Annotated in this window: 57 protein-coding genes and 1 riboswitch (2 of these 58 running past the window's edge); of the genes, 47 read left to right on the top strand and 10 right to left on the bottom strand. The window is 42.1% G+C overall.

Features of this window, described 5'->3' with window-relative positions:
* Both CFT42_RS05215 and CFT42_RS05210 read left to right on the top strand, forming a co-directional pair.
* A protein-coding gene (locus tag CFT42_RS05215; RefSeq protein ID WP_088810593.1) for a glycoside hydrolase family 1 protein crosses the window boundary here: on the top strand, positions 1-281 show its end. 1,111 nt of this gene lie to the left of the window's left edge; the window shows 281 of its 1,392 coding nt (coding positions 1,112-1,392); its start codon lies off the left edge, out of view; the stop codon is at positions 279-281.
* Between the two features lie 51 nt (positions 282-332).
* Positions 333-1,061 carry a GntR family transcriptional regulator gene (locus CFT42_RS05210; protein WP_088810592.1) on the top strand — a complete coding sequence of 243 codons (729 nt, stop codon included), beginning with the start codon at positions 333-335 and terminating at the stop codon, positions 1,059-1,061.
* Positions 1,062-1,161: 100 nt separating this feature from the next.
* Here CFT42_RS05210 and CFT42_RS05205 read toward each other — a convergent pair whose 3' ends face one another.
* Both CFT42_RS05205 and CFT42_RS05200 read right to left on the bottom strand, forming a co-directional pair.
* On the bottom strand, positions 1,162-2,322 hold the full coding sequence (locus CFT42_RS05205; RefSeq protein WP_088815572.1) for an MFS transporter: 1,161 nt from the start codon (positions 2,320-2,322) through the stop codon (positions 1,162-1,164).
* Between the two features lie 12 nt (positions 2,323-2,334).
* Positions 2,335-2,757 carry a MarR family winged helix-turn-helix transcriptional regulator gene (locus CFT42_RS05200; RefSeq protein ID WP_088810590.1) on the bottom strand — a complete coding sequence of 141 codons (423 nt, stop codon included), beginning with the start codon at positions 2,755-2,757 and terminating at the stop codon, positions 2,335-2,337.
* Positions 2,758-3,137: 380 nt separating this feature from the next.
* On the opposite strand from CFT42_RS05200, the gene CFT42_RS05195 reads away from it, so the two are divergent.
* From CFT42_RS05195 to CFT42_RS05180, 4 genes are all read left to right on the top strand, one after another.
* Positions 3,138-3,440, top strand: coding sequence for a hypothetical protein (locus CFT42_RS05195; RefSeq protein WP_088815571.1), 303 nt, complete (start codon positions 3,138-3,140; stop codon positions 3,438-3,440).
* A gap of 116 nt (positions 3,441-3,556) precedes the next feature.
* A complete protein-coding gene (locus tag CFT42_RS05190) occupies positions 3,557-5,023 on the top strand; it encodes a sensor histidine kinase (protein WP_088815570.1) in 1,467 nt (488 codons plus the stop codon).
* Entirely contained in the window at positions 5,020-5,706 is a 687-nt protein-coding gene (locus CFT42_RS05185; RefSeq protein ID WP_088810587.1) for a response regulator transcription factor, read from the top strand. The genes CFT42_RS05190 and CFT42_RS05185 overlap by 4 nt, the downstream gene beginning before the upstream one ends.
* A 15-nt stretch (positions 5,707-5,721) precedes the next feature.
* Positions 5,722-6,432, top strand: coding sequence for an ankyrin repeat domain-containing protein (locus CFT42_RS05180; RefSeq protein WP_088810586.1), 711 nt, complete (start codon positions 5,722-5,724; stop codon positions 6,430-6,432).
* A 28-nt stretch (positions 6,433-6,460) separates the two neighbouring features.
* Here CFT42_RS05180 and CFT42_RS05175 read toward each other — a convergent pair whose 3' ends face one another.
* Together CFT42_RS05175 and CFT42_RS05170 are read right to left on the bottom strand one after the other, a co-directional pair.
* Positions 6,461-6,913 carry a threonine/serine exporter family protein gene (locus CFT42_RS05175; RefSeq protein WP_088810585.1) on the bottom strand — a complete coding sequence of 151 codons (453 nt, stop codon included), beginning with the start codon at positions 6,911-6,913 and terminating at the stop codon, positions 6,461-6,463.
* Between the two features lie 12 nt (positions 6,914-6,925).
* Positions 6,926-7,654 (bottom strand): threonine/serine exporter family protein, encoded by a 729-nt coding sequence (locus CFT42_RS05170; RefSeq protein ID WP_088810621.1) that lies wholly within the window; start codon positions 7,652-7,654, stop codon positions 6,926-6,928.
* A gap of 164 nt (positions 7,655-7,818) precedes the next feature.
* Between CFT42_RS05170 and CFT42_RS05165 the strand changes: the two genes are divergently transcribed.
* Positions 7,819-8,472 carry an alpha/beta hydrolase gene (locus tag CFT42_RS05165; protein WP_088810584.1) on the top strand — a complete coding sequence of 218 codons (654 nt, stop codon included), beginning with the start codon at positions 7,819-7,821 and terminating at the stop codon, positions 8,470-8,472.
* A 36-nt stretch (positions 8,473-8,508) separates the two neighbouring features.
* On the opposite strand, the gene CFT42_RS05160 is transcribed toward CFT42_RS05165, so the two are convergent.
* Both CFT42_RS05160 and CFT42_RS05155 read right to left on the bottom strand, forming a co-directional pair.
* A complete protein-coding gene (locus tag CFT42_RS05160) occupies positions 8,509-9,693 on the bottom strand; it encodes a class I SAM-dependent rRNA methyltransferase (RefSeq protein WP_088815569.1) in 1,185 nt (394 codons plus the stop codon).
* A 59-nt stretch (positions 9,694-9,752) separates the two neighbouring features.
* Positions 9,753-11,399, bottom strand: a complete 1,647-nt coding sequence (locus CFT42_RS05155) for a LysM peptidoglycan-binding domain-containing protein (protein WP_088815568.1) — start codon at positions 11,397-11,399, stop codon at positions 9,753-9,755.
* A 469-nt stretch (positions 11,400-11,868) separates the two neighbouring features.
* Between CFT42_RS05155 and secA2 the strand changes: the two genes are divergently transcribed.
* The 3 genes from secA2 to CFT42_RS05140 all read left to right on the top strand — a co-directional run bounded on the left by secA2 (position 11,869) and on the right by CFT42_RS05140 (position 16,085).
* Positions 11,869-14,193 (top strand): accessory Sec system translocase SecA2, encoded by a 2,325-nt coding sequence (gene secA2, locus CFT42_RS05150; RefSeq protein WP_088815567.1) that lies wholly within the window; start codon positions 11,869-11,871, stop codon positions 14,191-14,193.
* Between the two features lie 99 nt (positions 14,194-14,292).
* Positions 14,293-15,459 (top strand): AI-2E family transporter, encoded by a 1,167-nt coding sequence (locus tag CFT42_RS05145; RefSeq protein WP_088810580.1) that lies wholly within the window; start codon positions 14,293-14,295, stop codon positions 15,457-15,459.
* 272 nt (positions 15,460-15,731) lie between these two features.
* A complete protein-coding gene (locus CFT42_RS05140; RefSeq protein ID WP_088815566.1) occupies positions 15,732-16,085 on the top strand; it encodes an FXYD domain-containing ion transport regulator in 354 nt (117 codons plus the stop codon).
* Here the strand turns inward: CFT42_RS05140 and CFT42_RS05135 are convergent.
* Positions 16,082-16,942: an alpha/beta hydrolase gene (locus tag CFT42_RS05135; protein WP_088815565.1), complete on the bottom strand. Its 861-nt coding sequence runs from the start codon at positions 16,940-16,942 to the stop codon at positions 16,082-16,084. The two genes, CFT42_RS05140 and CFT42_RS05135, sit on opposite strands and share 4 nt — an antisense overlap.
* A 115-nt stretch (positions 16,943-17,057) precedes the next feature.
* On the opposite strand from CFT42_RS05135, the gene CFT42_RS05130 reads away from it, so the two are divergent.
* The 5 genes from CFT42_RS05130 to CFT42_RS05110 all read left to right on the top strand — a co-directional run bounded on the left by CFT42_RS05130 (position 17,058) and on the right by CFT42_RS05110 (position 21,166).
* The gene (locus CFT42_RS05130) at positions 17,058-17,600 is read left to right on the top strand and encodes a DUF1269 domain-containing protein (protein ID WP_088810577.1); all 543 of its coding nucleotides are present in this window, start codon (positions 17,058-17,060) and stop codon (positions 17,598-17,600) included.
* Between the two features lie 213 nt (positions 17,601-17,813).
* The gene (locus CFT42_RS05125) at positions 17,814-18,614 is read left to right on the top strand and encodes a formate/nitrite transporter family protein (protein WP_088810576.1); all 801 of its coding nucleotides are present in this window, start codon (positions 17,814-17,816) and stop codon (positions 18,612-18,614) included.
* Positions 18,615-18,661: 47 nt separating this feature from the next.
* Positions 18,662-19,207, top strand: coding sequence for a GNAT family N-acetyltransferase (locus CFT42_RS05120; RefSeq protein ID WP_088810575.1), 546 nt, complete (start codon positions 18,662-18,664; stop codon positions 19,205-19,207).
* A 153-nt stretch (positions 19,208-19,360) separates the two neighbouring features.
* Positions 19,361-19,549: a hypothetical protein gene (locus CFT42_RS05115; RefSeq protein ID WP_088810574.1), complete on the top strand. Its 189-nt coding sequence runs from the start codon at positions 19,361-19,363 to the stop codon at positions 19,547-19,549.
* Positions 19,550-19,675: 126 nt separating this feature from the next.
* Positions 19,676-21,166, top strand: coding sequence for a Mur ligase family protein (locus CFT42_RS05110; protein ID WP_088810573.1), 1,491 nt, complete (start codon positions 19,676-19,678; stop codon positions 21,164-21,166).
* Here CFT42_RS05110 and metX read toward each other — a convergent pair.
* Positions 21,163-22,272 carry a homoserine O-acetyltransferase MetX gene (gene metX, locus CFT42_RS05105; RefSeq protein WP_088810620.1) on the bottom strand — a complete coding sequence of 370 codons (1,110 nt, stop codon included), beginning with the start codon at positions 22,270-22,272 and terminating at the stop codon, positions 21,163-21,165. The genes CFT42_RS05110 and metX overlap by 4 nt on opposite strands.
* Before the next feature lie 101 nt (positions 22,273-22,373).
* A riboswitch (SAM riboswitch) is annotated at positions 22,374-22,473 on the bottom strand.
* Positions 22,474-22,583: 110 nt separating this feature from the next.
* Here metX and CFT42_RS05100 point away from each other — a divergent pair.
* From CFT42_RS05100 to CFT42_RS04985, 24 genes are all read left to right on the top strand, one after another.
* Complete coding sequence (locus CFT42_RS05100; protein ID WP_088815564.1) at positions 22,584-23,363, top strand: alpha/beta fold hydrolase; 780 nt, start codon at positions 22,584-22,586, stop codon at positions 23,361-23,363.
* 135 nt (positions 23,364-23,498) lie between these two features.
* Entirely contained in the window at positions 23,499-24,029 is a 531-nt protein-coding gene (locus CFT42_RS05095) for an HdeD family acid-resistance protein (protein ID WP_088810571.1), read from the top strand.
* 128 nt (positions 24,030-24,157) lie between these two features.
* Positions 24,158-24,910, top strand: a complete 753-nt coding sequence (locus tag CFT42_RS05090; RefSeq protein WP_088810570.1) for a DeoR/GlpR family DNA-binding transcription regulator — start codon at positions 24,158-24,160, stop codon at positions 24,908-24,910.
* Entirely contained in the window at positions 24,907-25,830 is a 924-nt protein-coding gene (gene pfkB, locus CFT42_RS05085; protein WP_088815563.1) for a 1-phosphofructokinase, read from the top strand. The genes CFT42_RS05090 and pfkB overlap by 4 nt, the downstream gene beginning before the upstream one ends.
* Positions 25,827-27,686, top strand: a complete 1,860-nt coding sequence (locus CFT42_RS05080; protein WP_088810568.1) for a PTS fructose transporter subunit IIABC — start codon at positions 25,827-25,829, stop codon at positions 27,684-27,686. The genes pfkB and CFT42_RS05080 overlap by 4 nt, the downstream gene beginning before the upstream one ends.
* Before the next feature lie 160 nt (positions 27,687-27,846).
* The gene (locus CFT42_RS05075) at positions 27,847-29,844 is read left to right on the top strand and encodes a BglG family transcription antiterminator (protein ID WP_088815562.1); all 1,998 of its coding nucleotides are present in this window, start codon (positions 27,847-27,849) and stop codon (positions 29,842-29,844) included.
* A gap of 4 nt (positions 29,845-29,848) precedes the next feature.
* Positions 29,849-30,325, top strand: a complete 477-nt coding sequence (locus tag CFT42_RS05070) for a PTS sugar transporter subunit IIA (RefSeq protein WP_088810566.1) — start codon at positions 29,849-29,851, stop codon at positions 30,323-30,325.
* Positions 30,322-30,597: a PTS sugar transporter subunit IIB gene (locus CFT42_RS05065; protein WP_088810565.1), complete on the top strand. Its 276-nt coding sequence runs from the start codon at positions 30,322-30,324 to the stop codon at positions 30,595-30,597. Before CFT42_RS05070 ends, CFT42_RS05065 begins: the two co-directional genes overlap by 4 nt.
* A gap of 25 nt (positions 30,598-30,622) precedes the next feature.
* Positions 30,623-31,975: a PTS galactitol transporter subunit IIC gene (locus CFT42_RS05060; protein WP_088815561.1), complete on the top strand. Its 1,353-nt coding sequence runs from the start codon at positions 30,623-30,625 to the stop codon at positions 31,973-31,975.
* Positions 31,972-32,904 (top strand): 1-phosphofructokinase family hexose kinase, encoded by a 933-nt coding sequence (locus CFT42_RS05055; protein WP_088810563.1) that lies wholly within the window; start codon positions 31,972-31,974, stop codon positions 32,902-32,904. The genes CFT42_RS05060 and CFT42_RS05055 overlap by 4 nt, the downstream gene beginning before the upstream one ends.
* Positions 32,904-33,554, top strand: coding sequence for a class II aldolase/adducin family protein (locus CFT42_RS05050; protein WP_088815560.1), 651 nt, complete (start codon positions 32,904-32,906; stop codon positions 33,552-33,554). The genes CFT42_RS05055 and CFT42_RS05050 overlap by 1 nt, the downstream gene beginning before the upstream one ends.
* 2 nt (positions 33,555-33,556) lie before the next feature.
* On the top strand, positions 33,557-33,745 hold the full coding sequence (locus CFT42_RS05045; RefSeq protein ID WP_088810561.1) for a hypothetical protein: 189 nt from the start codon (positions 33,557-33,559) through the stop codon (positions 33,743-33,745).
* A 325-nt stretch (positions 33,746-34,070) separates the two neighbouring features.
* Positions 34,071-35,219, top strand: coding sequence for an RtcB family protein (locus CFT42_RS05040; protein WP_088810560.1), 1,149 nt, complete (start codon positions 34,071-34,073; stop codon positions 35,217-35,219).
* A 171-nt stretch (positions 35,220-35,390) separates the two neighbouring features.
* Positions 35,391-37,133: a class I mannose-6-phosphate isomerase gene (locus CFT42_RS05035; RefSeq protein ID WP_088815559.1), complete on the top strand. Its 1,743-nt coding sequence runs from the start codon at positions 35,391-35,393 to the stop codon at positions 37,131-37,133.
* Between the two features lie 240 nt (positions 37,134-37,373).
* Positions 37,374-38,618: an ABC transporter substrate-binding protein gene (locus tag CFT42_RS05030; RefSeq protein ID WP_088810558.1), complete on the top strand. Its 1,245-nt coding sequence runs from the start codon at positions 37,374-37,376 to the stop codon at positions 38,616-38,618.
* Positions 38,619-38,743: 125 nt separating this feature from the next.
* Complete coding sequence (locus CFT42_RS05025; RefSeq protein WP_088810557.1) at positions 38,744-39,625, top strand: carbohydrate ABC transporter permease; 882 nt, start codon at positions 38,744-38,746, stop codon at positions 39,623-39,625.
* A 2-nt stretch (positions 39,626-39,627) separates the two neighbouring features.
* Entirely contained in the window at positions 39,628-40,464 is an 837-nt protein-coding gene (locus CFT42_RS05020) for a carbohydrate ABC transporter permease (RefSeq protein WP_088815558.1), read from the top strand.
* A gap of 15 nt (positions 40,465-40,479) precedes the next feature.
* Positions 40,480-42,909, top strand: coding sequence for a glycoside hydrolase family 38 N-terminal domain-containing protein (locus tag CFT42_RS05015; RefSeq protein ID WP_088815557.1), 2,430 nt, complete (start codon positions 40,480-40,482; stop codon positions 42,907-42,909).
* 18 nt (positions 42,910-42,927) lie between these two features.
* Positions 42,928-43,794, top strand: a complete 867-nt coding sequence (locus tag CFT42_RS05010; RefSeq protein ID WP_088815556.1) for an ROK family protein — start codon at positions 42,928-42,930, stop codon at positions 43,792-43,794.
* 13 nt (positions 43,795-43,807) lie between these two features.
* Positions 43,808-45,214, top strand: coding sequence for a glycoside hydrolase family 125 protein (locus CFT42_RS05005; RefSeq protein ID WP_341864829.1), 1,407 nt, complete (start codon positions 43,808-43,810; stop codon positions 45,212-45,214).
* A gap of 87 nt (positions 45,215-45,301) precedes the next feature.
* Positions 45,302-46,165 carry a MurR/RpiR family transcriptional regulator gene (locus CFT42_RS05000; RefSeq protein WP_088810552.1) on the top strand — a complete coding sequence of 288 codons (864 nt, stop codon included), beginning with the start codon at positions 45,302-45,304 and terminating at the stop codon, positions 46,163-46,165.
* A gap of 57 nt (positions 46,166-46,222) precedes the next feature.
* Positions 46,223-47,014, top strand: coding sequence for a ChbG/HpnK family deacetylase (locus CFT42_RS04995; RefSeq protein WP_088815554.1), 792 nt, complete (start codon positions 46,223-46,225; stop codon positions 47,012-47,014).
* A gap of 74 nt (positions 47,015-47,088) precedes the next feature.
* Positions 47,089-48,606, top strand: a complete 1,518-nt coding sequence (cls, locus tag CFT42_RS04990; RefSeq protein ID WP_088810550.1) for a cardiolipin synthase — start codon at positions 47,089-47,091, stop codon at positions 48,604-48,606.
* A gap of 109 nt (positions 48,607-48,715) precedes the next feature.
* The gene (locus CFT42_RS04985; protein ID WP_088815553.1) at positions 48,716-49,279 is read left to right on the top strand and encodes a GNAT family N-acetyltransferase; all 564 of its coding nucleotides are present in this window, start codon (positions 48,716-48,718) and stop codon (positions 49,277-49,279) included.
* Between the two features lie 116 nt (positions 49,280-49,395).
* On the opposite strand, the gene yeiL is transcribed toward CFT42_RS04985, so the two are convergent.
* Complete coding sequence (gene yeiL / locus CFT42_RS04980; protein WP_088815552.1) at positions 49,396-50,049, bottom strand: transcriptional regulator YeiL; 654 nt, start codon at positions 50,047-50,049, stop codon at positions 49,396-49,398.
* A gap of 89 nt (positions 50,050-50,138) precedes the next feature.
* On the opposite strand from yeiL, the gene CFT42_RS04975 reads away from it, so the two are divergent.
* Together CFT42_RS04975 and CFT42_RS04970 are read left to right on the top strand one after the other, a co-directional pair.
* Positions 50,139-50,822 carry a YjjG family noncanonical pyrimidine nucleotidase gene (locus CFT42_RS04975; RefSeq protein WP_088815551.1) on the top strand — a complete coding sequence of 228 codons (684 nt, stop codon included), beginning with the start codon at positions 50,139-50,141 and terminating at the stop codon, positions 50,820-50,822.
* 36 nt (positions 50,823-50,858) lie between these two features.
* On the top strand, positions 50,859-51,518 hold the full coding sequence (locus CFT42_RS04970) for a DUF3153 domain-containing protein (protein WP_088815550.1): 660 nt from the start codon (positions 50,859-50,861) through the stop codon (positions 51,516-51,518).
* 10 nt (positions 51,519-51,528) lie between these two features.
* On the opposite strand, the gene CFT42_RS04965 is transcribed toward CFT42_RS04970, so the two are convergent.
* Complete coding sequence (locus CFT42_RS04965; RefSeq protein ID WP_088810545.1) at positions 51,529-51,888, bottom strand: MerR family transcriptional regulator; 360 nt, start codon at positions 51,886-51,888, stop codon at positions 51,529-51,531.
* A 121-nt stretch (positions 51,889-52,009) separates the two neighbouring features.
* Between CFT42_RS04965 and CFT42_RS04960 the strand changes: the two genes are divergently transcribed.
* The 6 genes from CFT42_RS04960 to CFT42_RS04935 all read left to right on the top strand — a co-directional run.
* Positions 52,010-52,834 (top strand): aldo/keto reductase, encoded by an 825-nt coding sequence (locus CFT42_RS04960; RefSeq protein WP_088815549.1) that lies wholly within the window; start codon positions 52,010-52,012, stop codon positions 52,832-52,834.
* A gap of 126 nt (positions 52,835-52,960) precedes the next feature.
* Positions 52,961-54,115 carry an acyl-CoA dehydrogenase family protein gene (locus tag CFT42_RS04955; protein ID WP_088810543.1) on the top strand — a complete coding sequence of 385 codons (1,155 nt, stop codon included), beginning with the start codon at positions 52,961-52,963 and terminating at the stop codon, positions 54,113-54,115.
* Position 54,116: 1 nt separating this feature from the next.
* Positions 54,117-54,329 carry an acyl-CoA carboxylase biotin carboxyl carrier protein subunit gene (locus tag CFT42_RS04950; RefSeq protein WP_088815548.1) on the top strand — a complete coding sequence of 71 codons (213 nt, stop codon included), beginning with the start codon at positions 54,117-54,119 and terminating at the stop codon, positions 54,327-54,329.
* Between the two features lies 1 nt (position 54,330).
* Positions 54,331-55,092, top strand: coding sequence for an enoyl-CoA hydratase-related protein (locus CFT42_RS04945; protein ID WP_088815729.1), 762 nt, complete (start codon positions 54,331-54,333; stop codon positions 55,090-55,092).
* Between the two features lie 4 nt (positions 55,093-55,096).
* Complete coding sequence (locus tag CFT42_RS04940) at positions 55,097-56,572, top strand: acyl-CoA carboxylase subunit beta (RefSeq protein ID WP_088815547.1); 1,476 nt, start codon at positions 55,097-55,099, stop codon at positions 56,570-56,572.
* A gap of 12 nt (positions 56,573-56,584) precedes the next feature.
* A protein-coding gene (locus CFT42_RS04935) for a hydroxymethylglutaryl-CoA reductase, degradative (protein WP_088815546.1) crosses the window boundary here: on the top strand, positions 56,585-57,671 show its 5' portion. Its footprint extends 182 nt past the window's final position; only the first 1,087 of its 1,269 coding nucleotides appear in the window; its start codon is at positions 56,585-56,587; the stop codon falls past the right edge of the window.

Genomic DNA, 57,671 nt, shown 5'->3' with positions numbered 1-57,671 from the left:
GCGAAGACCGGTATCGAAACGCTGAAGGATTTATCGAGGATACGTACCGAATTGAGTTCATTCAGTCGCATTTGAAATGGCTTCATAAAGCAATTTCCGAAGGTTCCAATTGTCTCGGCTACCATCTATGGACGTTCATGGATTGCTGGAGCTGGGCAAATGCCTATAAAAATCGCTACGGCCTAGTCGAAGTGAACTTAGATGAGAACTATAAACGGACAATCAAAGCATCAGGCAAATGGTATAAAACACTCGCTTCCGAAAACGGATTTGAAGCCTAATTTCATTTTATGGTAAAATTATGAAAAAAGACTCAAGATGAGGTGTCTGAAATGGCAGGAAACCAAACAAAATATAGCTTTATCGCCGAAGAAATAAGAACGCGCATTAAAAATCAAGAATACCCACTAGATAAGCCAATTCCAGATGAGATGACGCTCGCAAAGGAATTTGACTGCAGCCGAATGACAATGAAAAAAGCACTGGAAGTTTTAGTGTTAGAAGGCTTATTATACAGAAAGCGCGGACACGGCACGTTTATTATTAAGTCCGCACTTGATGCCGAACGGCTGCACATTCAAAGTCAAGAAGTGAACGGCTTTACAAAACTCGTGAACGGTGAAAAAGTCGACACCATCATTCTCCGCTTTGAAGTAGTTTTTCCAGATGAAAAAATCGCTGAAAAACTTCACGTGGAAAAAGAAACGCCGGTCTATGAAATCTTGCGGGTCAGAAGTGTTGCGTCCGAACCATATGTCATTGAACACACATTCATGCCCGTACAAATTGTACCCGGACTCACAAAAGAAGTTTTAGAAGGTTCAATTTACAGCTATATCCAAGATAAACTAAACCATAAAATCGCGAGTTCCTACAAGCAAATTCGTGCGGATAAATCTAATGAACTGGACCATAAATATTTAAAATGTCAACAAGACGATCCCGTCATGGACGTCGAGCAAACCGTGTATTTAAACAACGGCGTCGCATTTGAATATTCCATTTCAAGACATCGCTATGACAAATTTGTATTCACGACGGTAAATATTTCGCGGAGATAACAAACTAAAACCACCCCCAAAATCTAATTTTGGGGGTGGTTCATTTGCCAAGCAATTCGTTAGGAAATGCTGAACTGCGGCTGATAGGAACAAAAAGAAATCAAGACTCGCCCTTTTTAGTCCCAGAAGAAGTACCTGAAGTAAACCAGTAGACGATCCCTAAAACAAGGAGGGCGACGATTGAAGACAGGTACATGATGGAGTAATTGCTAAAGGTTGCAACGATACTTAAGCCGAAGCTCCCGATGGCCATGCCTAAATCCATACCGGAAAGAAAAGTGCCGTTTGCTGCACCAATCTTGTCTGGCGCGGCACGTTCGACTGCAAGCGCCTGTAGAGCTGGCTGAGTCATGCCATAACCAAGTCCGAAAATTAATGCGGCTACAAAAAGTGTAAAAGCATTCCATGCCATAGAAAGAACGATTAATCCTGCTATCATGGCTAAAACGCCAGGTATAATAACAAAGCGGTGCCCCTTTACATCATAAAGCCGTCCAGCGAAAAAGCGACTGATGAGAATCGTAATCGCTTGACCTAAAAAATAAATCCAAGTATTGGATACATGAATTTCATTCCCGTATACCATCATAAAAGTTTGAATGCCACCAAGAGGGATAGCTAAAAGTAGACATAAAAAAGCTGGGAGTAAAGCGGATTTTTCAATGAGTGAAGATTTTGTTTTAGTAACAGAGCTGTTCTTTTTCAAATGAATTTGTGAAAGTAATATCAAATTTGCGCATAAAAATAGTAAAGCAAAGGTAATTAAAAAATTAAAATCAAACTGATTAATAATGATAATGGCTAGAATAGGGGCAATAGACATGCCTAAGGCCGTCGTTAAGCCGTAAAAACCAATCCCTTCGCCGATTCTGTTTGGCGGAACTAAAGAAGAAACGCCAGTCGCGATAGAGGTCGTACTAATGCCCCAGCCGGCGCCTTGTAAAAGCCGAATCATCAAAATTAGAATGACCACAGATGAAAAATAAAAACTAAAAGTCGATACAATTAAAATAACTATGCCAATCAAAATTAAAATTTTTGAGCCTACACGGTCGTTCCAACTTCCTGAAACAGCGCGTGTGAAGAGTGCGACAACTGAAAAAAGTCCTACAGAAAGGCTCGCGGAAACTTGCGAGCCGCCAAGTTCAATAATCCGAGCTGGTAAGGTTGGCATAAAAACCATAAATCCGATATAGAGAAATAGGCTTCCTATTAGTAGAAAAATATAATCTTTCGTCCATAATTTGCTGCTTTTATTCAAAATAATCCCTTCTTACTTTATGTTTTGGTCGATTTGGAGCATAATTTGTTGCCACAGCTTCAAATCGTCTGAGCTGATATGACGAAATATAGTTTTACAAGTATCTTCTACAACATATCTTAATTGATTTGTTTCGTTCTCTCCTTTTTTTGTTAAACTAATATGTGTTTTCCGACGATCCTCAGAATTAGTTTGGCTTGTCACAAGCTCTTTTCTTATTAATACATCAATAATGCGATTAACAGTAGGTGTATCCTTATGAACAAACTGAGCTAATTCTTTTTGTGATAGTGGCTGTTTCTGTTGAATCACATTTAAAACAGACCATTGTTCAGGTGTAACATTAAATTCCGATAAGTTCCTTGTTAAGTATAAATGCATGTTTTTAGCCATTACCGTTGTATTGAAAGTAAGGTTGTCAAACTCCTGACGCAAAGTAAACACTCCTATCCCTATGTAATTGCCATAACAATAATTGTCATGACAATTATATAGGAAATGATACTAAAATGTCAACTTGTTTATGCGTACAATTGGTTCTGATGCCTTTTATGCTATACTACACGATGTATTTAAATGCAAGCGAATGGCGGAGCACTGTATGATTCGTGCGGACGGCGATTATAGGTTGGAGCTTTAAAAATAGACTAAGATACAGAAGTAAAAGAAGATATCCAAGTTAAAAAACATTTTAGAAATCCGAACATTTATATTTTGTAAGCTCTTGTGAAAAAAGGAAGATAGAAGCTTCATTCTGTCTTCCTTTTTATTTTTATGCTAGTCTAAAGGCAGAAGAACAATTAGGGGGAATAGATATGATAAAAGTTGTCTTTACTTACCGGACAAAAGAAAAGGATTTGCCGGAACTGATGGCGAAATTTGCTGAATCTGGAAGTAATCCGGAATTTCATTCGGAGGTTTCGAATCAAAAAATTGAGATGTTTAAACGCACGGACGGCGATGATGTTTTTGTTGTTTTGGATATTTATTATGCGTCAAAAGAGGACTATGAGGTGCGTACGGCATTTGAACGTAGTCAGCCAAAATGGAATGCGATTTGGTTTTCGGATAACTTGAAACATGAGGAAGTATCGGTGGAGGTTTTTGACGTTATTTAATTTATTTTTTATTCAGCACCAGTTTATAAAAAGTTCATTTTTGACATGTAAAATGAAAGCAGAAAATCATTCGGAGCCCGTAAAATACGGTTCTTTTTTGAAAAGTAGGGAGAAAAATGCGGATACGTTCACGATTTTTAATTTCCTTTTTAGGAAGCCTGTTTGTTATTATCCTCGCGCTGATGGCGATTTTTGCAGTGGTTTTTTATGCAATAACGGGCGAGGCGCCTGTGCCGACAACGCTTTATAAAACTGCAACAGAGCAAAAAGCCATCACATTTGCGGAGCAGGAAGCGCTCATCACTTTGCGAAATACGGCGAAAGATGACCCGGCGAAATTACTCACGACAAATACAAAAAAGCAAATTACGGATTATGAAAAAAAAGGGGTAAAAATCGTGATCAGACGAGGAAACTCAATTTTGTATCACTCGGATGGACTAGTTGTCAAGTCGCTTCTTGTTCACGCCCCTAAGTTCGACACGGATAATATTTATACCCAAGGGACGATTGATAATAAGGGCAATTTATTTCGCTATTTAAAATTTGATTTCTATTTTCCAGACCAAGAAAAGGGTAGTGTGATGATTTTAAATCAGGAAAACAGTTTTTCCGAGTTTATGCAGAAATGGGGCATTATTTTAATTAGCGCAATTCTTCTCCTTGCGATTTTGCTTCTTGTGCTGTTTAATCGGTCGCTCAATCGGTCGGTGATTCGGCCGCTTAGGGAATTAAATGCGAAAGTTAGTGCTATGCGGGGCGGGGACTTGAATGAGCCGCTCATCATTTCGAGCCATGCGAAAGGGGAAGTGGACGACTTAGCGAATGAATTTGAGTCGCTGCGGTCAGCTTTACATGAGGCGAACAAGGAAAAAGAAAAGTACGAGGAGAACCGAAAAGAGCTGATCACGAGTATTTCGCATGACTTGAAGACGCCGATTACATCGATTATTGGATATGTAGAGGGGCTAAAGGACGGGGTCGCGAAGACGGCAGAACGGCAAAACCAATATCTCGGTATCATTCATAGTCAAGCGAAACATGTGGACCACCTAATTGATGAGCTATTTATTTTTTCTAAGCTCGATATGCATAAATTACCGTTTCAGTTCGAATCGATTCCGATTTATGATTTTTTGACGCATTTTGTTGACGAATACACGATTGAACTGGCGCAAAAAAACATCAAACTCGTAAGTGATTTTAAAGATGAACACATTTTTGTGCGTGCGGACCGGATGCAGCTTCGCCGTGTGCTCGACAATCTCGTTCAGAACAGCACGCGCTACATGGACAAAACGAACAAGGAAATCCGCTTGAGCTTGCGTAGCGGGGACTCGGAGGTCATCATTTCCGTCCAAGACAATGGGGTTGGTATGTCTAAAGCGGAAGTGGCGAAGATTTTTGATCGTTTTTACCGCGTGGAGAAATCCCGTAACCAAATGACCGGCGGCAGCGGTTTGGGGCTTGCGATTACGAAGGAAATTATTGCGGAACATGGCGGCGAAATTTGGGCGGAAAGCGCTGTGGGCGCTGGGACGACAATGTTCTTTACGCTAAAAAAGGGGGAGCGAAACCAATGAAACGCGTATTATTAGTGGAAGACGACCAAAATATTGCGGACTTGGAGCGCGATTATTTGGAAATCAATCAGTTTGCGGTGACGACGCGTTATGACGGCGAATCTGGTCTCACAGAAGGTTTAGAGGGCGATTATGATCTCATTATTTTAGATGTCATGCTGCCCAAATTGTCGGGCTTCGACGTATGCAAGTTGCTCCGTGAAAAAATTGAAACGCCGATTTTAATGGTGTCCGCGAAAAAAGAAGACATCGATAAAATTAGGGCGCTCGGATTAGGCGCAGATGATTACATCACCAAACCATTCAGCCCTAGCGAACTTGTCGCCCGTGTGAAAGCCCACCTTGCCCGTTTTGACCGGCTAACAAGTCGGAAGGAGAGCGCCGACCAAATTGTGATCCGCGACATTGAACTAGATGGCCGTTCACATAAAGTTTACGTTTCTGGCGAGGAAGTCACCTTTACAACGAAGGAATTCGAACTGTTGAAATTTTTGATGCAAAATGTAAACCAAGTTTTTAACAAAGAAGCGCTTTTTGAAAAAATCTGGGGTTTTGACGCCTTTGGTGATACTTCAACGGTTGTCGTGCATATTAAGCGCATTCGTGAAAAAATTGAGCTTGATTCTAAAAATCCGACCTATTTGGAGACTATTTGGGGTTCGGGTTACCGATTTAATGCCTAGAAAGTAGTGATAACCATGAAAAAAGTATTTTTTAGTCTTTTTAGCATCATGATTCTCGCTGCCTGTCAAAATGAGGCGAATTTAAAACCGGAAAAGACGAAAACGGAGGTTAAAACGATGGAAAAAGCTGAATTTGTGGACGGAACACTGCTTAAAGCCACAAGTGCCAATGATTTAGCGGCAGTGAAACACATTGTCGAAAATCAAGAGAATGTGGTCATTGATGAACAAAACGCGCAAGGGGAAACCCCACTTTTAATCGCAACGCATAAAAATTATCCAGAAATGGCCATCTATTTAATGGAAAACGGAGCCGACATAAACGTGCAAGACAGCATTCAAGACAGTCCGTTTTTATATGCCGGAGCACAGGGGCGAACTGAAATTTTAACTTTTATGCTAGAAAATAAAACGCCAGATGTGAAAAAAGTGAACCGATACGGCGGCAACGCATTGATTCCCGCCGCTGAAAAAGGTCATTTAGACAATGTGAAACTCCTTTTAGCTCACCCGTCAACTGATATTGACCATCAAAACAATTTTGGTTACACCGCGCTAATTGAAGCCGTCGCACTAACAGATGGCTCCAAACTGTATCAACAAATTGTCGCGGAACTTCTAGAAGGTGGCGCAAATAAAGAATTGCGTGACAATAACGGCATGACCGCACTTGATTACGCGAAACAGCAGCAAAATCAGGCGATGATGGGTTTGTTGCAAGAATAAAAGAGCAGAAACGAATGTTTCTGCTCTTTTAAAACTTCTCCTTATGCTCCCTAAACCGCCGAATACTATGATTAAATACCTCAGATAGCATCAGCCCAGCCGCAATGGCACCAGCTACCATTGCCACTTGTACAGAAAAGCCAATTGCCACCGTATACTCGCCCAAAACAAAGTTTCTTACAGCTTGAAAAGCCAAACTTCCGGGAACAAGCGGCACAATACCGGGAACGTTGAAAATCGTAATCGGCATATGCTTATATTTTGCGAAAAAGTGACTCGCCACCGCGACGACGAAAGCGCCCGCAATTGTGGCCATCACCGTTCCGCTACCAAATTTATTTAAAGCATAAAAAAGCATCCAACCAAAAGCGCCCGTAAGCCCGCACGCATTCAGTGCCTTTTTAGGGACATTCGTAATAATCGCGAACGTGACCGTTGCTAAATAACTAAAAATAAATTGAACAAGAATCGTTAAAATCATGAAAGCCCCTCCTCACGTGAAAAAGCGGAAAACAACCGCAATCCCAATTCCAATCGCACCAGAAGTTAAAAGCGCTTCCGTCCCGCGCGCCATTCCACTAAGCAAGTGCCCCGCCAGCAAATCCCGCACCGCATTCGTAATCGGGACACCCGGAACAAGCGGCATAACACCACCAATAATAATTTTGTCTAAATTAACGCCAAGATGAACGTGTACAACAAAAACAGCGAGAATACCGACAATAAACGAGGCGAAAAATTCAGCTAAAAACTTCACTTTCAACCATTCGGCCGTGTAGTAAAAAATAATGAAGCCAGTCGCGCCAATTAAACACGTACTAATGAAATCCACTAATGAACCACCAAAAATAATCATCAGCGCGCCGCTCACAAGACCCGCCGATAAAATTTGCAGCCAAAGCGGGAAGAAGCGTGTATCGTATTCTAATTTTTTTAAACTGGTATTTAGTTCTTCTAATGAAATATGGTTAGCCGCGAATTCGCGGGAAAGATCATTGACTAGGGAAACTTTTTCCAAATTGATAGTTCTTGTTGGAATCGGTTGTAATTGGAGGTTGTGTTCGCCTTCAACTGACATGAAAATCCCAGTTGGCGTCGCAAAACTAACGCCTTTTTTTTGAGTTGCAGCATCGGCAATTCGGTTCATCGTATCTTCCACACGATAAATTTCCGCGCCACTCTCCATCATGATTTTACCGGCCATTAGGCAAGTTTCGAGCATAAAATCGCGATTTTTCTCCAAAAAAATTCCCTCCTTTTTTAAAAAAATAAGCACTGTACTTTATCCTAACCTAGATTACTAAGAAATTCTAGTCTTTTTATGTATAAATTGTGGAGTTTGGGGGTAAAGAATAACTATATTTAGCTGATTATAGGGGGATATTTATGTTTACGTATGATATTTATGAGCCAATCGGAAGGAAAGATGGTGAAACTTTTCCTGTCATTTTTGCTCTCCATGGGTTTGGCGGAGACGAATTAGATGTACCAGGCGTTTTAGAAATTATGATGGATCGTTACGTTGTTGTTGCACTTCGTGGTAAGGTGGAATATGGCCCAAGTTATGGTTTTTACCACATGGCGACAGAAGGTGAACCAAGCGCGAATGAAATTCATGAAGTTTCAAAAGAAGTCCTGCAATTTATGCACGATATTATAACAAAATACGATACCATTAATGAAAAAGATACTTTTCTGGTCGGCTTTGACCAAGGGGCAATGGTTACACTCGATTTAATGTTACGTTACGGTGGCAAAATAAGCGGTGCAGCACTTCTTAGTTCGCGCTTTTTAGCCTATACAAAAGATTTACCCCAAAATTTACTTTTGAAAAACACACCGTTTTTTGTGGCACACGGAACGCAAGATATCGCAGTACCAATTGAAGAAGCAGAAAACTTAACACGCTTTCTAAAAACCATCTCGAATAAAGTCGAGTTTCATAGCTTTTTTACAGGCCATCATTTAAAAGAAGCCGAAGAAGACGAGCTCGAAATTTGGCTGGATAAACTCGTTCAACCGAAAACGCAAAAAAAATAAGAATAGGGGAATTTTTCCCTACTCTTATTTTTTTGTTTAGATATCAAGTTCCAAAATGAGCACTTTTAAGTAGTTGCCTTCTGGAAATTCAGGGTGGACTTTAAAATCACTTGGAAGCGTGTGCGTTTCACGGATTTTGAAAGTACGCTTGCTTTCTTTAAAGGCAGCCGAAATGATTTCTTTAAACTTTTTGAGTGAAAAATTCGCATAGTTTGTCGAGGCAATGATGGTGCCATTTGGTGCTGTAATGCTAATTAATTCTTCCATCAGCGTTCCGTAATCTTTTGCGACACTAAACGTGATTTTCTTTGTACGCGCAAAGCTTGGTGGGTCGGCGATGACTAAATCGAACAGCATATTTTTTCGTTTGGCGAACTTCATGTATTCGAATACGTCCCACACTAAAATCGATTGTTCTTCGGGATTAAAACCGTTCACAACAAATTGTTCGCTCGTTTTGGCCACGCTTCGTTTTGCAACATCCACGCTTGTCGTATTTAATGCGCCGCCGTACAAAGCCGCAACGGAAAATGCGCCCGTGTAGGAAAATGTATTCAGCACGTTTTTTTGACTAGCAAATTCTTCCATGATTCGCCGTCTGACATTGCGCTGATCAAGGAAAATCCCCGTCATCCACCCATCATTTAAATAGGTCGCGTACGTCATGCCGTTTTCTTTCACAAGTAACGGAAATTCTGGCACGTCACCGCCAACAAAATCGTGTGTGTTTTCCTCCCGGAGAAATCTCTTTTTCTCGTAAATGCCTTTCACAAAAGGTTGGTCAAACATGGCGCGCAAAAGCGCTTTTTGGTAGCTGTAAATCCCCGCGCTGTACCACTGCAGAAGCAGAAAGCCATCATAATAATCAATCGTTAGACCACCAAGTCCGTCACCTTCTCCGTTAAAAAGGCGAAAAGCCGTTGTGGTGTCATCGTGAAAAAGTTCCTGCCGATTTTGTACCGCTTCCTGTAAAAGTGCGCGAAAAAACTCGGTAGACAGCGTTTCGTCTTCCTTGCGGGAGAAAACCCAGCCATCCCCCTTATTTTGTTTCCCGTAATACGCTTTCCCAAGAAACGCTTTATTCGGCGACACAAGACGCAAAATTTGTCCTTCCGCAATTTGCTTTGGCCAATTCACAATCATTTCGCGCTGCACGAGTGGGAACCCGCTCTGATATCGCTTCACATATTTAGGTGCCACTTGCAAAGTTAGTTCTTCCATCTAATCACTCCATAAAAAAGCTTCCTACACATTGTAGGAAGCTTTAGACTGTGTTCCAATTAGAAATTAGCTACGCGACCAAAACCTACAAGGTATTTGCCCCAGCCAGTTCCATAAATATTGTCATATTTCACGCCAGCGTTTTGTGCGTTGATCATTTGACCGCCGCCAACATAAATCCCAACGTGTGAAATACCACTACCATAATCGAAGAATACTAAATCGCCTGGTTTCGCTTGAGCAGCAGAAACTTTCGTTGCTTGAGCGTACTGGGAACCAGATGTGCGAGATAAATTCACGCCGATTTTAGAAAATACGTATTTAGTATAACCAGAGCAATCGAATGTAGTAGGGCCATTTCCACCCCAGCTATAACTTTTACCCAAGTGCTTTTGCGCTTCAGCAATTAAAGCGCTGTAGCTCGAACTTGAGCTTGCTTGGCTAGAACCAGTATTTGTGTTTTGACTTGGTTTGCTTGTATTTGAAGTCGTATTTGTTGGTGTCGATACGTTAGTAGCAGGAACAGTGCCTTTTACTTTAAGTACTTGCCCAACTTGTAAATTATCACTTGTTAGCCCATTTAAAGCTTTTAATTTCGAAACGCTAGTACCAAAAATGCTAGCAATTTTACTTAAAGAATCACCGCTACGAACCGTATAGCTCGATGCATTTGTATTGATAGAAGGTGCTTGTGGCGTTTCTACTTTAGCAGGCGCTTGTGTTGTCGTCTCTTGTTTAGGCGCTTCTGCTTTTTCAGTTTGAGCAGGTGCAGCAGCTTTCACTTCACCTTTAACTTTTAAAACGTCCCCAACAACGATAGCATCGCTAGAAAGGTTGTTTAAAGCTTTCAAATTAGCAACAGAAGTACCGAAAAGACCCGCAATTTTGCTTAAAGAATCGCCACTTTTAACCGTGTAGCTAGACGCATTCACATCAACAGACGGTACCGCTACTTGTTCAGCAGCAGGCGCTTTAGTTGTTTCTTTTTCAGCCACTTGGCTTGTTTCAGCCGGAGCAGTTGTTGCTTGTTTCGGTGCAACCGTTTTGGCAGCACTTTCTTTTACAGCTAAGTTTTGTCCAACGTAAATAGAAGAAGAGGATAAATTATTCCAAGACATAATATTTTGGACAGAAGTACCAAATTTAACTGACAGCGCCCAAAGCGTGTCACCACTTTTAACCGTGTAAGTAGAAAGATTAGCTTCTTCGACTACAGGAGCAGCTTTTTGTTCACTAGCTGGTTGAGTAGTTTCCTTTTCCACTTTTGGAGCAGGAGCAGCCACTTTTGCTTCACCTAAGAATTTTCCATTTACATAACCTGTTTTTCCGTCAGCAAATGTAATTTTATTCCAGCCGTTTGCTTCAGTAGATTCAACAGTTACTTTTGTACCACCTTTAAGCGATGTTACAATTTGATTGTCTACGCTAGGCCCTTTACGGACGTTCAACCAAGTTGCAGAAACAGATTTCTCAGATTTTTCTTCTTTTACTTCACTCACGACAAGTTTTTGACCCGGAAAAATCTTATCTGAATCCAAATTGTTTAATTGTTTTAAAGAATCAACAGTCGTATCATTGGCTTCCGCAATTCCCCATAATGTATCACCAGACTCCACAACAACACTGCTAGCAGAGGCAATTGTTGGAGCCGCAAAAGCTGTTACGGCAATCCCCGCAGTAGCAGTAGCGATAGTCGCTTTTTTCATATTTGTATAACCCCTCTCTTTTCAAAAAACTCAGTTAAAACTTGTATGTATACCGATTAATACCCATTTTACCCAGTTTAAAGCTAAAAAACAAACAAGCGAATGATTTCAAAACGAGGAATATCGGACTATACCAGCTTGTTGTAATAAAGCTGTAATGAAAGAAGGACACGAACGTATATTCCTCGGTCTTCTGACGTATTGCCATGGAACTTTTGGTTGAGAAACAAAAGTTGCTAAAGGTTGAACAAAGTTTCGTAAAAGGAAACCTATTTTAAAAAGACAATAGAAAAATTTAATCAAATTGTAATATTCATTTTTATGAATGATTTATAAAAAAAGAATGTCCATTTTGCAGGGCGTAAAATGAAGACGTAGTGAGACTTTCCGTTTCATGTAACATAAACAAACATTAAATACTCTAAAATAATTCATGAATGATGTATAATAACTTTACGGAGGGGAAAAAATGAAACAGAATTTTGATGATCGCAAAATCGTTCGCGAATATCGCGAAATCGCGCGACAAATTGTTCGCAAAGAAGGTTTATACATCAACATGGAACAAGCCGAATTGCAGGAGCAGACGCGAATTTGGCGCGAAAAATTTGAAACGCAAGAAATGACTTTACGAGATAAAATTAATATTTTTGCCCTTGTCAGAGAAGCAGCAAAACGAATTGTGGGCTTAGAAGCTGTTATTGTCCAACTCATTGGAGCCCTCGTTTTAGGTGACGGTAAAATCGCCGAAATGAAAACTGGGGAAGGAAAAACCCTCGTTTCACTTTTCGTCATGTACATAGAAGTTTTGCGTTCAGGGCGGGTGCATTTAATTACAGCCAATGAATATTTGGCACGACGCGACCGCGAAGAAATTGGACAGGTACTGGAATATTTAGGGATTTCAGTTGCGCTTAATGTAGCTGGATTAGAGAAGGACCAAAAAAAAGCAATTTATACTGCGGATGTTATTTACGGCACCGCTTCTGAATTTGGCTTTGACTACTTGCGCGACAACATGGTGCGGCAGCTAGACGATAAAGTTCAGACAGGCCTAGATTTCGTTTTAATCGATGAAGCGGATTCGATTTTAATTGATGAGGCGCGCACACCGCTTCTTATTTCGGATCATAAAGAAGAAGACTTGACAATGTATGAAAAAGCCAATAAGTTGATGGCGAAAATGTTAAAAGATGATTATGAAATTGATGAACATAAAAGGCTCGTCTGGCTAAACGATGCAGGAATTGAAAAGGCTGAAATGTTTTGGCAAGTAGATTCGCTCTATGCGGCGGAAAATCAGCCGTTATTGCGCATTACGATGCTGCTTCTTCGTGCACATCATTTGATGCATAAAGATAAAGATTATGTCGTACTTAATGACGAAGTGCTCATTGTTGATCCGCACACTGGGCGGGCGCTTCCGGGACGCCGTTTTAATGACGGGCTCCATCAGGCCATTGAGGCTAAAGAAGGCGTAACAGTCAACGAAGAATCGCGCACACTTGCGACTATTACAATACAAAACTACTTTAGGATGTATAAAAAAATCGCTGGAATGACCGGCACAGCCAAAACGGAAGAAGAGGAATTTAGGCAGATTTACGGCCTCGATGTGGTAGTCATCCCAACCAATTTGCGAGTGAACCGAGAAGACATGCCAGACGATGTATTTTATTCCAAAAAAGAAAAAGGGCGTGCGATTGTTTACGAAGTGTCGTGGCGCTATGAGAAGGGCCAGCCAACCCTAATTGGGACCTCATCAATCAAAAGCAATGAGTGGATTAGCGAATTGTTAACAAACGCGGGTATCCCGCATCAAGTGTTAAATGCGAAAAACCATGCGCAAGAGGCCGAAATTATTGCGCGTGCAGGTGAACCTGGTATGGTGACACTTGCGACGAACATGGCGGGACGTGGAACCGATATTAAGCTTAGTCCAAGCGTTCATAAGCTTGGCGGTCTTGCTGTCATCGGCACGGAGCGACATGAGAGCCGCCGAATTGATTTGCAGCTAATGGGGCGCTCAGGTAGACGTGGGGACCCGGGTTTCAGCAAATTCATGGTGTCTATCGAAGACGACTTGTTAGAGCAATTTGATAGTAAGAAATGGGAAAAATATCGTTTCAAATTGAAGCGTCGCCACCCAAAAGACGGCAAGCCCGTTAACTCATCAAGAATTAATGGCTTTATTTTAGATGCACAAAAACGGATTGAAGGCGCCAATTATGACCTTCGAAAAGATCTTTTATCGTATGATGAAGTGATTGATTTGCAGCGCAAGATGGTTTACAAAGAACGCGACCGTCTGCTAGAGCAACACCGGTTAGAAATTTCTTCTGAAAAAATCTTGTTAGAAGTTGCTGAACGAACGTTTCGTGAGGCCAAGGACGAATTTGAACAAGAAGAACTTTATGAGCGGCAAAAAGAGCTGCTTGGTGGAACGAAATTTCCGTATACTTTTGATGAAGTGACATTGATGGAACCGGAAGAAGTAGGCAAGAAAATTCTGGAATGGCATCAAAAACAGCGCCGGAAATTTCCTGTGAATACGATTAGCATGATTGAAAAAGAGGTATATTTAAATTTGATGGATCAAATGTGGGTTATCCATTTAGATGAAATGGTGCAACAACGCGAAGGGATTCATTTGCGTGCATACGGGCAGCTTGATCCGCTCGTGATGTATCAAAAAGAAGGCGCCCATTTATTCGAGAAATTTCAAGCGGACTATCATTTCTTTTTCGCGCATGCGCTTTTAGAACTCGACCCAGATGGACTTATTATGGGCTAAATTTTCCTTCTTAAGACTGATTTTTGGCTGAAAAGGGGATTTTAACGAGAATTTTTAGCAAAAGGTCAGTATAATGGATAAAAAAAAGTAGGTGAAAAGATGAAAGGAACATTTTCCAAGTTTAAACAATTTTTTATTGAAAATAAATTTGTATTAGGGCTACTCATTTTTTTACTAGTAGCGCTCGATATTTATGTGCTCACGAAAATATCGTTTATTTTTCACCCGCTGATGGTTGTGCTCGAAACAATTGCGGCGCCCATCATTTTAGCAGGTATTTCGTATTATCTTTTCAACCCGATAATTGATTTTTTAGAGCGGAAAGGTTGGCATCGTGGCTGGGCAATTGGGCTTCTGTACATTGTTATCATCGGCATTATCGTGATTGTTTTCAGTTTTGTCATTCCAGCTGTTCGGGATCAAATCGTGAGTTTGGTCAAAACATTTCCTACATATTGGAACCAAATTACGGACAGATTTAACGAGTTTACCCAGTCCCCACTTTTTGATCAAATAAAAGAACGAATTTCGAACAATATGAGCGACATCATGAAAACATTTTCTGAAAAGGGAACGAGCTTTGTAAATAGCGCGATTGACAGCATCGGGAATATTGTTGGAACAGTAACGGAAGTTGTCCTTGCGATTGTCACTACGCCACTTGTGCTTTTCTATTTGTTGAAAGATGGGAAAAAGCTGCCGGATTTCATTTTAAAAATGCTTCCAGTGAATGGACGCGCACATACGCGACAAGTGTTCTCTGAAGCAAACCACCAAATCAGTTCCTACATTCGCGGTCAGATTATCGTAAGTTTCTGCATTGGGATTCTGCTTTTCATCGGCTATCTCATCATCGGACTTCCTTACGCTCTCACGCTAGCGATTATTGCGGCCTTTACAAGTATTGTGCCGTATTTAGGACCAGCAATTGCGATTACGCCGGCGCTTATTATCGCTACCGTCACTTCTCCGTGGTTGTTACTTAAACTGATTGTTGTCTGGGTTGTCGTACAACTTCTCGAAGGGAAATTTATTTCGCCACAAGTGATGGGCAAATCGCTCAAAGTGCATCCGATTACGATTTTATTCGTCATCCTCGTTTCGGGAAAACTATTTGGCGTTTTAGGCGTTATCTTCGCAGTACCAGGCTATGCCGTACTAAAAGTTATCGTAACTCACATTTTCATCTGGTTTAAACGAGTTTCCGGGCTATACGGCGAACAACCAGAAAGCGAATACGAGCAAATTGAATCGAAAAAGGATTAAATAAAAATAAGGTAGACAAAAAAGTCTACCTCAGTTTGTAGAAAAACTCTAAACTTAAGCCAAACAAAACGTACCACGCACAATTAGACTGTTGACAAATGGTGAGATTCTTACGCATTGCCGAGTACCGCACCGGAGCGTACTGGAGTACGTGAGGAGCGGAACGGAGGCAAAAACTCCGAAGATTGCTGTTTGTCATCAGTCTGAGGTAGACAAAAACGTCTACCTTATTTTACTTAGAAAAGAGATATTTAGTTTAGGCGGGTGATAATATGCGTGTATTTGCAGGAGTTCTTTCAATTCAAGGCTCGATTTTAGGGCTTTTATCTTGGTTTGCCAAATCTGATGTCCCACCAGAGAGTCTTTTTGGAATGCCGGAAAATCTTGCTAAAGTAGCGGGGTTCATTTTATCAGTTGCCATGTTTATCGCTGGCATTTTAATTATTTTAGCTAAAGAAAATGACTTTTTTCTATTTGTCGCTTTAATTTTATGGGTGTTCGGCATTATTATAGGATTGCTCTTTTCACCAAGCTTTTCAGGCGTTTACTTTCGCCCGATTTGCTGCTTCATCTGCCTGTTAATTGGCGCCTATATTTTCACCGACTACACCCGTAAAAAACATTAAACAATTTTGTTTAAAAAACGAATTGCGGCTTCATACGCAAGGCGCCCGTCTGTTTCAGGCGTGTTCGTATCAAAATCATGCGGCAAATTGTGTACGGTGTAAAGTTCACTTTCTAGCGTGCCATTTTTAAGCGTCTCCGACTCAGAAATTGGTACATCTTGGTCAGCAAAACTATGGGCCAAAAAAAGTGGCGGCAGAAAATGAAAATCGCGCTCGGGAACTAAATCGAATGTGTCAATAGTTTGTATTTCAGCGTTTTCCCCAAAAACAAGCTCTTGCCATACCCCGTTTTGTCTCGCGTAAATATAAAGCGGGTAGCGGCTATCAACGGAACCTGTGACAATTGGTTCGGGGTGAATCATCGTGTCTTTTAGCGAGTCGCTAATTTTCGGGAAGGATTGAAAGTAAGCAGTTTCTTCGTGCAAGAAAGCGGCATTTGCTGTAAAATAGCCGTAGAAAGACAAAACCGCAAATGGATGTGGCAAAGTTGGATCGGTTGCCGCGAGCAGTGCAAGAAAAGCACCGGCTGAACGACCGAACAATGCAAAATCATTTTGTGGAAGTGACAGCGTTTCCGTTGCTTCTTTTTCAAACCATAAAATGGCATCCTGGATATCTTCGTAAATTTCTGGCAGTTTCGTTTCAGGCGCGAGCCGGTAGTCGACCAGTAAAAGGTTGTATCCGCCGTCCAAAAATTGCTGGATGTAGGCCTTGTCTAGGTCGCTCCTAGTGCCGTATAGTAGGCCGCCACCGTGAAAATAAATGACCGTTTTAGCACTTGGCGTATCTCGCGTTATGAGGTCTGCGGCTAATTTTAGGCCATTTTTTTCAGAAAAAATAAAGGTTTTTTGATTCACTGTAACAACTCCCTTCCCTTTTAGTGTATGACGTGTTTGTTTAAAATGCTAGTGTTTTCATTTCGGCATTTTGGGGGATAAGGAGAGAGTATAAAACTTGAAGGAGGAAATTGGCATGAAAAAAGAAAAATCTGTCATCATTATGAATTTCTCAGAGGAAAGTGTTGCTTATCAAGGCTTTTCGGAGATGAAACGTCTACATACGGAAGGGAAAATTCGCGGCTATCAAATGGCTGTTTTAAAGCATGATAAAGGTGCTAAACTAAATGCAAAAGATTTTATCGATTTTACTGGGGCGGATAAAAATATAAAAGATAGCCTGATTGGTATGCTTATCGGCATTCTAGGCGGTCCTTTAGGCGTTTTACTCGGCTGGGTAGTAGGTAGCGTTGTTGGCTCCATGCAAGATGCCGGGGAAGTAAAAAGTGCGATGACTGTTTTTGAAAAAACGCTTGAAACAATTCCAGAAGGCGCAACCGGCATCATTTTAATTGCAACAGAAACAGATCGCGAAATCGTCAATGATGTTGTTTACGGCGACCTAAAAGGAAATATTGCGCGCATGGACGAAGAACTTGTTCAAAACGAAATTCGTGAAGCGCAAGCAGCTGAACAAGCAGCAGGCGACACGGCGAAGAAAAAATGGTTTAAGAAATAAGAATTTAGCTTGCGGGCACAACAAAACGTAATACGCAAAATTAGACAGGCACTAGAGAAACTAAAATTTCTAGTGCTTTTTTATTAAAATGAAAATGATAACGCTTTACTCAAAATTCGCTATTTTCAATGCAAATGAAACGTGATACAATGAACAAGTTATTGCACTTTTAAATCGTGAATATTAAATTTATTTGAGTTGGAGATGAAAGATTTGGATATCGAAAGTAGTCCATTAATGCAGAAGATTGATTACAGCACGAAGAAGAAAATTGATTTAGTAAATAATAGTGTTATTCGCTATATCGTTCGTGCCATGCTGGCTTGTTTATTCCTCACACTAGGTACAGCAGTCGCCGTTATGATTGGTGATAAAGTGGACCATTACGCACTTGGGCTTGGCAAAATTGTGTATGCCTTTATGTTTAGCTGGTCGCTCGTGATGATTATTTACATGAACGCTGAACTGGGGACATCAAATATGATGTATATGACAACAGGCGTTTACCAAAAAATTGTACGTCCAGGAAAAGCGCTACAAATTTTATTCCTTTGCGTTATTTTCAACTTAATTGGTGGTATTTGTGCGGGATATCTTGTTTCCTTAACATCGACATTCCATAATTTACCTGCTGATCACTTTTTATTCACAGCAGTAAGTGGAAAGCTTGAAAAGGCACCTATGCAAATTTTTGTAGAAGGAATTTTTGCTAATATCGTTGTAAATACAGCGGTGTTATGTACGCTTCGTATGAAAGACGATGCTGGAAAAGTCATCGCCATGATTTTCATCATTTTCATTTTCGCTTTCTTAGGATTTGAGCACGTTATCGCAAACTTTTCTTCGTTCTCGCTTGCGTTCTTTGCCTCAGGTGGCCATTTAGCAGCGATGACAGCTGGAAGTGTTGCGACAAACTTATCACTCGCTTTCTTAGGAAACTTTGTAGGTGGAGGCCTTGTGATTGGTTTAGGCTATGCTTGGCTAAACCGTACAAAATCAATTTATAAAGACTAAAAACATCCTTTTGGGTGTTTTTTAGTCTTTAGAAAAGAGGGGAAAAAATGAAATATGCTTTTAAACTGGCAATAAATGCTGATTTAAGTTTGGTAAGTCCAAGCATTTATACGGCAGAAGCTATCTATCAGGCACTAGATAATGACCGCGAACATTTACGAACTTATTTGGACTTTGTTGATAAAACAACGAGCATAGAGGACGAGGAAGCCTATATAAAAATGAAGCTCAGCGGCGAGATAAATGGCACAGATCGACTGTTTTTCATCGCTTATCAAGAAAAAATAGTTGGTTCTATCGACTTTCATTTTATGGATTTGAATAACCAGACTGCAGAAATCGGCTATTGGGTCGCTTCCCAGTACTGCGGCAAAAATATCGCAACAGATACCGTCCAAACCCTTTGCAAAATCGCTTTTGATGAAATGGGATTAAACAGACTTACAATTGTAGCCGATGTAGAAAATAAACCGAGCAACCGTGTAGCCGTTAAATGTGGCTTTAAAAAAGAAGGAACTTTCAGACAGAGTAAAAAAGTTTATAATGAATTAAGAGATTTTAATATGTATGCTTTACTTAAGGAAGAATTTTAAGACTTAACTCCCGTTTTGATTAAATTGAAGCGGGAGTTTTGATGTATAATAAAAAGTTAATTTATTCGCATTCTTCATACTCGCTTTTTAATTTAGATTATGGTATATTTTGGTTGTATTTTTCAGATTATTGTACGGGAGAAGTGTGTAGAAATGGAGAAATATGTGAGTTTTGCGCGCGTTATTGTCTTTATCTGTATCGTTTTACCAGCTTGTATCCCGCTCTTTTTCAGACGGCATAAAGAGGAAGAAATACTCGAAGAAGATGACTTGAAAAATTTTGAAAAAGATGAAAACGGGGAATACCCATGGGAGAAGCAACATAATAATAAAAATATATAATCAGGCTGATGATAAGCGGCGTTCTTTGGCGTTCTTGCCTGCTAATTTCATCATTTGTTGTCTGTCTGATTAAGGTGGGGTAGCAGTTTTCTACAATCTAGCCTTTTTAGGGAAAAGGAGACTATTATGGAAAAAACATTGCAAATTCAAGAAATCGTAAAGCACTTGGACGATTATCTCCCCGGACAGTTTTTAAATGACGAATTGCGTCCAAACCATCTGACACAAGTTGAATATCAAAACGTTAAATTAAGTACGGATCCTAATTTGTTAGCGGAAACTATGTTTATTGCTATCTCGAATGAGCGCAGAGACTATGTGAATCGAAAACCCGTTAATTGGACCGATGGTAACGCGCAAATTCAAGGAATGGAACAATCATTAGGTTTAATCGTAACCGAAACGCCAATCGAAAGTGCGCGCCACACCACACCACAGTTTATCGTTGAAAATAGTTGGACGTTTATGCTTGAATTCGCCAAGCTGCTGCGCGCTGACTTCCAAAAACCCGTCATCGCCATTACCGGTTCCGTCGGGAAAACCACTACTAGAATGCTCCTCACACATGTATTTAGCGACCAAAACGTGCTCGAAAACCGCGGCAATCACAATACCCGCTTCGCAATACCGCTTTACATGGCACAACTCATTCAAAACCCAGATATTCTAAATCTCGAAGTTTCATTAAACGCGCTAAACGGCTTTGACACGGGCTCCATGTCGAAACTCATCAAGCCGAACATCGTCATCATCACGTCAATTGGCGAGGCGCACCTAAGTTCGATGAAAGACACGAAAACCATCGCACTGTATAAAGCTAAAGTGTTGGAAGGGGCTAATGAAGATACGGTCGTCATTTTGAACGCAGATATTGGCAAAGAAGAACGCGAAATTCTATTAAACAAAGCGAAAAAATATACGAATCGTGTATTGACATACTCGGCGAGGAACAATGCGGCGGACGTTAGATTGATAAGCGTAAAACATGAAAAGTTTTATGATGAACTGGAAATTGCGTTTTTTGAGGAGAAACTTACATATTGTTTGCCGACTGGTTCGACGGGCCTCATTGAAAACAGTTTGGCGGCGCTACTTGCGTACTGGCAAATTGCTGGCGAAACAAACGGGGCGATTGCTAAAATGGAAACGTTCAAGCCGCTACCAAAAACGATGGAAATGATTCCACTCGCTTTACCAAATGGCGGATTTGCCTATATGGTGGATGATTCGCATAATGCGGCGGTGCCTTCGATGCTGAATGCGATTGACTATTTTAAGTCGCACAAGCAATTTTATCGCGGGAAATCGGTTTTAATCGTTGGGCAAATTGCGGATTTAGGGGAGAAAGGTCCTGAAGTGCACGTTAAAATTATGAAGGACGTGCTAGGCAGTGACGCCGATTATATTTTTGGTTATGGCAGCTTGTTTGAAGGTTTGTTTAAACAAAACCAAAATGAGCGAATTCGGTGGTTCAGCAATTTAGTGGACTTGCGAAGCCTCTTGCGCGACATTTTGACGGAAGATAGTTTGCTCGTGTTGAAGGGTTCTGTGACGGGTAGCGATTTCCATAAATTGGGTGGCTTGCTGAAAAGGGAATACCAAAAAAGAGAAGGCTAAAATGCCTTCTCTTCTGTTTTTTGAAGCAAAAACTCGGATAGGATTGGGGCGAATTTTGGGACTTCGGATTGGACTAAAAAGGCGTCGTGTCCGTAGTCGGAATCAATTTCGTGGTAGGAAACTGGGACGCCAGCTGTTTTTAAGAGTTCGAAATCGCGTCTTAGGTCGCGAATGCGGAAAAGCTGGTCGGACGTAATGCCAATTAAAAGGTAAGGCACTTGAATGTGCGTATAAGATGGCGCTGCCCCGTCTTGACTGCGGATGACATCGAACAGGTCAATCGCCTTTGTCAAATAAAGGTAGCTGTTAGCGTCAAAGCGTTCGACAAAGCTGTCACCTTGATATTGTAAATAGGATTCGATTTGGAAATGTTCTTTGGAGAAGGTGTCTTTTGAGCTTTCGTCCACTGTGAAGCGTTCAAAGCGCTGGGAGAAAAGTTCGCTTGTGCGATACGTCATCATGCCAACCATGCGAGCGGTTGCGAGGCCGCCTTCTGGTTGTGTGAGATAGTTGCCATCGTTGAATTCAGGGTCGTTTAAAATCGCCATTCGCTGGATAAGATTAAATCCGATGGCATCAGGGCTTGCCGCAAGTGGTGAGGCGATATTGATGACGGAACTGACGGCGTCCGAGTAGCTCACAGCCCATTCCGTTGCCTGCATGCCGCCCATTGATCCACCAATGACGGCTTTTAATTTTGTGATGCCAAGCGTTTTGATGAGTTCATATTGAACGCGAACGATATCTTTTACACTAAAACGTGGGAATGATAGGCGATACTGTGCGCCTGTGTCTGGATTGACGGACGAAGGGCCTGTCGAGCCGCTACAGCCGCCAAATACGTTCGTGCAAATAATAAAATAGCGCTTTGTGTCGAGTGCTTTTCCTGGGCCAATGTAATCGTCCCACCAGCCTGGTGCGTCAGTTTCGTGATGCTTTGCCGCATGGGCGGTTCCGGTAAGTGCATGTTCAAGCAAAATCACATTCGTTTTATCATCATTTAGTGTTCCGTAGGTTTCATAACCGATTTCAATCGGCTGAAGTCTTGCTCCGTTTTCCAAAATAAAAGCTTCTTTTTGAAATAATAATTGTTGTTTTAATCCCATTTTTAGACACCCTTTCATGAAGTTGATACGTGCGGAGCGTGCAAAAAACCCCTCCTAGCAAAAAATAAGCCAGAAGGGGTAGATATGTAAGAACGACTACCGACTTATCTTTCAGAATTAACTGCTGGAATTAGCACCGTGATCATTTGTCCGGTTGCTAAGGCTTCATCGGGCCAGTCCCTCCGCCTTTCTTGATAAGAAAACATATGAAATTAAGTTTAATCATAAGCGTGTTCAGACAATTTGTCAAGCAGGCGGAAAAGTTGTTTTTCTGTTTTTTAGGCTGATAAAATGGAGTAGGGGTGCTGGAAATGAAATTTAAGATTGTTAAACGAAAAATTCACGATATTCCAGTTTTGGAAATTACGAGTAAGACGAGCGTAGACAAGCCGCTACCTTTAGCGATTTATTATCATGGCTGGCAGACAAGCAAAGAACTCGTTTTAACACAGGGGAGAAAGCTAGCGAGTCGAGGGTTCAGGGTGTGCCTTCCGGACGCGCCAAACCACGGTGAGCGCCACCAAACTGTGTCCTCGGTCATTTCCTTAACATTTTGGAACAGCATTCAAGGAAATTTAGCAGAATACGAATTTATTCGCGACCATTATTTGGCGCAAAGTCTCACGACAGAAATTTTTGTCGGCGGCGTTTCGATGGGCGGCATTACCACGTGCGCGCTCCTAACGCATCACCCTGAAATCAAGGCAGCAGCTTGCATCATGGGCGAACCAAGCCCACTCAGTTTTCGCGCCCGCACCATTAGCCGGGCTAGTGAACGCCAAATTAAACTCCCGAGTGATTATGCGGATTTACTCGCTTGGCAAGAAAACTACGATTTGGATGGAAAGCCAGAAACCTTAGCGGGACGCCCGCTTTATATTTGGCATGGCACAGAAGACTGGAAAATCCCAATTGAAACCGTAAAAAACTTCGTCAAAAAAAATGCACCTAAGTCATACGGCGCAAATATTAAATTTGAAATTGGAGAAGGCGAAGGACATCTCGTTCAAATTGCCATTATGGATAAAGTGGCTGATTTTTTAGGTGGGGTCATAAAAGTTCAAAATGAAAAGAAATCATGGAAATCGTGAATTAAATTACACATAAAAAGTATAATTTTATATCTCTTTGTGACAAATATGTAAATTAAACTTAAATAGGTTTACACTTACGTAAAACGTGGTAAACTTATCTAGTGTTTACATAAATCATTAGGGAGGCAAAAAATGAAAACTTTTACTCGAATTTTATTACTAATTGCAGGAATTGCTATGATTGGCTTGGGAGTTTGGTTAATGTTCCACCCGCTTGTATCGCTATTAACATTTAGTTTTACAATTGCGTTTGTACTTCTAGTTTCAGGTATTTTTCATATTATTTCCTACTTTTCAAATCGCAAAGCGCAACATGTTTCTGGCTGGGTGCTAGCAGAAGGGATTTTATCTACTTTACTAGGTATCTTCCTACTATTTGACCAAATCGAAGGTGCTGCAACACTTGTACTTGTTTTTGCAATGTGGGTACTTTTTGCAGGTATTATGCGTACAATTGGCGCATTTGCTGCGAAACAAAACAACGTTCAAGGTTGGGGCTGGATTTTAACAATGGGTATTATCGGTATTCTTGTCGGTTTTATCGCGTTGTTCAACCCAGTAGTAAGCCTAGTTGGGATTGTATTTATTACAGGTACATTCTTTATTGTTGAAGGAATTGGCGCAATTTCTACTTTCTTCATCATGGGTAAAATGGATAAATAATTTCGAATACAAGGCGGTTGAGTATAGCTCAATCGCTTTTTTTGTGCACTCAAATGAAATGTTTTGAAAGAAAGTGATTGATTTTGACGGGAATAGATGTTATGATAACGGTGAACGGAGGGAATGAAATGTTAAATGCTGAGCGGAAAGAGAAAATTTTAGACATGCTGGAAAGCCTTGGTGTTGTAAAACTTTCAGAACTTGTAGCTAGTTTGAATTCATCTGAATCAACTATTAGGCGCGATTTGATTGAAATGGAAGAAGATGGATTACTAGAACGCGTACACGGCGGGGCGAAACTTTTGAAGCAACACAATTTGGAGCCAAGTATGGATGAGAAAACATTCAAACACGTTCATAGTAAGCAACAGATTGCAAAACGGGCAGCGGAGCTTGTTGCAGAAAATGATTGTATTTATTTAGACGCAGGTTCTACAACTATCGAAATGATTCCCTTTTTAGCAGATAAAAAAATTACGGTTGTGACGAATGGTTTAGGTCATGTTGAGCGGCTCGTCAATTTGCAGGTGGATGCTTATTTACTCGGTGGCAAAATGAAAGTGCATACAAAAGCCGTTGTTGGTGCGGTGGCGCTTGATAACATTGGAAACTATCATTTCGATAAGGTGTTCATTGGAGCGAATGCGATTCATCATGAATTTGGTTTTATGACGCCGGATACAGAAGAGGCGTTTTTAAAGCGCAAGGCGAGTCAGCTCGCAGACGAAGTTTTCGTCGTAGCGGATCACTCAAAATTTGCGCAAGCAAACTTCGCGAAAATGTTCGAATTAAACGGTGCGACGCTCATAACGGATTACGTGCCGGTCAATAAAGCGGAGAGTTTTAGTCAAAAATTAAAAGTAATTGAGGTGGGGAAATGATTTATACGATTACGTTAAATCCGTCGATTGATTATATTGTGGAAGTGGCTGACTTGAAAATTGGCGATTTAAACCGAATGAAACGCGATTATAAGCTGCCTGGCGGGAAAGGGATTAATGTTTCTCGGGTTTTAAATCAACTCGGTGTGAAAACGATTGCAAGTGGATTTTTAGGCGGTTTCACGGGTCGCTTCATCGCAGAATGGCTGACAAAAGAAGGCATTGCAACTGATTTTGCGGATATTGCCGATGATACGCGAATTAATATTAAATTGAAGGCTGGGGACGAAACGGAAATTAACGGCCTTGGTCCTGACATTACAGAGGCGGAAGTGGCAGCGTTTTTTGCGCAACTTGAAAAGGTGCAAGCAAATGATGTGGTTATTTTATCGGGCAGTGTACCGCCGTCGCTTGGCGCGAATTTTTATGACCGCATCATTCAGTTGTGCCTAAAAAAAGGCGCCGAGTTTATGATTGATACGACAGGCGCCGAACTGCTTCGAGCACTTTCAAAAAAACCAATTTTAATTAAGCCAAATCATCACGAGTTGGCAGAATTATTCGGCGTACATTTCGAATCAAAAGAAGATTTAATCCCGTATGGTAAAAAGTGTCTTGAACTTGGTGCAAAACATGTTATCGTATCGATGGCAGGCGACGGGGCGCTACTTTTCACGGGCGATGATGTGTATTTTGCCGAACCGATTAAAGGGCAAGTGAAAAATTCTGTAGGTGCCGGGGATTCCATGATTGCGGGGTTTGTTGGAACTTTTGCAGAAACAGGGGATCCAGTACGCGCGTTTCAATTTGGCGTAGCAACAGGAACAGCGACAGCCTTTTCAACGGATTTGGCGACAGCAGACTTCATTCAAGAAATTTTGCCACAAGTTAATTTAGATAAAATGGAGGGGACGAAATGAAAATAACAGATTTGCTCAGTAAAGATGTCATGATTATGTCGCTTAAGGCGACGACGAAAGAAGCGGCCATTGATGAGATGATTGATTCTCTAAAGCGTAACGGCAAAATAAACGATGCTGCTTTATTCAAAAAAGAAATTATGAAGCGGGAAGCTGAGAGCTCAACGGGAATTGGCGAAGGCATTGCGATGCCGCATGCGAAAACGAAAGCCGTTAATACACCCACTGTTGTTTTTGCTAAAAGTGAGGCTGGACTTGATTACGAGTCATTAGACGGTGCGCCAGCTCATTTATTTTTCATGATTGCAGCGCCTGATGGGGCGAATGAAACCCACCTTGAAACGTTAGCAGCACTTTCTCGCTTGCTCGTACATCCTGATTTTGTGGCGCATTTGAAGCAAGCGAAAACACCAGATGAAGTTACCGAATTGTTTGACGCGAAGCAAAATGAATCAGAAGCTGCGCCTGTCGAAACGGCTTCCGGCGACCAATTTGTCGTGGCAGTGACGGCTTGCCCAACTGGAATTGCGCATACGTATATGGCGGAAGATGCGTTGAAAAATAAAGCGCAAGAAATGGGCATTTCGATTCGCGTAGAAACAAATGGCTCTGAAGGCGTGAAACACCGTCTAACGGCCGACGAAATCAAACGTGCAGCGGGCGTAATTGTGGCCGCCGATAAAAATGTTGAAATGGCACGCTTTGACGGCAAACACGTTCTTGAAACACCAGTGAGCGACGGGATTCGTAAGCCAGAAGAATTAATTAATCGGGCTTTAAAACAAGATGCGCCAGTGTTTCATGCCGATCATGTGAAAAATGAAGAGGAGTCTTCGGAAAAAGTTTCCATCGGCAGTAAAATTTATAAAGATTTAATGAACGGAATTTCGCATATGCTACCATTTGTAGTCGGTGGCGGGATTTTAATGGCGATTTCCTTCCTAATCGAACAATTATATCCAGATAGCGCAGTTTACCAAATGCTAACTGCTATTTCAGATGGTAAAACAGGTGCCTTCGTATTCTTAATTCCAATTTTGGCAGGTTTTATCGCAAGCAGTATCGCTGATCGCCCCGGCTTAATGCCCGGTATGGTCGGTGGTTTGCTAGCCGCAACATCAGGCGCTGGTTTCCTTGGCGGCTTAGCGGCAGGTTTTCTTGCAGGGTACATCGTTCTTGGACTGAAAAAAGTGTTCGCGGGCATGCCTCGTTCGCTTGACGGCTTAAAACCCATCTTGCTTTATCCGGTATTCGGATTGCTCATTACAGGCGGCTTAATGTACTTCATTATCGATCCAATTTTCAAAGTCATCAACGATTTCCTGACAACGCAACTTAACGGCCTAGGCACAGCCAATGCGGCTGTCCTCGGACTTGTTCTCGGCGGTATGATGGCCATTGATATGGGTGGCCCGTTCAACAAAGCTGCATATACATTTGCAATTGGCGTATTCACTTCAACGGGTGACGGCGCATTTATGGCAGCCGTTATGGCGGGCGGTATGGTGCCACCTTTAGCCATTGCTTTAGCTACAACGCTATTTAGAAATAAATTTACCGAACAAGAAAAACAAGCCGGTCTTACAAACTACATTTTAGGACTTTCCTTTATTACAGAAGGGGCGATTCCATTTGCTGCGGCCGATCCACTTCGAGTCATTACATCTTCCGTCATAGGTTCAGCTATTGCTGGGGCGCTCACGCAAATTTGGGCAGTCGACGTTCCAGCCCCACACGGCGGTATTTTCGTAGCACCACTGGCGAACAAACCGATTCTCTTTATCATCGCCATTTTAATTGGTATGGTCATCTCTGGACTCATTTACGGATTTTGGAAGAAGCCGAAGCAAAACTAAAATTGAAAATGGTTAAGCTGACACACACGTGTGTCAGCTTTTTTGTGTTCAATACAATTTTTCATCACAAGGAAAGAAAGCGCTTTATTTAAAATTGGGATAGAATTACAATTTTATGTAAGGGTTATCATTTACTATTAAAGTATGAGGAGGGGAGTAGATGGAACAAGGAAGTAAGGATTTAATCATCTATCTTTTAACACATGAAAATACGGAGCTATTAGCGGTTGCTAGGCGTTTTCGAATTTCAGAAGATGAACTTTTAGATTGGATTTCAAAAATCAACCATCTACTAAAACAAGAAAAAATTTTTATTCATGAAAGCACGATTCGCTTGACGGAAAAAGGTCGCGAAGAATGCTATCGCCTTTTAACTGCCGAGGAGGAAATGTTGTTCACGTATTATGAAGTAAAACTAAGACGGCAACTTATTTTAATTCAACTTCTGATGGAACCGCGTTTTTTGTCCCTTAAAGCGCTGGCAGATTATGTGTATGTTAGCAAAAATACCGTTTTAAATGACGTCAAATGGATTCGCAACCATTTAAATGAAAGGCGGATTCATTTGGAATATTCTCGCAAGGAAGGCTATGCGGTAAATGGGGCGGAGTTTTTGATTCGAAGCAAGCTTGCTGAACTTTTGCGGGAGGTCATTAAAATACCATACGGGAAATTTGTGCTTGACGAAAAAAATTTAATTACTGTCAGTGAAACTTTTCTTTTGAAAAAAAGGCTTGAAAGTGTGGAGAAAAGACTGCAAGTGACATTTACAGACGAGCAAATGGAGGAGCTACCGTATATTTTAGTTGGCACCATTAAGCGTGCGGAAGTTTTACGTGCGGATTGGTCTTTTCAACTTAAGAAATATGATCTTAAAAATACCAAGGAATACCCGGTTATTAAAGAAATGTTTTGGGGGTATGATTTTTTATCCGAGGCGGATTATTTATACCTTGCTCTGCAAGTTTTGGCGTCTAGTTTGCTCGAATCCGTCCTTTATTTTTCAGAGAGCGATGAAATTGCCGACGCGACAACGGAATTTATTCAGCAATTAGAAATTTATTTTGCGACTGAGTTTGCGCATAAAGCGGAGTTTAAGGAAAAGGTGATGCTGCATGTTCGCCCGGCGGTGTACCGCAATTTGCTTGGCTTTCAAATTGTGAATCCACTGGCTGAGCAATTTAAGACGGAATATTTGCCGACTTTTCAAATTGTGAAAAAAGCGGCTGCACCGTTTGAACGCCTAGTAGGGCACGCCTGGTCGGAGGAAGAAATTGTGTTTTTATCGATGATTGTGCTCGCTTGGATGTATCAAGAAGAGGAGTCTGCCGAACCTGTTTTTTCAGCCGCTGTTTTATGCCAAAGCGGGACATCGATTTCAAAACTATTGATTGAAAATTTAAAAATGATGTTTCCGACCATTGATTTTAAAGGGGCCTATGCCGTTAGACAACTTCCGGAAGTGGAAGGAGATCTTGATTTTATTTTTACGACGGTTCCCGTGCAAAGTCAGGCGACGGTTTTTGTTGTGCCGCCCATTTTAGGGAAGCTGGAACGAAAAAAACTGCGCAGGCAATTGGAACAGGCAATTTTGCTTGATGAGGGTATGCGAACGAAAGAACTTATGGCGATGCTAAAAGAAGCCATTCCATCTGAAAAACGCCCGTTTGTCGAGCAGCAATTGAATCAGTTCTTTATGAAAAAGCCGCAAATTGAAAAGGCGCCGAAAGAAATGGTCATTTTTGAGGAACAAATTAGCTTTTTAGAGGATGCAACGTGGGAATCGATTGTGGAGGAAGCTTTTGAGCCGCTGTTAAAACGGGGGTCTGTGACTTGGCAGTACGTTGAAAAATGCCGCGCCCATTTTTATGACCACTATGAAACGATGATGATTGGGCCGAATATTTATTTGCCACATGCATCACCAGGCGACGGTGTTTTAAATGCGGATATCCAAATTGTTCGTCTGAAAACACCTGTTGAAACGCCGTGTGGAAGCGAAGTGGATATTGTGGTTGCTCTTGCGCCGTCTGAAAAAAATCGCCATATTTCACTTCTCTTAAAACTAAACGAACTCTTTTTAGACGAAAAAAAACGGCGGCTAGTACTCTCGGCAGAAAACCAAAATGAATTATACGAAATGATTGATAGGGGGTGAAGTGTTGGAGTATGCCAGTTTATTTCAAGAAAAAAACACCCTGATGGGGCAAATTGCGACAGATCAGCAAAACTTTTTTAGTCTTGCCGCAACGATTTTGGAAGACGGAGATTTTGTGGAGCGCTCTTTTTTTCGAGCGATTGTCGAACGGGAAAAGGTTTTTCCGACTGGCCTTGAGATGAATGACATTCGAATTGCCATTCCGCATACAGATGTTTGTCACGTCAAGAAGCCATTTGTTTTTGTGAGCAAATTGGAACATGCCATTCCATTTGTACAGATGGGAACAACGGATAAAGTGATTGATGTTCAGATGATTTTTATTTTAGGGATTCGAGAGCCACAAAATCAAGTGCCTCTTTTGGCTAAAATTATGGAAAAGTTTGGCGAGGAAAATTTTTCTAAGAGGTTACAAAATCTGCACGATAAGCAAGACATGGTGGCCTTTTTAAAAAAACAATTTGGAGGTTTTGAACAATGAAAAAAGTGATTGTAGCATGCGGTTCTGGTGTAGCGACGAGTCAAACGGTAGCGTCGAAAGTGGACCGAATTTTAAAAGAAAAGGGTGTATCTGCAGTTGTGGAAGCGGTGGATATTAAGTCGCTCGAACAGCACATTAGAACGAGCGATGTGTATATCGCGATTACAAAAGCAAATAAATCGTTTGATATTCCAACTTTAAATGGCATTGCCTTTTTAACAGGAATGGGCATGGAAGAAGAAACAACGAAACTGCTAGCCGCCTTAAAATAAAAAAATCAATAGGGAGCGTGAGGTAATGGAATCCTTACAAAGTGTTGTACAGTTTGTTTTAAATTTAGGAGCCGCTGTTTTTGTTCCAGCTTTAATGATCATTATTGGTCTAATTGTCCGCATGAAAGTGCGCGATGCTTTTAGCGCCGGTATTATTTTAGGTGTAGCTTTCCTTGGTATGAACATTGTGATTGGCTTTATGATTGAAGCGCTAACGCCTGCCGCACAGGCGCTTGCTGAGCGAACGGGTATTGGGCTGACAATTTTAGATGGCGGTTGGACTTCAATGGCTACCCTTGCGTGGGCATGGCCGCTTGCTTTTCTCATGTTTCCGGTTCAGCTCGGAATCAATGCGCTGATGCTCGTTTTCAATCGAACTAAAACGTTAAACGTCGATTTATGGAACGTATGGGGCAAAATTTTAACGGCCGTTCTAGTTTACGGCGTAACGCAAAATTATTATCTGGCCTTTTTAGTTGCTGGTATTCAAATTGTCGTTGAGCTTCTACTTAGCGACGCGAACCAACGACAAATTCAAGAATTAAACGGGATCCCGGGCGTTACAGTATCGCACGGAATGATGATTTTCTGCGTATTCTTGATGCCGTTTAATTGGCTACTAAAGAAAATTCCTTTTTTACGAAAAGATATGGACGCAAATGCGTTAAAAGAAAAAATTGGGATTTTTGCAGAAAATCATGTGATGGGTTTTATTATCGGTGGTTTGCTCGGTCTTGCTGCTGGCTATGATATTCCGAAAATTTTAATGCTCGCGATGCAAGCCGCGGCGGCATTAACGTTATTCCCAATGGTGGCTAAGCTCTTTATGCAAGCTTTATCACCGCTTTCAGATGGCATTTCTGAGTTTATGAAAAGGAAGTTTAAAAACCGCGAATTGTTTATCGGGCTGGACTGGCCCATTCTAGCTGGTTGTAGTGAAGTTTGGGTGGCCGTTGTCATCATGGTTCCTGTGACGCTACTCTTTTCGTTCATCTTACCTGGAAACGGCGTGCTACCATTTGCTGGCATCTTAAACATTTCCTTATGCGCCCCGGCGCTTGTTGTGACAGGCGGCAATTTGCTCCGCATGACCATTTTAGGGGTTATTACAACGCCAGTATTTTTATACGTTGCGACGTTTTTCGCAGACACCATTACGAAGCTGGCCAATTCAACGGGCGCGATTTCTTTAAAGGCAGGACAGGAAATTACGTGGAGCACACTTGAGTATCCTGTATTTCGATTTATTGCGGCGGAGGCGACAAAACCGAGTGTGATAGGCCTAGTTTTACTTGTAGGTTGGCTCGTTCTGCTAGTTTTCTACTTGAAAGTCATGAAAAAACGTACACAAAAGTTTGAAGAGGCGGACGCGCAATGATTTATACGATTACGCTAAACCCCGCAATTGATCGGCTCCTTTTTATTCGCGAGGAGCTAGAAAAACGCAAAACGAACCGAGTCGTTCACACGGAATTTGATTGCGGCGGAAAAGGGCTTCACGTTTCACATGTGCTAAGCCAATATGAAATTCCAAACGTAGCGCTCGGCTTTATCGGCGAACAAAATCAAGCACAGCTTTTTGATATTTTAAAGAAACGCGCGATTTCGCATCACTTTTTTGTCGAGCCTGATGTGGCTACACGTGAATGCTTTGTCGTGATTAGCGAAACAACGAGCGGAAGCACGATGATGCCGGAAGCGGGTTTTACTGTCAGCGAGAAAAACAAGGAAAATCTGCTTCATTTCATCAAAGAAAACGTCAAAAAAAGCGACTATGTCGTGATTGCAGGCTCACCGCCGCCAGGTTATGCGCTAGCCGATTTTAAAACTTTATTTTCTACGGTGAAAAAAACAGGCGCTTTCCTCGCGTGCGATTTATCTGGTGAATTTTTGCTCTATGCCGCTAAAAATGGCGTGGATTTCTTAAAACCGAATGAAGAAGAAGTGAAAATCTTAGTACATCAGTCAAATGATGATTTGCTTCAAAATATTCGCGTATTGATGGGGAAAATTCGCTATTTCGTCGTTTCGCTTGGGAAAAAAGGATCATATGTGGCTTATAACGGTAAGGTTTATCGCGTTTTGGCACCGCAAGTTAGTGAAAAAAGTGATACAGGAGCAGGCGATGCTTTCGTCGGTGGCTTTATTGCTGGGTTGTCAGCTAACTTGACGATTGAAAATGTGATTCGTCGCGCTTCAAGTGTCGCCGCTAGCAAAGTGCAGTATATGGATAGCGCCACTTTTAGTGTGGAAGAAGCCGCTCATTTAAGTAAAAAAATTTCAATTATCGAAGTGGAGGAAATGTAATGTTATATGAAAAAGAGCGTAAAGATTTAGCGAAAATTGTGAAAACCATGTTTGATCGCTTTGAAACGAACGCAGCTGGAGGAAATGTTTCGGTTAAAATGAATGATGAGCATATTATTATGACGCCCACTTTGATGAGCCAAGCCAGATTATGCCAATTATCACCATATGAAATTTTAGTTGTTGATCAAAATAACGAGGTGGTAGAAGGCGACGGCCGAGTCACACGCGAAATTAATCTACATCGTGCTTGTTACAACGAAAATCCAGCAATTGGGTGTGTATTACATGCTCACCCAAAAGAATCCATGCTGTTTGCAACGCTCGGAGTAGATTTACCAAATTTAACAGAAGCGACGCAAAAAATCGGCCGGATTCCAACACTCGAATTTGCCCCCGCGACAAGTAAGGAACTGGCAGAAATCGTAAGGCGGCATGTTGCTGATTTAGGCGAAAAGGCGGTTCCTAGCGCAAGTTTACTGAACAAACATGGCATCGTCGTACTTGAAAGCTCTTTGCATAAAGCATACGATTTATTGGAGCGTATTGAATATAATGCATACGTCGCGCAAAAAGCTATGGTGTTTGATGCGCTGAATATCCACAGCCTAACAGAAGAAAAAGAACTCAATTACAATTTGGAGGAATAAATATGGCAATCAATTTTGGTGTTTTTATTAGCGCGCTCCTCTTTTTAGTGGCCACAATTTTTCAATCGATGCTACTCATGTTTCTCGCGCTTATTTCAGCTATTGTCACGCAAAGAATTTACCGAAAAAAATATCCAAAGACAAACAAAAGTTGGCGAGAATTAATCGCTGAAAAACATCAAAAGGATTAAGTAGAAAAGGCAAAATGGGCGAATCCTATTTTGCTTTTTTTACCCGTATTTGTTAAAATAAAATAAATTTGATGGAAATGGAGGGATAAAGATGCGAAAATTAAAAATGAATCAGCAAATAAGAATTGAAGTAGCAAAATGTACCTTTAGCCCGCTGCATTTCCATTGTGTCCGGTAATAAAGGTTGACTTCAGTTCGCTTATGAACTGGAGTTTTTTATTTTGAAAGGGTGATTAAAATGACAAAGAGAATTAGAAAAAACAACTAACACCCAAGAGAAACACGTTTCTCTTGGCGAAATTTTAAGAGAAAACGAGGAAAAGAAATGTTAACAATTAAAGGAAAATATAACGAAGCCATTTGTTATACAGAACAAGTGGACGATGCAACAATCGGTCAAATTATGACCCTTTGCAATTTAGAGTTTTTAAAGAAAAGTAAAATCCGCATTATGCCAGATACGCATGCTGGAACGGGGTGCGTCATTGGGACAACGATGACCCTTCAAGATAAAGTCGTGCCTAATTTGGTTGGCGTGGACATTGGCTGCGGCTTGCATGTTGTCAAACTGAAACAAAATGTTAAATTGGATTTTGATAAGCTTGATAAAACCATTCGGAATCGCATTCCAAATGGGAGTGGGACGCATGATTTACCAGTAGCGGCCTTCAATTTGGACGAAGTTTCGGCGCCCATTCGCCGTGGTTATGCGGCGAGAAGTCTCGGCACACTAGGCGGAGGAAATCATTTCATTGAAGTGAACAAAGGAAAAGATGGCATTTATCTCGTGATTCATAGTGGGAGTCGTGTTTTAGGAAAAGATATCGCGGAGTATCATCAGGAAGTCGCCTATGAGAGCTTGAGCCTTGTGCGCAAACAATTAAAGATTGCCGCAAAAAAACAGCCAGAGCTTATGGCTGAACGAGAAAAACTAAAATTACCGTACGAACTCTCTTTTTTAGAAAAAGAAAAATTAGCGGCTTATTTGGCGGATATGCACATTGCACAACAATTTGCCGCACGCAACCGCTTTTTGATGGCCGAGGTGATCCTAAAAGCAATGAAGTGGAGCAAACATGTCGTCTCCCGCTTTGACTGCCCGCACAATTACATCGATTTAGAACAAAATATGTTGCGCAAAGGCGCAACTTCCGCACAGGCGGGTGAACAAATTATCGTTCCGCTCAACATGCGCGATGGGAGCATTCTTGCTGTCGGAAAAGGCAACCCCAATTGGAATTCATCAGCGCCCCACGGAGCAGGTCGCCTTTTAAGCCGAACGAAAGCAAAAGAAAGCATCACGCTGGAAAGCTACCAACGCGCAATGAAAGGCATCTTCACAACTTCCGTTTCTAAAAAAACATTAGATGAAGCCCCAAAAGCCTACAAATCTGCCAAACAACTCGAAAAAGACGTTGTGGACACGATGGATATTCAAGAAATCATTCGCCCGCTGTATAATTTCAAAGCATAAAAAAGCAAGGCTGTTTTCAGCCTTGCTTTTTTGCGTAACCTGAAAAATAAAAGTCATTTTCATAGGTTTTTTTTCTCACAGCGGAAATGGTTTTCGTTATCTTGAAAAAGTATTGTGAAATAAATGGTAAATTCATATACTTGAGGCAGGAATGGAAGGAGGAGTCGTAAATTGAATAAGAAAAAAACGACCTACAATCAACACCCTACTTTTAAGGTAAAAGGGGATTTCATAACTTGGACGGGATTTGTTGCCATTTTTAACGAGCTTTCGAGTGCTGTGAAGCAGTGTGCCAAACAGAAAACCGTACTCGTTATTGAAGCATATCCAGGTGTGCGCATTGAAAATTTGAAGCTAGCTTTAGAGCACCATTTTAAAGATGCGACCCTTTTCTTTGCGGATGAGTTTGCTCTAAGTGGTGCTGAAATTCGCGAAAAATTCGCGATGCTAATTACAGACGACCGCGTATTCGGCCGAATGTCCACGCTCAAATTGGACGACTACTTTAAACAAGAACGGCTGACAGAACTAAAGCATAAAGTTGCCGCATCAACCGGTTTAACCATTGTTTTTGGAACGGGCGCTAGTTTAGCCGCTCAAGCGGACATTACCGTTTATATGGACGTCGCCCGCTTTGAAATCCAGCAAAGAATGCGCGCAAATGAAATCGGCAATTGGAACGATACGCTTGTAGACGAAGACATTTTACGGAAGTATAAGCGAGGTTTTTTCTTAGACTGGCGTGCAGCAGACCGTCAAAAGGTAGCGCTATTTAATCGAATCGACTACTATTTAGACGATAATATTTTAGACCAACCGAAAATGTTGAAATGGTCTGATTACTGTCTTGGTCTTGAGCAGATGCTCCGTGGTCCTTTTCGTTTCGTCCCGTATTTCGACCCGGGCGTTTGGGGTGGTTACTGGATGAAAGATAAACTCGGCATTCAACATGAAAGCGAAAAACTGGCATGGGCGTTTGACGGCGTTGCGGAGGAGAACAGCTTGTATTTGCAATTTGGCGACATGCGCTTAGAAACGCCAGCGCTAAATGCGGTGCTGAAATACCCGCTACCGCTCCTTGGCGAGCTCGTTTTTAATCGTTTTGGTGCGGAACTGCCAATTCGCTTCGATTTTCTAGACACGATGGGCGGCGGGAACCTGAGCTTGCAAGTTCACCCAGATAAAGAGTATATAAAAAAACAATTTGGCATGGACTACACCCAAGAAGAAAGCTACTATTTGCTAGACGCAGAAGAAGATGCCGTTGTTTATTTAGGTTTAAAGGAAGGTGTGGAAAAAGACGAATTGCTAGCATCGCTCCGCAAAGCCCAAGACGGCGAAACCGAATTCGATGCCACGAAATACGTGAATACTTTCCCTGCTAAAAAGCATGACCATTTCCTAATCCCCTCCGGCACCATTCACTGTTCAGGAGCCGGCTCAATGGTCCTTGAGGTCAGTTTGTCCGCCTATATTTTCACGTTCAAACTTTGGGACTGGGGACGACTCGGCCTAGACGGCAAACCGCGCCCAGTGCACATTGAACACGGAGAAAAAGTAATAAATGAGGAACGTTCTGGAGAGTGGGTGAGCGACCATTTAGTGAACCACTTTGAGCTCATTCAAGAAAAACCTAAAAAAGAGCGGACTGGTTTATATAAAACGCAACAAATTGTGACAGAGCGAGATTGGTTTACGGATTTTGTTGACTACGACAACGCTGAAAAAACAGTAAACATGTTGAACTTAGTGGAAGGGGATAAAGTGGTGATTGAAAGCGTCGAACAAGCTTTTGAACCGTTTGAAGTCAATTATGTCGAAACCTTTGTTATTCCAGCGCAAGTTGAAAAATTTAGAATTAGAAATATTGGTGAGAGCGAAAAAGTCGCTATTTTGCGGGCGCGAATCCAGTAGTGATAAACCAGACTGATAGAGCTTGTATCGGTCTGGTATTTTTTTCTGGTATAGTCCGTTTTTTTCGTCAATCGAAAACCATTTTCGGAATTCCTGTAACCGCTTGCACGCTTATGTGCCTATACTTATAATGAAATAGTAAAATGTAAGGCGGTAAACAATTCGAAAAATTGCTTATCTAGTAAGAACGAAATCGGAAAACTAATAATATTTTCAATTTAACAAAAAGGAGGGTTTAGGATGAAAAAATTTATATCAATTAGTTGTATAGTTGCAGTCCTAATGCTTTTAGCAAGTTGTGGGGAAGGAAGTTCTGCTAGTTCAAAAGTTGAATTTTATACGGATAAAGGCGGCGAAAATGTTGGAATTCTAAATTCAATGTCAGATAAAATTGAGGATGATGGGGGCGTCGGCTATAAAACAGTCGGTTACACCGAAGTAACGGCTTATGAAACAGCCGTCCAACAATCGCTTGATAGCGATAAAGCTCCGGGTTTGTTCACTTGGTGGAGTGGAGATAAACTGAAAAAATTAGTGGATAACGATTTAGTTGTGGATTTATCGAAAGAATGGAAAGATTACTATGAAAAAGAAGGTGTCAATCCGGGCTTGGCGGATGCGTTCACAATCGATGGAAAAGTTTATGCGGCACCATTTAGTGTCTTGTATAACGGAATTCTGTATAACAAAGCGGTTTTTGATAAATATGATTTAAAAGAGCCAGAAACGTGGGAAGAATTTATCCAAGTTTGTGATACGTTAAAAGAGAACAATGTGGACCCAATCGGTTTGAAAAATGACCCGTGGGCAAGCTTCTTATGGTTCCAAACCTTAATTGCGAGCTATAACCCAGACTTATATGTCGGCTTAACAAACGGGGAAATCAAATATACAGACCCTGAAATGAAAAAAGTAATGAAAATCTGGCAAAGTATGATTAAAAAAGGGTATTTCGGTGAACCAGTTGATCCACCTTCACAAGCGAAAATGTTTTCGACTGGCGAGAGCGCAATGATGTACGAGCCAACCGTCACATCTACAACGCTTAAAAAAGAATACCAAATGGAACCAGGAAAAGACTTTGATGTGTTTGTTGCACCTTCCATGAAAGCTGATCAGAAAAAAGTAATATTCTTTGAAGCGTCCCCAATTGTCGTTTCAAAAAATAGTAAACAAAGTGCAGATGCTAAAAAAGTATTGCAAAGTTTTTATAAGAAAGATGTTCAGCAAATTTTCGTTGACGAAGCAGGAATCATTAATACGAGCAATACAAAATCAGATGACCCAGTAAACGGCGATTTTGTTAAAGAAGCAGCGGATACGGAGAAATATTCTGTCATGGTACGTTACTATGAAGCGACCCCAATTGAAATCGTGAATGTAGCGACAGATGAATTATGGAAGTTCTTCTATAATCCGACTGATAAAATGATAGACGAGACGCTAAACACCATTCAACAAACAGCAGACAGCGTATTTAAATAAAAGAGTAGCGCAAAAGGTGAGCAGACTGATGACAAATCGTAAAGAAGTTCGTCATTTGTCATCAGTCTGATTGTGATGATGTATCGCTTTTTGCAAATGATTTTACTAGAAGGGTGTGGTTTCTTATGAGTCTAGAAGCAAGGCCAAAACGCCGAGAGCTGAAGACATATTTATACATTGCGCCGGCAGTCATTTTCGTATTTTGCTTTTGTATTTTATCAATTATTTTTACGTTGTTTATTAGTTTCACAAATTGGAGCGGCTTAGGCAGTTTCGAATTTGTAGGCTTTAGCAATTATATTGCCGTTTTTCAAGATAAAAATTTCCTATTATCTTGTATTAATACCTTAGTTTGGGTTGCTGCAGGGCTCATCATTCCTGTAGTATTACCACTTCTTTTTGCCATTGCAATCACGAAAAGTTCGTTTTCGACGATATTTAAAAACTTGTTTTATTTTCCGAATGCCGTTTCAGGCGTTATCGTTGGCCTCATCATGACGAGTTTATTGTCGATGTACGGCCTGCCGCAATTACTTGGGATGCTGGGATTCGAAAATTTGGATAAAAACTGGTTGAATATTCCTTATGTGAATACGGGCGTGATGATAGTAGCTGGAATTTGGCAAGGAATTGGTATGAACATGCTGCTTTTTATTATTGGCTTAGTTAACATGCCAACGGAACCAATTGAGGCGGCCAAAATCGAAGGCGCTTCGGGACTTGGCTTATACACGAAAATAATTTTGCCTTTATTAAAACCAACGATTGTGGTTGTTGTGTTGATGTCGCTTGTGAATAGTTTTAAAACGTTTGATAGTATTTGGATTATGACTGGTGGTGGGCCGTACCGGACTTCGGAAACGTTAGCGGTAACTATGTATAAAGAATCGTTCTCAAATAATCATTTGGGCATGGGTTCGGCTATCGCCATTATGTTATCAGTGATTATTCTAATCATTTCCATTTTCTACTTAAGAAAAACATTCACGAAAGAAGGAGGGAATTAAGAATGGTAAATGCAAAAGGTTCAGGAGTCGGGCGATGGGTCATTAATATCATTCTTATTTTACTGGCGATCATTTGGATTTTTCCATTTCTTTATGTGATTGTGAATGCGGTAAAAAGTTCGACTGAGTATAGTGTGGGGAATTTTTGGGACTTGCCGCAGTCATTTTCTGTGGCTGAAAACTGGGAATATTTAACGCAACAAATTCAGCTTGGATCTGGCTTTATCAATAGTATGATTTACGGTATGCTTGGTGGGGGACTTGGGATTTTGATGGCGGCTCTAGCTGCTTACGCGATTGAAACGCTGAAAATTAAGCACGGTTTGCTGTGGTTTTTTGTCATTTACAGCGGAACAATTTTTCCATTCCAAGTTTATTTAATTCCGATTTTTAAAGCCTATAATAAAGTAGGTTTATATGATACGCGGACGGGCATGATTTTAATTTATGCTGCGCTCATTATTCCGTTTAGCGTGTTTGTTTTGCGGAACTTCTTGATGGGTGTGTCTAAAGAAATGCTTGAGAGCGCTCGAATTGACGGTTCATCTGATTTTTACATTTTTAGAAAAATTTATATGCCAATGGCTCGTGCACCGCTTGCGGCTGTATTTTTATTCCAATTCACATGGATTTGGAGCGACTTGCTATTTGGGATGACCTTGACGAAATCAGAAACGGCGCGACCTGTTATGGCGGCAGTATCGCTGCTTGGCGGTTCGACCATACAAAAGGTGCCACCAATTTTACTCGCAGCCATTATCGTTTCGATTCCAACCATCATTTTATTTGTTTTATCACATCGAAATTTAGAAAAAGGTTTTATTGTGACTACAAAATAAGGAGTGTTAAGGAAAATGACGTTATCAAAAAAATGGAAGTTGTATTTGTTGCACCATTCGCACACGGATATTGGCTACACAGAGCGGCAGGAGAAGCTAAAACGATATCATGTTGATTTTATCCAACAAGCAATTGATATTTTAAAAGAGATTGAAGACGGCAAACGCCCCGAGTGGGAGGGATTCCGTTGGGTATGTGAAAACTACTGGCAAGTGGAAAATTTCCTAGCGAATAGCAGTCCGGAAAATATTGCGAGTTTCGAGCGTTACGTTCAAGCTGGGCTGATTGACATTTCGCTAAACTATTTAAACATGACAGAATTAGTAGATAATGATGTCTTAAATCATACGCTCGCAAAGGGACGAAGCTATGCAGATCGTTTAGCCGTACCGCTAGACTCTGCGATGACGGCCGACATTAATGGCTACGCATGGGGCTATGCGGACGCCTTAGCACATAACGGGATTGAAAATTTATTCGCCTGCATTCACACGCACCACGGCATGTTCCCGCTTGGCAGAAAGCATAACGGTTTTTGGTGGGAAGGCCCGAGCGGCGAACGGGTTCTCGCATGGGTATCCGACCATTACCATATGGGAAATGAACTTTGCCTCGTGCCGAATCACGGCATCACTTACTTACTAGAAGACCGCTTTAATGAAAAAGCAGCAGTAGCTGACTTCAAAATTGCCGAAGAACGCATTTTTAATTACATTGCGAACTTGGATAGCGATGCTGAATATGAATACGATTTCGTTCCTATTATGATTTCTGGTATGAGTACCGATAACGGAGCGCCAAACGGTCAGATTTTAGAGCGAGTAAAAGCTTGGAACGATTTGCACGGCGATGAAATTCAAATTGAAATGATTACGCTCAATCACTTTTTTGAAATTCTGCGTGAACAAATAAATGAACTGCCTGTTTACCGCGGTGACTGGAACGACTGGTGGGCGGACGGCATAGGTTCAACCCCTGCGGTTGTCAAACATTATAAAGATGCGCAGCGTAAATATCATATTGGGAAACAGTTATCGCCTGAATTGACAATCGAAAATAAAGCATACATGGACGAAGTCGAATATGAACTCGCTTTATACGCGGAACACACATGGGGGTATTCTTCTTCTGTGACCGAGCCGTGGGAAACATTAGTAAACGATTTAGATTTCAGAAAATCAGCTTATGCAATTCGCGCCAACCAATTAGCGTCGCTCAAATTAGATGAAATTTTAGCCGAAAAAGGAGAAGTGACAATTCGTCCAGACCGCGAGAAGCTATTTAAAGTCATTAATCCACTTGGTATCGCGCGGACAGATAGCGTATGTTTGTATATTGAGCACTGGGAAGATGTCGAAGGAGTCGGAGTCGACCTGTTACTCCAAAATATGGAAGTTGTCGATGAAAAAACGGGGCAAGTGTTACCTACGCAGATTCGAGAAATTGCGCGCGCAAAAGAAATAGAAGTAGTCCTTGCGTTAGAAGCCTTTGAAGAACGCATTCTACGCATTCGCCCTAAAAAAGAATTGCAAAAAGAAAATTATCGCTATTTAGCTGTCGATAAAATTAAAGATGTGGTCTATGATGGCTTTCAATCGGGCCTAAGAGTAAATGAGCATCAGCTTGAAACAAATTATTATGTCATGACTTTTGATGAAACAAAAGGAATTGTTTCGCTAGTAGACAAGCGCGACGGAAGTTCTTTACTCAGAGAGAATTTAGTTCATGCGCCGTTTGTTGGGATATACGAGCGTACAGAAACAAAACCAGATGCTTGGGAAGTTCGCCATACAATGGGACGGAACCGAAAAAAAGTGGGAACAAAGCGTTACGTGTCAGAGTTAAGCAACATTCAAATTATTGAAGCCGGCGATGTGAGTGCGACAGTCGTATTCACATACAATTTGGTCGGCACGCAAATGTATGAAATTCATCTAAAAGTGTACCGCGATTCACCAAAAATTGATGTTACGCTACGCTTGCACAAAGACAGTGTTTGGGACCCAGAAAACTTATACATCTCGTTCCCTTTTACAACAGGTGAGAGCGAAGAGCTTTATTTGGATAAAACGGGTTGCTTGATGCGGCCTGGTATTGATCAGCTACCGCAAACGAATCAAGAGTTTTATTTAGTGCAAGAAGGAGCGGCATACGTGGGGGAAAGTAAATCGCTTGTTTTGGCGGTCAAAGATACACCACTTCTTGTGCTCGGCAATCTGGAACATCACTTGATTGAATTGTCTGGCCAAAGTGAAACAACAAATAATGGTGAGCCACTTTACGTTTGGGCAATGAACAACTTTTGGGAAACCAATTTTAAAGTAGATTTAGCTGGCTTTTACGAATTCCGCTACACAATTGCTACGCTGGAAACGAATGAGGCAGTGCCTGCAATTGAAACGTGCAAAGCTTACAATCAAGGATTTTTATCGATGTACATTTAGAATAGGAGTGCGAGCGTAATGTATCGAATTGGTATCGACATTGGGGCGACAAATATGCGTGCGGGATTATTTGATGCTAACGTGCTAGTTGCGCGCTTGGAAATGAAAACAGAAGCGGAACTTGGTGCCAAGCAAGCGCTTATAAAATTAGTGGAGCTGGTTCGGCTTGTTGATCCGAAACAATTGGCTGTTGGGATTGGCATTGGTGCGCCGGGGCCGTTAGATGCGCAAGCGGGAATTATTCTTGATGCACCAAATTTACCGGGTTGGAACGGTTTCCATCTTAAAGATGAACTTTCGGACCATGTGGGAAAACCCGTTTTTCTCATGAATGATGCAAAAGTGGCAGCACTTGCGGAAGCGAAAGTGGGCGCAGGTCTTGGGTACGGGAGCGTGCAATTTATAACGGTGAGCACGGGTGTTGGCGGGGGCTTCGTTTATCAGGGCGAAGTCTTTGCTGGCGGGCACGAGCACGCATCGGAAGTTGGCAATATGATTGTGAATGTGAGTGATGAGCAAGCGACATTGGAGTCGGTTTGTAGCGGCACGGCATTACTACGAGAAAGTAAACAGTTATTTGGGACTAGTAAAACGGCGGCAGATTTGTTGCGCTTTTCCGAGAACAATAATCCAGAGGCGAATCAAGTGGTGGATAGGTGGGTGCATCATTTCGCGGCGGCGATTACATCGATTATTCAAGTGATTGATCCTGAAGTTTTTGTTCTTGGCGGGGCAGTTATTCTTCATAACCCGTGGCTAGTTGAACGAGTGACGGAGGCTGTTAGGGTGCAAGTTTACCAATCGATGCAAGACAAAATAAATATAAAGGTCGCTTCTTTGGGGGAAGATGCGGGACTTTACGGGGCGGCAATGCTTGTTACATGAAGGGAATGAGAAAATGAAAAATGAAGATGTGTTAAATGAAACGAGTCAAGATATTGAATTTATGGGCGATGAAACGTATTTTCGATTACGGAAAATTACAGATGATATTGTCAAACAAGCGGCTAGAGATAATTCGGAGCTCGCGAAAATTATTGATAACATGGTGACACAAGTTCTTGAAAACAATCCGTTATCCGAGAAGTTGCAGCGCATGTTTCGGAAGTGTATGTTAAATACGATTACAACGACGTTAGTGCAAAAACAAGATGACTCTGCGTTCTTGTTTACGGGCGACATTCCGGCGATGTGGTTGCGGGATTCGGGCGGCCAATTGCGTGTTTTCTTGAATTTAGATGACCCAAGTGGAAAATTGTATGACGTGATTGGAGCAGTTATTCGCCAGCAATTTCGTTATATCTTGATTGACCCATACACGAATGCTTTCAATTTTTCTGCGGACGGGAATTGTTGGAGTGCGATTGATAAAAGCGAAAGGAAAAATCCGTGGAGCTGGGAGCGAAAGTATGAATTAGATTCCCTTTGTTTCCCGGTTGAACTGGCGTACTTTTACTGGAAAAAGACGAAACGAAATGATATCTTTGATAATGATTTTTTACAGGCGGTTAAACAGTTAGTTCAAGTGTTTCGTACAGAACAGCACCACGCGGAAAAATCGGAATACTTTTTTGTGCGTGATAACGGCATTGAACAAGATAGCTTGCCAAATGAAGGGCGCGGCAGGGAAACTTGCTATACAGGCATGATTTGGTCCGCTTTTCGTCCGAGTGATGATGCTTGTGAGTACGGCTATTTAATTCCAGCAAACATGTTTGCGGTCGTGATTCTTGGCTATTTACAGGAAATCTTGAGTGCTTTATACGCAAATGAGGAGGCGCTCCTTGCGGAAATTGCGGCGTTACGCGAGGAAGTTCAGGCGGGGATTTTGAAATACGGAATTGTGAATCATCCGAAGTACGGGGACATATATGCGTATGAGGTGGACGGATTAGGCAATTACAATTGTATGGACGATACGGGCGTGCCAAGTTTGCTATCGCTACCTTATATTAAATATTGCGGGACACATGATACGGTTTATCAAAATACACGTCGTTTTAGTTTATCGACGGATAATCGTTATTATTTTGAAGGAACTGCCGCAAAAGGCTTAGGAAGTCCGCATACGCCTGCTGGTTATGTTTGGCACATGGGTCTTGCGATTCAAGGCTTAACATCAACGGATAAAGAAGAATGTAAGGAACTACTTCGCTTATTTGAAACGACAGATGCGGGTACTGACTTAACGCATGAAGGCTTCCTCGCAAATAATCCAAACGTTTACACGCGAGAATGGTTTTCCTGGTCAAATTCCATTTTTTGTGAGTTTATTTTAAAAGAAAGTGGGAAGTTAAGTATATAGAGGTTTATATATCTCCGTGATTATTTTGAAATAGTCGCGGAGATATTGTTGTATAATGGAGTATATCGAGGAAAAGAGGTTTTTATTGTGAAATCAGGTATCGTACAATTACAAGCGTTAGCGAAGCAATCGATGAGTTCTTATCAAGACATTGCCAAATATATTGTGACAAATGCAGAAGCTGTTAAAACGATGCATATTACACAATTAGCGAATGAATGTTATACGAGTCCGGCTACAATTGTACGTATGTGTAAGAAACTGGGCTACAAAGGGTACACAGATTTCAAGCAGGATCTCGTTTTAAACTTACATAAATGGTTTTTTGAAAAGCAAGAAGTATACAACCGCGGTTATATTTATCCAAATAAAGCGGCGATTGAAATTGGGGAAGTTATTACAAACCTAACCATTAATGGGATGATTAAAAGTGTCCAATTTTTAGACTCGGAACTTGTGATGGACCTTTCGAAAATTTTATTTGAGGCCGAACGCATTGATTTTTATGGTTGTGGGGTTTCCAATTTAGTGGCGCAAGATTTCTCTTACCGATTTTTGCGTTCGGGAAAAAATACGAGTGCTTTTGCGGATTCACATTTGCAAATTTCGCAAGCTCAACAATCGGATATTGGATGTGTGGCGGTGGGCGTTTCTTATAGCGGCGAAACGAAAGAAGTTATCACAGCACTTGAAATTGCCAAGCAGCTTGGGGCACGGACGATTTCTTTTACAGCAGAAGGTGACAACCGTTTGACGCAAGTCGCGGATTGCAACATTTCCGTGGCGCAAATTGAACATCCAGAAGGTTACGTGGCAGCGGCTTCACGCATTGAAATGCTACACGTCATGGATATTATTTATTCGGTATACGCGAGTACCTATGATGAAACAATTGCGCCTAAAATATCGAAAACAAGACCCTATTTTAAAAAAAGAAATGGCAACCTATGATACAATGAAAAAGTAAAAAAATATGCGTTTTTAAGACGAGTGAAAGGTTGTGAAATTTTGGTAAAAGTTATTTTGGATGCTGACGATTTTGGCATGTCAGAAGCAATTAATCATGGCATTATTAAAAGTTTTACTGACGGAATTACGACGTCGACTTTGCTTATGCCAAACCTAGAAGCAGCTCCGCATGCAATTGCTTTAGCAAAAAAGCATCCCGATTTATTTGTTGGGCAGCATACCAATTTTTTGCTTGGGAAGCCATGTTCAAATCCTGAAAAAATTCCTTCGCTCGTGGACGGTAATGGGGAATTTCATCGTTCGGCGTATTACCGGGCGAAGGCGGACTTTTCGTTTTGCTATGATGATGTAAGAACGGAAACGCTTGCGCAAATGGAGCGTTTTAAAGAACTTACGGGCGACTATCCGAAACATATGGATTGCCACTCTATTGGCGATGAAGTGGTCGATCAAGTATTCTATGATTTAAGCTTAGAGTATGATGTGCACGTTACTTTGAAATATAGCGGGGACAAGAAGTGGCCAAAACATCCGAGCTATGCTGAAATTACGAAGCTTTTGGAATCAGGCGCTTTGTCATACATTCAAGAGGGCGTTTCGGTTGAAAATTTTTTAAACGATGATTTTAATTTGCTGGAGCTAGGTCAGGACGACATTGCTGAAATGCATTTTGATGTTGGGTATTTGGATCAATTTGTGATTGAGAATTCATCTTATACGCTACTTCGGTGTAAGGAGCTGGCCACAATTTGCGACCCGCGAGTTAAGGCATGGTTCACGGCTAACAAAATCGAGTTGATTTCCTTTTTAGACTTAAAAAATAGTTTTTAAAAAAGGATTTATGCACGCATAAAAAGGGCATAGAGTGTATACTAATAACATTAAGCTGAAAAAGGGGCAAACAGATGAAAAAAAGAGTTCAATTACTTATTCTTATTGCGTTAGTACTATTTGTTGGTATTGTTTTAAAACAATGGTCGGAAGTGATTTTATACACGGCAGGATTCATCGTTGAACTTGGTGGTGTGGTCATTGTTATTCGACTTTTGTTTTGGGATAAACGAAACACGACATCAAAAGTGGCTTGGATGGCGGCTGTTTTTGTCTTGCCAGTTTTTGGTGTATTCTTGTATTTATTTTTTGGAAGAAATCCGCAAAACCGCATTTTTCACCATAATCAAACGAATGAAATGCATAAAATTGCGGATACAATTCATCAGTTGCCGCCACATGAAGATGGGAAAAAACCACCGCGATTGTCTAAGCGAATTCAACATTTGACGGAAATTAATCCTGTGAATGGGAATAAATTGACACTTTTAACCAATGGTGAAGAAACGTTTCCGGCAATTATTCAGGCGCTTAAGCAAGCGGAAAATCATATTCATATTCAATATTATATTTACAAGTCGGACGAGATTGGCACGGAAATTCGTGACATTTTAATCGAACGAGCGAAAGCGGGCGTTGAAGTGCGCTTTATGTATGATGCTTGGGGGACTGCAAAACTAAGCGAGCAATTTTTAGAACCGATGCGGGAAGTCGGCATTCATATTCATGCCTTTGATCCGATTCGTTCGATTTGGATAGCGAGAACAGCCAATTTAAGAAATCACCGGAAAATCATTGTGATTGATGGTCAAATCGGCTTTACGGGAGGCTTGAATATCGGTGAAGAATATCGCAGCAATACGCCTGATTTTGCCGTTTGGCGCGACACACATATTCAAATTGAAGGCATGGCCGTTATTGAGCTTCAGGAGTCGTTTCTTGTGGACTGGGTATATATGGAAAATAAAGCGGGTTCGGCAGATTTATTTATTAGTGAAGCCGGAATCGACCAATATTTTTCACCCAAACCTGTTGGGAATGAGTGGGCGCAAGTCGTCTACGGAGGTCCGTATGATAAGGAGAAATACGTGCGTGATGCTATGCTTGACCTAATTGATTCCGCGCAAGAATCAGTGTGGATTACTTCACCGTATTTTGTGCCAGATGAGGAGTCACTTGCTGTTATTCGCCGCGTCGCGCTTAGCGGAATTGATGTGCGCATCATTTTACCGGGGAAAGGCGACAGGGGGATTTCGTTCCACGGTAGTAACTCCAACATTGAAACGATGCTTGAGGCGGGTGCGAAAGTGTATGCGTACCGCGATGATTCTTTCGTACACGCGAAGCTACTTTTAATTGACGGTGAGCGTGCTGCTGTTGGTACGGCGAACTTTGATATTCGTAGTTTCCGTCTGAATCATGAATTGATGGTATTCCTCTATGAAAGAGACCAAGCAATTGTGAAAATGGAGCGCGATTTTGAAGCGGATTTTGAAGTGAGCAAGCTTTACACAATGGAAGATATTAGGAAGAAATCTTGGTATGTGAAAATGAAGGAAAACCTTTCTAGTCTACTTTCACCTATTTTATAAGCAGGAAACTCGGCGAAATTTAATTTTGCCGAGTTATTTTTATGGCGATTGCAACATAATTATGTTATTATTGACCTAACGGTAATTAGTTTTGGAGGTTATGATATTTATGATACGCAATGCAAAACCGGGGGACGCTAAGAAGGTGGCGCCGCTTTTATTTACGATATGGCAAGACATGGAACTTCCCCTTTTACAAAAAGAAAAAGAGGCGAAAATCATCGAAACACTGGAAGAAGCGATTTGTGTGCCTGACTATCGCTACGGTTTCAATCATCTGCACGTTTATGACGATAATGGCGTTATTGCAGGTGTTGTGGCGGGTTATCCAAGCGAAAAGGAGCCTTTTATTGATCATGTGTGGTCGGAACTTGCGAAGAAACACGGTTTAATGGATCAGTCGGCTGTTTTTAAGGAAAAGGAAACGTTTAGCGGGGAGTGGTATTTAGACTCCATCGTTACTAGAGAAGACTACCGTGGTAAAGGGATTGGCACCGCGCTTTTAAATGAACTTCCTCATTTTGCTAAGGCGGACGGTGAGCGAAAAGTCGGCTTAAACTGCGATAAAGCAAACCCTGCGGCGAAACGGCTTTATGAGCGGCTTGGCTTTCATACAACAGGTGAAATCATGTTGAGTGGGCATGAGTATGAGCATATGCAAAAAGAGCTTTGATTTGAAAGGCGGCCTATCCTAATATAGAATTTTGCGCAAGTATCTGGTGAACTTGTGGCAAAACAGAAAAGCTAATTTAAGCAAAAACGAATGAAAAATTTGTTTTTGCTTTTTTTCTATAATTTAGCGAGTGCATCACGATTTATAATTTTATAGCGGCGTCCTACTTTTTCTAAAATTCCTTTTTGAGTCAAATCGTGTAACACATAAAGTAAATGGCGATAGCTGACATGCAAATACTCGGCAACTTCTGTATGTTTTTCATAATATACGCCGTTTTCTTCGGTGAGTAAAATAAAACGTGCTAAACGTGTTGGAAATGGGAGATTTAAGCTTTCGGTCAATGTTTCTGTGCGATGCAAAGCTTTTTTGCCTAAAAAAATCGCCAAGTTTTTCATGAAGGTGGGATTTTCGAGTAGTGGCGCTTGATTTTCCTTCAGAGGAAGTGCGAGCAGGGCGCAATTTGTGTGGGCGATGACGTCTTTTGGAGTTTCTTCGACGCCTAAAAGCGTGAGTTCGCCAATATAGGACGGGGCGGAAATAAAATCAACAAGGGAGACTTTGCCGTTTTCTAGAGTCATTTTAATTTTTGCTTTGCCTGAAACAAGGAGAAAAAGTTTTTCTGGGGGATTCGATTGATTCACGATAAACTCGTTTTTTTTCACAGTGTAAAGTTCCAATTTGCCAAACATTTCGTCTGGGAAGCTGGCCTCTAGCTCGCTTTTTTTAATAGCTTCTGAAATTTGGTGGGGCTTTGTTATTTTTTTCATGGTCAATTCCTCGTTTTTAATGTGAGATTTCTCCTATTATTATACTGAAAACTATGATAAGATGCTAAAAAAAGAGATGGGGGAGTAAAATGCGTTATGATACGTTGCTTTTTGATGTAGATGATACATTATTAGATTTTAAAAAGGCGGAAGATGATGCGCTTGTGAAACTGTTTGAAAGTGAAGGCGTTTCAGACGCGAAGGAGCTAACTTTGGTCTACAAGGAAATAAACGAGGCGCTTTGGAAGGCTTTTGAACGCGGGGAGATTTCACGCGATGAGGTGATTCAGACGCGTTTTGCTAAACTTTTCGCGACACAAAATAAGTCGGTTGACGGGATTCTGCTTGAGGCAAAATATCGCGGTTTTTTAGAGGAAGGGCACGAACAAATTGCGGGCGCCGCTGAATTAATTGCCCAGTTAGCGCCCGATTACGCGCTTTATGTCGTGACAAACGGTGTATCGAAAACGCAGTACCGAAGGTTGCGCGATTCTGGCCTAGATATTTTCTTCCAAAAAATCTTTGTCTCCGAGGACACGGGCTATCAGAAGCCAATGCTTGAGTTTTTTGACTACTGTTTTGCGCGCATTCCTGCTTTTGATAAAAAGAAAACGCTCCTAATTGGCGATTCGCTAAGCTCTGACATTCGCGGTGCACGTGTTTCGGGCATTGATAGTTGTTGGTTTAACCCGCACCGCGCGGTGTTTGACACGGAAACTACGCCAACTTACGAAATTCATTCACTTCCTGAGTTGCTAAATGTTTTAAGTTAGCTGGAAACCGTGGTAAGCTAGAGGCGGAGGTTAGACATGTTACGATTGCTAATAATACTTATGAGCACGGCGCTCCTTCTTACGGGCTGTGCCGATGTTGTGAATACAGTGAAAGTGAATAAGGACGGAACGGCTGATTTGAATTTTGATGTAACGCTTGGTACAACAGCGGGGCTTCTTGCGGGGCCGGCAATTAAGGAGCTGACACCGAAGCTTGAAGATGCGGGATTTACCATTAAAAAGCCGTCGCAAAATCAGTTTTCTATCCATAAAAAAATTGAAAAATCGGCTAAAAAAGTAGATTTTAAAGCGGAAGCCAAAAAATACGGTGTGAAATTTCAGGAAACAGATGGCTTTTTCATGAAAAAAATTCGTTTAGATGCCACACTGGATATCCCTAAAATTTTGCAGGAGCAACAATTAGGTGAGAAGGTGCCAACAGCGCTTTTATCGCAAGTTGACTACACGCTTGTTTTGGATTTCCCAATTGATACGATTGGCGCAAACAATGCGGACGAGAAAGACGGCGGGAAGCTCACGTGGCACATTCCATTAGAACAAAAGAATCAGCTTTATTTTGAAATTGAGATTCCAAATGTAAAAAACATTGCGATTACGGCGGGAATTGTTTTTATCCTGCTAATTGTTGGGATTGTACTACTTATTAAAAGACGTAAAAAACGGAAAATCAACTGATTTTCCGTTTTTATTGTTGCATATCCTCATAGCACGCGAGTTTGGCTTCGATTTTTTGAAAGGCGAGATCGAGTTCTTGTTGTTTCTTTTCAAGTTCTTTGCGGTGTTCTTTTAAAACGTTGATGCGGTCTTGGACGGTGTAGTTGCCTTTTTTTGTGAGTTCTACGATTTCTTTTTGTTTAGCAAGCGGCATGCCAGTTCGGCGTAAGCAAACAAGCAGGTCTAGCCAGTGCAAGGCTTCCTCATCGAAGACGCGATTATTGTTTTCATCGCGAAGTAAAAACGGGATTAGCCCGACACTCTCGTAGTAGCGAATGGTATGAGCGGATAGTCCGACTTGCTCGGACGCTTCTTTTATGGAAAGGGACATGGGAGGACTCCTTTTTTTACTAAAAGAATAGCACGTGAAAAATTTTTTTGCTAAATATTTGCCTTAAAGTATACTCGAAGGTGTAAGATGAAGTTGAATTTGATTTTAGGAGGCTAAATTTATGAGCTTAAAAGATACTGTAAAACTAGCGAACGGTGTGGAAATGCCGCGTCTTGGCTTTGGCGTTTGGCAAGTAAAAGACGGGGCGGAAGCTATGAATTCTGTGAAGTGGGCGATTGAAGCTGGCTGCATGAGTATTGATACGGCAGCGGCATACCGAAATGAGGAAGGCGTTGGTCAAGCAATTCGTGAGTCTGGCGTGCGGCGTGAGGATTTATTTGTGACGACGAAACTTTGGAATGCGGATCAAGGTTACGAAACGACACTTGCTGCGTTTGAAACGAGCCTTCAAAAACTGGGTCTTGATTATGTGGATTTATATTTGATTCACTGGCCGGTAGAAGGCAAGTTTAATGACACTTGGCGCGCGTTTGAAAAGCTCTATAAAGACGGAAAAGTCCGCGCAATTGGGGTGTGCAATTTCCATGAACATCATTTAGAAACGCTTCTTGAAACGGCCGAAGTTGTGCCAATGGTTAACCAAATTGAACTCCACCCGATTCTTTCTCAAAAACCACTTCGCGACTTCTGTGCCGAAAAGAATATCGTAGTAGAAGCTTGGTCCCCACTTGGCAGCGGAAAAATCTTAAGCAACCCAGAAATCAAAAAAATCGCTGAAAAATACGGCAAATCCGTGGCACAAGTCATCATTCGCTGGGATTTACAGCACGGCATCGTAACCATTCCAAAATCGGTGCACAAAGAACGTATTGTAGAAAACGCAGATGTGTTTGATTTCGAGTTGACAAAAGAAGACATGCAAGCAGTAGATGCGTTAAACCAAGATGAACGTACGGGTCCAGATCCAGATAATTTTAATTTTTAAATCGTTTTTTATGACACGCCACATTTGGCGTGTTTTTTTCTTGTCAATCCCCAAAATTGCTTTTGTAATTGGGAATGATTATCATAGAATAGAACCTTATTTCAAGTTTACAAGGAGGTAAAACCAATGGACTTCAAACTTTCTACTGAACTTACACAATTAAAAGAAGATGCGCGTCAATTTGCGGATACATATATACGACCGTTTGCTTCTGAATGGGACGAGGGAGCCTATTTCAGTCGCGAACTTTTTCAAAAAATGGGCGAGAAAGGCTATCTTGGCTTGCCATTTGCAAAAGAATACGGCGGGCGGGAGCTAGGGACGCTTGCTTATATGACGGTGGCAGAAGAGATTGCTAGAGCAAGCCTCGGGGTTGCGCTTAGTTATGTGGCGACGGTTTCAATTGGGACGGCGCCGATTGCGATGTACGGCACGGCCGAACAAAAAACAAAATTTTTGCGCCCACTTGCAGAAGGACGCGAGCTTGCGGCCTTCGGTTTAACCGAAAAAAATGCGGGATCTGATGCGGCAGGAGTGGAAACAACGGCGGAGCTCTCGGGCGACTATTTTGTCGTGAATGGTACGAAGCAGTGGATTACGAATGCGAGCTACGCGGCGGTTGTGACGATTGCGGCGATTACGGGGTATAAAGAAGATGGTGGGAAAATTATTTCTTCACTCATTGTACCGATGGATTTGCCGGGGATTACGGTGAGGCGGCCGTATGACAAGATGGGCGTGCGCGCTTCCGATACGGGCGAAATTCGCTTTGAAAACGTGAAAGTGCCTAAAGAAAACCTTTTGGGGGATAAAAACGCTGGAATGAAACAACTTTTAAACGTTTTAAATGGCGGGCGAATTTCAATTGCGGCGATTTCCGTTGGGCTGGCACAAGAAGCTTATGACAAAGCGATTCATCATGCGCAGGTGCGCGAACAATTTGGTGGACCGATTTCGCAGTTTGAGTCCGTCCAATTTAAACTTGCAGACATGGCGGTTGAGACAGAAGCGGCGCGGCTGCTCGTTCAAAAAGCGAGTTTCCTAAAAGATTCTGGTGCAGTTTTTATTAAAGAAGCGGCCTACGCGAAAGTATTTGCTTCGGAAACGGCGACAAGAAATGCAAACCGGGCGCTGCAAATTTTAGGCGGCACAGGTTATATGCGCGATGCTGGCGTCGAACGGCTGTTGCGTGATGCAAAAATTTTAGAAATTGGCGAGGGCACGTCTGAAATTCAGCGCCTCGTCATTGCACGACAACTTTTAAAAGAAGGAGCGAAATAAAATGGAAGAAATTAAAGCAACGATTACAGGCACACTTCATAGTTTTGAAAAACACGCGGGAGACGATGTGACAAAAGGCGAAACAATTGCTCAAATCGAGTCGATGAAAATGCTTATTCCAGTTGAGGCACCGAACACAGGAAAGCTGATTGAATGGTCCGTTACGGCGGGGGATTTTGTAAACGAAAACGACGATATCGGAATGCTTGATTAAGATGGCGCTCATTCAAATCGAACGCCCGTCAAAACATATTTTATTGTTTAAAATCAACCGGCCTGAAGCGGCGAACGCATTTTCAAACGAGCTACTCGAAACGTTTGAAGCGGCATTAAATGATTTAGGTGAGGCACGCGTGTTAATCATAACGGGTTCAGGTGCGAAGGCTTTTTCAGCGGGCGCCGATTTAAAAGAGCGAAAGAAGCTCACAGAAGACGAAGTGTGGCCGGCTGTTGCGCGTATCCGTTCCCTCGTCCAGCGTGTATCCGAACTTGAAATTCCCACAATTGCAGCGATTAACGGCGTGGCATTTGGCGGCGGACTCGAACTCGCACTTGCTTGTGATATTCGGGTGGCGCATGTTTCGGCCCAATTAGGCTTAACTGAAACGAGTTTAGGCGTCATTCCAGGCGCATTTGGCACCGTCCATTTAACGCGCATTGTTGGCGAAGCCGCTGCACTCGAAATGATTTTAAGTGCGAAGCGGATTACGGCAGAAGAAGCAAAACAAATTGGGCTTGTGACAGGCGTCTCGGATGATGCGCTGCGTGAGGCCACGCAAATTGCGGAAGCTATCTCAAACAATGCGCCACTTGCGGTCAAACGGGCTAAGGAAGTTGTGAATGCTGTGTCTGGGAACTTGACAGAGGCCTTTTTAGCAGAAGAAAAAGCGTACAAATCGCTCATTGCCACGGAGGACCGATTAGAGGGGCTTCGGGCGTTTAGTGAGAAGCGGGTGGCGCGATTTTTAGGGAGGTAGACAGGTGAATTTAGATGATAAAATCCGCTCTGGCGGTGCAGAAAAATACCATGCGGCGGCGAAAGCGAAAGGAAAATTGTTTGTCCGCGAACGCATTGCGCTTTTATTAGATGCGGATAGTGAATTTGTCGAGGACGCTTTATTTGCGAATTCCGAGGCGGACAATTTGCCAGCAGATGGTGTAGTCACAGGACTCGGTCAAGTTGATGGCAGGAAAGTAGCGATTATCGCGAATGATTCTACCGTGAAAGCTGGTTCTTGGGGGACAAAAACGGTTGAAAAAATAATTCGAATGCAAGAAACTGCCGAAAAACTTAGCATACCGCTATTTTACTTAATTGATTCAGCAGGCGCGCGAATTACTGACCAAGTCGAAATGTTCCCGGGAAGACGCGGAGCTGGGCGGATTTTTTATAACCAAGTGCAGTTGGCTGGAAAAATTCCGCAAATTTGTTTGCTGTTCGGACCTTCAGCAGCAGGCGGCGCCTATATTCCGGCGTTTTGCGATGTCGTCGTCATGGTCGAAGAAAACGCCTCAATGTACCTAGGCTCGCCGCGCATGGCCGAAAAAGTCATCGGCGAAAAAGTCACGCTCGAAGAAATGGGCGGCGCACGCATGCACTGCACCGTATCTGGTTGCGGGGACGTACTCGTTTCTTCTGAAAAAGAAGCGCTTTTCTTTGGACGCGACTACCTATCGTATTTAACATACGAAAAAGAAGGCCGCGAAAGCGCGAAAGACCTAACGGGCGTCATTCCCGAAAATGAAAACGCGCCGCTTAATATGTACCGAGTCATTGATGGTTTAATTGATGCGGAATCATTTTGTGAAATTAAAGCGCTGTTTGCCAAGGAAATCATTACGGGCTTCGCGCGCCTGGACGGGAAAACAATTGGGGTGGTGGCGAATCAGTCGCTCGTGAAAGGCGGCGTTTTGTTCCCAGATTCAGCCGACAAGGCGACCAAGTTCATTCAAATTTGTAACGCGTATCGCATTCCACTGCTCTTTTTAGCCGACGTACCCGGTTTTATGATTGGCTCACAAGTTGAAAAGGCAGGCATTATTCGAAACGGCGCCAAAATGATCGCCGCGGTAAGCGAAATCACCGTGCCGCTCATTTCAGTCATCGTCAGAAAAGCTTACGGGGCGGGACTTTACGCGATGGCAGGCCCTGGTTTTAACCCGGATGCGACATTGGCACTTCCGACAGCGCAAATTGCCGTGATGGGCCCAGATGCTGCCGTCAATGCGGTATACGCGGGCAAAATAGCGGAGCTTCCGGATGCTGAAAAGGCTCCTTTTATTCAGGAAAAAATAAAGGAATATGAGGCTGATGTTGATGTGTATAAGCTTTCGTCCGAGATGGTCGTGGACGATATTGTGACACCAGAAAGCTTGCGACAAGCGCTTATTTCAAGGTTTGCATTTTACGAATCGAAGCGCGAGACGAGCGCACATTTTAAAATTTATCCGATGTAGAGGTGGCGCAAAATGTTTGCAGGATACTATAAAAAAACGCGGGAGGAACGGCTCGCCATTCTTCGCGAATACGCTGGTTTGACGGACGAAGAACTCGCCGCTTTACAGGCAGAAGGCGCGCTCCCGTTCGAAACGGCGAATCACATGATTGAAAATATGATTGGCACCTTTCAAGTTCCACTCGGTCTTGGTTTAAACATGGTGATGAACGGCAAAGAATACGCCGTCCCAATGGCAACCGAAGAACCTTCGGTCATCGCCGCCATGAGTTCCGCTTCCAAATTGATAGCCCGCTCCGGTGGCATGGTCGCCACAAGTTCCGGCCGTCTGATGACAGGACAAATTGCCGTGTACGGTGTGCCCAATTTTGAGCGCGCGAAAATGGCTATCGCAGAACAGCAGGCGACGCTAATTGATGCGGCGAATGCGGCGTATCCTTCGCTTATAAAACGCGGCGGTGGCGCACGGGAAATTGTTGTCCGCGAGATTGAAACGGCGCAGGAAAAACTGCTCGTCGTCCATCTCTATGTGGAAACACGGGAAGCGATGGGGGCGAACATGATTAACACGATGGTCGAGGCGCTTGCACCGGAAATCGAACGCCTAACAAGCGGAACTGCCGAAATGAAAATATTATCGAACTTAACAGACATGGCGACGGCAACCGCCACTTGCACGATTCCCGCAAACCTCCTTTTAAGCAAAAATATGGGTGGTGAAGAGGTGCGTGACCGTATTGTGCGGGCTTTTGCGTTTAGTGATGCGGATATTTACAGGGCGGCGACCCACAACAAAGGCATTATGAACGGCGTAGACGCGATTTTGCTGGCGTTCGGCAATGACGTCCGCAGTATTTCCGCCGCCGCACACGCTTACGCTGCAAAAGACGGGCGCTACAGGCCGATGAGTAGCTGGGCTGTGAACGGAGCGGGCGACTTAGTCGGCGAACTGACACTCCCGATGCCGGTCGCAACGGTTGGCGGCTCCATCGCGATTTCGCCACTTGCTACTTTGGCACAAAAAATCGCCAAGGTGGAAAATGCCGAAGAGCTCGCGATGTTAGCTGTTTCTGTTGGGCTTGCTCAAAATTTAGCCGCCT

This window comes from Listeria goaensis (assembly GCF_900186125.1).
Classification (GTDB): Bacteria; Bacillota; Bacilli; order Lactobacillales; family Listeriaceae; genus Listeria; species Listeria goaensis.
The sequence above is the reverse complement of the archived record's forward strand: the minus strand, read 5'-3'. Positions and strand labels throughout refer to the sequence as shown.

What these genes read in the sequence shown, in the direction of transcription:
- CFT42_RS05130 (WP_088810577.1), top strand. Translation starts at nt 17,058, where the DNA reads ATGAAAAAAGAAAAATCTGTCATCATTATGAATTTCTCAGAGGAAAGT.
- CFT42_RS05120 (WP_088810575.1), top strand. Translation starts at nt 18,662, where the DNA reads ATGAAATATGCTTTTAAACTGGCAATAAATGCTGATTTAAGTTTGGTA.
- CFT42_RS05045 (WP_088810561.1), top strand. Translation starts at nt 33,557, where the DNA reads ATGGCAATCAATTTTGGTGTTTTTATTAGCGCGCTCCTCTTTTTAGTG.
- CFT42_RS05170 (WP_088810621.1), bottom strand. Translation starts at nt 7,654, where the DNA reads ATGCTCGAAACTTGCCTAATGGCCGGTAAAATCATGATGGAGAGTGGC.
- CFT42_RS04955 (WP_088810543.1), top strand. Translation starts at nt 52,961, where the DNA reads ATGGACTTCAAACTTTCTACTGAACTTACACAATTAAAAGAAGATGCG.
- CFT42_RS05005 (WP_341864829.1), top strand. Translation starts at nt 43,808, where the DNA reads ATGAAAAATGAAGATGTGTTAAATGAAACGAGTCAAGATATTGAATTT.
- CFT42_RS05060 (WP_088815561.1), top strand. Translation starts at nt 30,623, where the DNA reads ATGGAATCCTTACAAAGTGTTGTACAGTTTGTTTTAAATTTAGGAGCC.
- CFT42_RS05025 (WP_088810557.1), top strand. Translation starts at nt 38,744, where the DNA reads ATGAGTCTAGAAGCAAGGCCAAAACGCCGAGAGCTGAAGACATATTTA.
- CFT42_RS05155 (WP_088815568.1), bottom strand. Translation starts at nt 11,399, where the DNA reads ATGAAAAAAGCGACTATCGCTACTGCTACTGCGGGGATTGCCGTAACA.
- CFT42_RS05015 (WP_088815557.1), top strand. Translation starts at nt 40,480, where the DNA reads ATGACGTTATCAAAAAAATGGAAGTTGTATTTGTTGCACCATTCGCAC.
- CFT42_RS05110 (WP_088810573.1), top strand. Translation starts at nt 19,676, where the DNA reads ATGGAAAAAACATTGCAAATTCAAGAAATCGTAAAGCACTTGGACGAT.
- CFT42_RS04960 (WP_088815549.1), top strand. Translation starts at nt 52,010, where the DNA reads ATGAGCTTAAAAGATACTGTAAAACTAGCGAACGGTGTGGAAATGCCG.
- yeiL (WP_088815552.1), bottom strand. Translation starts at nt 50,049, where the DNA reads ATGAAAAAAATAACAAAGCCCCACCAAATTTCAGAAGCTATTAAAAAA.
- CFT42_RS05180 (WP_088810586.1), top strand. Translation starts at nt 5,722, where the DNA reads ATGAAAAAAGTATTTTTTAGTCTTTTTAGCATCATGATTCTCGCTGCC.
- cls (WP_088810550.1), top strand. Translation starts at nt 47,089, where the DNA reads ATGAAAAAAAGAGTTCAATTACTTATTCTTATTGCGTTAGTACTATTT.
- CFT42_RS05095 (WP_088810571.1), top strand. Translation starts at nt 23,499, where the DNA reads ATGAAAACTTTTACTCGAATTTTATTACTAATTGCAGGAATTGCTATG.
- CFT42_RS05040 (WP_088810560.1), top strand. Translation starts at nt 34,071, where the DNA reads ATGTTAACAATTAAAGGAAAATATAACGAAGCCATTTGTTATACAGAA.
- CFT42_RS05055 (WP_088810563.1), top strand. Translation starts at nt 31,972, where the DNA reads ATGATTTATACGATTACGCTAAACCCCGCAATTGATCGGCTCCTTTTT.
- CFT42_RS05100 (WP_088815564.1), top strand. Translation starts at nt 22,584, where the DNA reads ATGAAATTTAAGATTGTTAAACGAAAAATTCACGATATTCCAGTTTTG.
- CFT42_RS05115 (WP_088810574.1), top strand. Translation starts at nt 19,361, where the DNA reads ATGGAGAAATATGTGAGTTTTGCGCGCGTTATTGTCTTTATCTGTATC.
- CFT42_RS05010 (WP_088815556.1), top strand. Translation starts at nt 42,928, where the DNA reads ATGTATCGAATTGGTATCGACATTGGGGCGACAAATATGCGTGCGGGA.
- CFT42_RS05190 (WP_088815570.1), top strand. Translation starts at nt 3,557, where the DNA reads ATGCGGATACGTTCACGATTTTTAATTTCCTTTTTAGGAAGCCTGTTT.
- CFT42_RS05050 (WP_088815560.1), top strand. Translation starts at nt 32,904, where the DNA reads ATGTTATATGAAAAAGAGCGTAAAGATTTAGCGAAAATTGTGAAAACC.
- CFT42_RS05065 (WP_088810565.1), top strand. Translation starts at nt 30,322, where the DNA reads ATGAAAAAAGTGATTGTAGCATGCGGTTCTGGTGTAGCGACGAGTCAA.
- CFT42_RS05075 (WP_088815562.1), top strand. Translation starts at nt 27,847, where the DNA reads ATGGAACAAGGAAGTAAGGATTTAATCATCTATCTTTTAACACATGAA.
- CFT42_RS04975 (WP_088815551.1), top strand. Translation starts at nt 50,139, where the DNA reads ATGCGTTATGATACGTTGCTTTTTGATGTAGATGATACATTATTAGAT.
- secA2 (WP_088815567.1), top strand. Translation starts at nt 11,869, where the DNA reads ATGAAACAGAATTTTGATGATCGCAAAATCGTTCGCGAATATCGCGAA.
- CFT42_RS04985 (WP_088815553.1), top strand. Translation starts at nt 48,716, where the DNA reads ATGATACGCAATGCAAAACCGGGGGACGCTAAGAAGGTGGCGCCGCTT.
- CFT42_RS05185 (WP_088810587.1), top strand. Translation starts at nt 5,020, where the DNA reads ATGAAACGCGTATTATTAGTGGAAGACGACCAAAATATTGCGGACTTG.
- CFT42_RS05140 (WP_088815566.1), top strand. Translation starts at nt 15,732, where the DNA reads ATGCGTGTATTTGCAGGAGTTCTTTCAATTCAAGGCTCGATTTTAGGG.
- CFT42_RS05030 (WP_088810558.1), top strand. Translation starts at nt 37,374, where the DNA reads ATGAAAAAATTTATATCAATTAGTTGTATAGTTGCAGTCCTAATGCTT.
- CFT42_RS05165 (WP_088810584.1), top strand. Translation starts at nt 7,819, where the DNA reads ATGTTTACGTATGATATTTATGAGCCAATCGGAAGGAAAGATGGTGAA.
- CFT42_RS05160 (WP_088815569.1), bottom strand. Translation starts at nt 9,693, where the DNA reads ATGGAAGAACTAACTTTGCAAGTGGCACCTAAATATGTGAAGCGATAT.
- CFT42_RS05210 (WP_088810592.1), top strand. Translation starts at nt 333, where the DNA reads ATGGCAGGAAACCAAACAAAATATAGCTTTATCGCCGAAGAAATAAGA.
- CFT42_RS05175 (WP_088810585.1), bottom strand. Translation starts at nt 6,913, where the DNA reads ATGATTTTAACGATTCTTGTTCAATTTATTTTTAGTTATTTAGCAACG.
- CFT42_RS05020 (WP_088815558.1), top strand. Translation starts at nt 39,628, where the DNA reads ATGGTAAATGCAAAAGGTTCAGGAGTCGGGCGATGGGTCATTAATATC.
- CFT42_RS04950 (WP_088815548.1), top strand. Translation starts at nt 54,117, where the DNA reads ATGGAAGAAATTAAAGCAACGATTACAGGCACACTTCATAGTTTTGAA.
- metX (WP_088810620.1), bottom strand. Translation starts at nt 22,272, where the DNA reads ATGGGATTAAAACAACAATTATTATTTCAAAAAGAAGCTTTTATTTTG.
- pfkB (WP_088815563.1), top strand. Translation starts at nt 24,907, where the DNA reads ATGATTTATACGATTACGTTAAATCCGTCGATTGATTATATTGTGGAA.
- CFT42_RS04970 (WP_088815550.1), top strand. Translation starts at nt 50,859, where the DNA reads ATGTTACGATTGCTAATAATACTTATGAGCACGGCGCTCCTTCTTACG.
- CFT42_RS05145 (WP_088810580.1), top strand. Translation starts at nt 14,293, where the DNA reads ATGAAAGGAACATTTTCCAAGTTTAAACAATTTTTTATTGAAAATAAA.
- CFT42_RS05195 (WP_088815571.1), top strand. Translation starts at nt 3,138, where the DNA reads ATGATAAAAGTTGTCTTTACTTACCGGACAAAAGAAAAGGATTTGCCG.
- CFT42_RS04945 (WP_088815729.1), top strand. Translation starts at nt 54,331, where the DNA reads ATGGCGCTCATTCAAATCGAACGCCCGTCAAAACATATTTTATTGTTT.
- CFT42_RS05090 (WP_088810570.1), top strand. Translation starts at nt 24,158, where the DNA reads ATGTTAAATGCTGAGCGGAAAGAGAAAATTTTAGACATGCTGGAAAGC.
- CFT42_RS04965 (WP_088810545.1), bottom strand. Translation starts at nt 51,888, where the DNA reads ATGTCCCTTTCCATAAAAGAAGCGTCCGAGCAAGTCGGACTATCCGCT.
- CFT42_RS05080 (WP_088810568.1), top strand. Translation starts at nt 25,827, where the DNA reads ATGAAAATAACAGATTTGCTCAGTAAAGATGTCATGATTATGTCGCTT.